Source organism: Flavobacterium terrisoli (assembly GCF_030167905.1).
Taxonomy (GTDB): domain Bacteria; phylum Bacteroidota; class Bacteroidia; order Flavobacteriales; family Flavobacteriaceae; genus Flavobacterium; species Flavobacterium terrisoli.
In genome coordinates this window covers 1-40,972 of sequence record NZ_JARGNA010000011.1, presented here as the reverse complement: position 1 = coordinate 40,972, position 40,972 = coordinate 1, and the positions used below count along the sequence as shown (strand labels likewise).

Sequence of the window (40,972 nt, the reverse complement as noted above, 5' to 3'; positions counted from 1 at the left end):
CCGGACAAGAGATTGTTGATGGAGCAGGTAAAGCTGCAATCACCGGAGCGGTTACATCTTGTACATTAATGGTTTGAGAAGCTGTAGAAGAATTTCCACAAGCGTCAACAGCCGTCCAAGTTCTGGTTACAGAATAAGAACCGGCACAAGCACCAGGAGTGGTTACATCGTTAAAAGTTAAAGTAGCACCAGATCCACAACCGTCAGTAGCCGTAGCTGTCGCAAATGAAGGCGTAGCCGGACAAGAGATAGTCGATGGAGCAGGTAAAGCTGCAATCACCGGAGCGGTTACATCTTGTACATTAATGGTTTGAGAAGCTGTAGAAGAATTTCCACAAGCGTCAACAGCCGTCCAAGTTCTGGTTACAGAATAAGAACCGGCACAAGCACCAGGAGTTGTTACATCATTAAAAGTTAAAGTAGCACCAGATCCACAACCGTCAGTAGCCGTAGCCGTCGCAAACGATGGCGTAGCCGGACAAGAGATAGTCGATGGAGCAGGTAAAGCTGCAATAACCGGAGCAGTTGTATCGATTACTGTGATGGTTTGAGTTGCTGTAGAAGATTGTCCACAAGCGTCAACAGCCGTCCAAGTTCTGGTCACAGAATAAGAACCGGCACAAGCACCAGGAGTGGTTACATCGTTAAAAGTTAAAGTAGCACCAGATCCACAACCGTCAGTAGCCGTAGCTGTCGCAAATGAAGGCGTAGCCGGACAAGAGATTGTTGATGGAGCAGGTAAAGCTGCAATCACCGGAGCCGTTACATCTTGTACATTAATGGTTTGAGAAGCTGTAGAAGAATTTCCACAAGCGTCAACAGCCGTCCAAGTTCTGGTTACAGAATAAGAACCGGCACAAGCACCAGGAGTGGTTACATCGTTAAAAGTTAAAGTAGCACCAGATCCACAAGCATCAGTAGCCGTAGCTGTCGCAAATGAAGGCGTAGCCGGACAAGAGATAGTCGATGGAGCAGGTAAAGCTGCAATAACCGGAGCAGTTGTATCAGTTACCGTAATGGTTTGAGTTGCTGTGGATGAATTGTTACAAGCATCAACAGCCGTCCAAGTTCTGGTTACAGAATAAGAACCTGCACAAGCACCAGGGGTAGTTACATCATTAAAAGTTAAAGAAGCAACAGTTCCACAGTTATCAGTAGCCGTAGCCGTCGCAAATGAAGGCGTAGCCGGACAAGAGATAGATGATGGAGCAGGCAAAGCTGCAATCACCGGAGCTGTTGTGTCTTGGATTGTTATAGTTTGAACAGCAGTTCCAACATTATTACAGCTATCAGTTACTCTGAATGTTCTGGTTACCACTGTTGGGCAAGAACCACTTTGAGCATCTTGATAGGTAATGCTTAAAATTGCTGAAGCATCTGTATAAGAACCACCGGCGGTATTAAATGTAGCGGCAGATATGGTAGTTTGTGTACTTGAGAAAGCAAGCAAACCTGCTGTGGCAAGTGATCCTGTATTACAACCTTGAATAGTTGTATTACCAGGAGCAGTTACGACAGGGTTGTTTGAATCACCACCGCTAATAGTTACCGGTAATGTTTTTTGACAACCATTAGCATCGGTTACTGTTACAGTATAAGTACCGGCAGCTAAACCAGTTAAATCTTGGCTGGTAGCACCATTTGTCCATGAATATGTGTACGCACCTGTTCCACCAGTTACACTTAAATCGATTGAACCAGTGTTTCCACCACCACAACTTACGTTAACATGGGTTTCGCTCAACATTAACTCGGTTGGCGGTACAATAGGTAAAGTATAAGTATTGCTCAATCCCTGTGAATCCGTTACCGTAAGCCGCGCCGTATTATTGGCCGTCGTATAGGTAAAAGTTGGATTGGCAATTGTGGAATCGGTTGTGCCGTTATTGTCAAAATCCCAGGCATAAGAATATGCAGGTATCCCACCATTAGTTGTTGAAGTAAAAAATACCGTAGTATTATTTCCAACTCTACAAGCTTTATAAATAAACTGTACAGCCAAAGGTTTTGCAATAATTGTATCACCTGGTAATTCACATTGTGAAGAACTGTAAGTGCTACAGTTATAAGAAGCCAACTGAGTTGAGCTTCCTCCGGTTCTCCAAACAACCAAAATTCGGTTAAGTGATAACTCCTGGCCACAGGTCCATATAAACGGACCATAAATCTGTCTTTGGTTTAATCCCGGAGGAATATTACCAAGATAGGCATTGATTGGGGTTACCACACCATCTATCGTCAAATCAGCAAACAGCCTACAGTTGTTAGGCGTATTACTTGCATTTGATGTATAGTTCAACATAACATATACTTGTTGGGTTACCCCAATAGTACAGGTTGTTGTATTCATCGGTTGTCCGTTAACATTCATCAGACTAAGGAATACTTGGTCCAACGTAAAGTTATTGGAGTTACAATTGAAGACGTCCAGATAGTAATTTGGGGCAGAACCACAATTCCTTAAATCGGGATGTTGAGCATCAAATTGTGAATACGAATTACTTACGCACATGAAGAGAGTCAGTAATAATAATGTAATTTTTGATTTCATACAATTAAATTTAGTAGAATAATTTATTGAAAAATTTGCATTTCGGGCTTGAAGTAAGAGTGTAGGCATCGAGGAATATAATATCTTGGGTTATACTATTGAGTGCTAAATTATATACATTGCACATACTCACTCAATTTTCTCTACAAACAACTTGAAAACTCGATTAAATGACACTTTTCCTGCATTTTTTCAATTTAAAAAGGAATTGTTTAGGGCTTTTGGGGCTGAATTTTGACATAACTTTTTGGGGTTTTAGGGTTATTTTTTTAAGATTTTTTATAGTTTAACAAATCGAAAGTAGAAGGTTTTTTTCAATCCACCAAAAAAAACATCGATAAAATGCATTATTTTATAGATAAAGTGCATTAATTAACAATTTTTAATTGAAAAGTATTACAAAAATAATAAACATAGTATTGTTTATAACTATCTTTATGTTTTAACATTTATTTATAAAATAGGATAATGTTAAAGAGATGTTAGATTGATAAAGAAATAGGGCTTCCGAAATTTTTTAAGTGATGGAAAATGAAAGGCTTACTTCTTTCAGATAGAGATTTTTTTTGAAACATTCAAAATTATAGTAAACCATAAGCATTAAAAACTTAAATTTATACATTGAAACAATTTAGAAGCATTCGGCCATGAAAGAATTAATATTAATCAGACATGCAAAATCCAGTTGGGATGCTCCTCTTCATGATTTTGACAGACCTTTGACAAATAGGGGAATACAGGATGCCCATTTGGTGTCATCCAATATAAATGGCAACATACCAAAGACTTTTTTAGTTTGGAGCAGTGCTGCAAAGCGTGCGGCGGAAACCGCTATGATTTTTGCCCAGAATTTGTCATTTCCCATTGAAAGCATCATCTTTAAAGAAGACTTATATACTTTTGACGAAAGAAAGCTGGAGCAAATCATCATGTCATGTTCTGATGAATATGAGCACCTGATTGTTTTTGGCCACAATGAAGCCATTACTTTTTTTGCCAATAAATTTGGAAGTATTTTAATCGACAATGTTCCTACTTCCGGTTTTGTCAATATTGTATTTGATGTTTCAAGTTGGAGTGATCTTGAAAAAGGCACCACTAAGAAAGTTATATTTCCCAGAGATTTAAAATAATTATGAGCACAGAAACTGGTTTTCGATATATAGACAGAGAAAAGAGTTGGCTGGCATTCAACGCCAGAGTATTACAGGAAGCAGCTGACGAAGCCGTACCTTTGTTAGAAAGACTTAGATTTATCGGTATTTTTTCCAATAATTTAGATGAATTTTTCCGTGTGCGATTTGCCGCTGTTCGTCGTTTGAGCCTTTCCGGAGTTTCCGGTGAAAAGATTCTCGGTGGTATTTCAGCACAACAACTCGTAAAAGATATCACCGAAATAGTAATCAAACAGCAATCCGAGAGTTTGCGTGTACTTACCAATATTGAGAAAGAACTCGTCAAGCAAAACATCATCATCATTGATGAGCATGAGGTTTCGACTGAACATGAGAATTTTGTCAAAGACTTTTTTATCCAGAAAGTAAGTCCGGAATTGGTGACCATTATCTTAAATGACTTGGCCGAATTTCCATTGTTAAAAGATACTTCGGGTTATTTGGCAATCAAATTAGTGATGAAAACCGAGCAAAAATCCAGCATGCTCGGATGGGTTAAACCCAAACCGGAAATCAGGTATGCCATCATTGAGATTCCGAAAAATACCAACCGAATTGTGGAACTCCCGGACAAAGACGGCAAACAATATTTGATGTTGTTAGATGATGTCATTCGCTATAACCTGAGCAGCATTTTCAATATATTCGACTACGAAAGCATCTCGGCACACATGATTAAGATCACCCGTGATGCCCAGCTCGATATTGATTCGGATATGAGCAAAAGTATGCTCGAAAAAATTGCCACTTCGGTAAAAGACCGCCGAATTGGCGAACCGGTTCGCTTTGTTTATGATCAATCGATTGACAAAGATACACTTCGATTTTTTCTTGATAAAATGGGAATCGAAACTTCCGATGGGATCATTCCCGGTGGACGATACCACAACCGTCGCGATTATATGAACTTCCCAAACCTGGGCAGATTTGATTTATTGTACCAACCCAAAGTTCCGCTTCCGGTGGAAGGTTTATCGCTTGACGGCAGTATTTTGAACAAGATTGCCAAAAAAGATTATTTGGTCAACGCACCTTTCCAGTCGTTTTCTTATCTGATTAAATTCCTTCGCGAAGCAGCGCTGGATCCGAAAGTAACGACTATAAAAATCACTTTGTACCGTTTGGCCAAAAACTCCCAAATCGTTAGTTCACTCATCAATGCAGCCAAAAACGGAAAAAAAGTAATTGTACAAATTGAGTTGCAGGCCCGTTTTGACGAAGCGAGTAATATTTCCTATGCCGAGCAGATGCAGCAGGAAGGCATCGAATTGATTTTTGGTATTAAAGGCTTAAAAGTACACAGTAAAATCTGCGTGATTGAAAGAGCCGAAGAAGGTAAATTAAAGCGTTATGGCTTTATCTCAACCGGAAACTTTAACGAAGCCACGGCAAAAATCTATACTGACGTTACTTTGTTTACAAGCCATCAGCAAATCCTGAAAGATGTTTCCAAAATCTTCGATTTCTTTGATGTTAATTATAGGATTCATCGTTACAAGCACTTAATCGTTTCGCCACATTACACGCGTTCGAAGTTTTATAAATTGATTGACAGGGAAATAAACAACGCCACTGTTGGTCGTCCGGCGTATATTAATCTGAAGATGAACAGTCTTTCCGATTACCCGATTATTGACAAATTATATGAAGCCAGTAATGCCGGTGTGAAAATCAAATTACAGGTTCGCGGTATTTGTTCGCTGATTCCCGGAGTAAAAGGCATGAGCGAAAACATCGAGGCGATTAGCATCGTGGATTATCTTTTGGAACATACGCGTTCCTATATTTTCTGTAACAATGACGATCCGGAAGTGTACATTTCTTCTGCCGATTTTATGACCAGAAACTTAGATGGCCGTGTTGAAGTGACTTGTCCGATTTATGATGAAGAAATCAAAAAGCAAATCATCGATACCTTTAATGTAGGTTGGAAAGGTAACGTAAAAGCCCGATTCCATTCGGAAAAATTCGAGAATAAATACAGAGGCAGAAAAGAAGGCGAACCGATTTTCCGTGCCCAATTTGAAATGTATAATTACTATCGCGACAGAATAGAAGCTGCAGAAGAAGTAGAAGAAAAGCCAAAACTAAAAACCCAAAAGTAATACCTAGTTATATAAAGAATGATTTCAATAAAAAAATATGCAGCAATTGATATTGGTTCCAATGCCATGCGATTGCTCATTACCAATATTGTTGAACAAAAAGACAAAGAAACCCAATTCAATAAAAGTGCCTTGATCCGTGTGCCGATTCGTCTCGGGCAGGATGCTTTTACCGTAGGCGAAATCTCCGAAGAGAATATTGACCGTATGGTGGATGCGATGAAAGCTTTTAAATTGTTAATGAAAGTTTATAAGGTTGAAAAATACAAAGCCTGCGCGACTTCCGCGATGCGTGAGGCTTATAACGGCAAGGAAGTAGCCGAAACCATTCGTGAAAAATGTGAAATCGACATTGATATCATCGATGGTAAAATTGAAGCCACAATCATTGCGTCTTCCGATTTGCATACTTTCTTAAAAACAGATCAGACTTATTTGTATGTAGATGTTGGTGGTGGAAGCACCGAATTTTCCTTGTTTACCGATGGCAAAATGGTCGCTTCCAAATCCTTTAAAATCGGAACGGTTCGTATGCTGAACAATATGGTCAGCGACATTGTTTGGGAAGAAATTGAAAAATGGATCAAAGCCAATTGCGCCGAATATGAAAACGTAATCCTAATCGGTTCCGGTGGCAACATCAATAAATTATTCAAACTCTCAGGAAAAATGCAGGACAAACCGTTGTCTTATTTGTACTTGAACTCACAATACCAATACCTGAATTCCTTGACCTACGAGCAAAGAATCGCTGAACTGGCTTTGAATACTGACCGTGCCGACGTAATCATTCCGGCAACGCGCGTGTATCTGAATGCCATGAAATGGAGTGGCGCGCGTCAATTGTTTGTGCCAAAAATCGGTCTCGCCGATGGTATTGTCAAAGCAATGTACCAGGAAACTATTTAATCATGAAAACATTCAGAATTGTTGCCTTTATTGCAGCGCTGGCTTTACTTTTATTGCATGTGTTTAGTCTGGATTACCAAGATTTAAGATTCTCTACTAATAGAACACAATACCTCGGTATAGTGGCCATGACATTAGTTTCACTTAGTTTTTTGTTGGGAATAATTAAAGATAGAAACAGCAATAAGGACTAAACATCCAAATCAAACATCTTTTTCAGAAGTTCCAGATTTGGGTTGATTTCCACCAAACGGTTGTATTTGTCCTGGTTGGTAAAAGCTCTTTTTACAACCAAAGTCTCGTTGACTTTTACATTAATCTGAATATCGTGGTTGTGCAGTTTGCCACGCAGATAACCTAGTAGCTCAGGTCTTTCCTTTTCAAAATCTATTTTCGAACTCTCATTCGGCAATTCGTGGACAATGGTTGTTCCGTCAAGAACAGGATCATTAATGGTCAACAGCGAAGCGACAATGCGATAGCCTTTGTCTTCCATACGCTGTGCATATTTCAGCCATTGTTCCAACATTTCAGTTTCGGTGAACGGTTCGCTTGGTAAATGCACCGTGTCTTTCACCACCGATTTTTGTGCTTCTGCCATTTCTTTTTTCGCACGAATGCTGGCGAGTGATAAAGCGGAAACTTTGGGTTGGTCGGAAGTTAAAGGTTGTTTTACCTCTTCCGGAGTTACAGATACTGCGTTTTCAATTGTTGGTTGTTCAACCTGAACGACAATTTCTTCTACTTTCTGCGTTGTGCTTTCTGAAATCTTAGTTATTTCTGCGTTCTGGGTTCTGCTTTCTGCGGTCTGAACTGCTTCTGTAGTCTGCATTCCATTTTCTACAGCCTGAACTGTTTTTACTTCCGCAATAGAATAATCGTTGCGTCTGAAATACGTAGGTGGAATTATAAAGTCAGCTTTTTTTTTTCTCCATCGAAAGTGATGGAGGCGATTTGCATCAGCGTGAGCTCAACCAACAGGCGTTGGTTTTGGGAAACTTTGTATTTTAAATCACAGTCATTGGCCAGGTCAATTCCTTTCAGAAGGAAATCCGGTGATACTTTTTGTGCCTGATGTCCGTAGAGTTGTTGCGAGGCTTCACCCATTTCCAATAGTGAAAGCGTAGCCGGGTTTTTGGCAACCAATAAATCCCTGAAATGCGAAGCCAAGCCGGCAATAAAGTGATGTCCGTCAAAACCTTTGGCCAAAATATCGTTATACGCCAATAAGACTTCCGGAATCCTATTCCCCAAAATCAAATCGGTCATGTTGATATAAGTCTCGTAATCCAGAACGTTCAAGTTCTCGGTTACTGCCTGACGTGTTAAATTGTTACCACAAAAAGAAACCACACGGTCAAAAATAGACAAAGCATCACGCATCGCGCCATCGGCTTTTTGAGCAATAATGTGCAAAGCATCGTCTTCAAAAACAACATTCTGACTCTTGGCAACTTCCGCCAAATGTTCTTTAGCGTCTTTCACCGTGATGCGCTTGAAGTCAAAAATTTGACAACGCGATAATATCGTCGGAATGATTTTGTGTTTTTCGGTCGTGGCCAAAATAAAGATGGCATGCTTTGGCGGTTCTTCCAAAGTTTTCAGGAATGCATTAAATGCTGCCGATGACAACATGTGCACCTCGTCAATGATATACACTTTGTATTGTCCGGTTTGTGGCGGGATTCTAACCTGGTCAATCAGGTTTCGGATATCGTCTACTGAATTATTCGATGCAGCATCCAGTTCAAATACATTGAAGGCAAAATCCTCAAACGGATCGTCATAACCGGGTTGGTTAATCTTACGTGCCAGGATTCGCGCACAAGTGGTCTTTCCAACACCTCTGGGTCCGGTAAACAATAGGGCGGAAGCCAAGTGATTGTTGTCTATGGCATTCAATAAAGTATTGGTAATAGCCTGCTGTCCAACAACGTCTTTAAACGTTTGCGGACGATACTTTCGGGCTGATACTACAAATTGTTCCATAGAATTTTACTGGATTACAAATATAGAATAATAGTTGATTTGGTGATTTGGTTATTTGGTTATTTGACGAAAACTTTTCCACAATTTATTAATAGGTTTTCCAAATCCTAAATTCCTATCTTTGCGCCGCAGACCGCCTTATCGTTCCGATTTATCGGAAAGGAAAGTCCGGACACCACAGAGTAGCATAGCGGGTAACGCCCGTCCGTCGAAAGATGAGGACAAGTGCAACAGAAAGTATGTACAGGTAAGGCTGTAGTGAAACCAGGTAAACTCTATGCGGTGAAATTCCAAGTATATCGGCATTTAAGGGTTACTCGCCCGTTGTCGAAGGGTAGGAAGCTCGAGCCAATGAGCAATTGTTGGCCAAGATAAATGATAAGGGTTCGTTTCGATGAATACAGAATCCGGCTTACAGGTCTGCTTTTTTTCTTTCCAAAATCTTCTTATTTATTCCTAACTTTGTTAGAGTACCTTAAAATCATACTCTAAATCCAAAGCCATGAAAGAACACGTTGTAAAAGTACTCGAAGCCAAATTCATTACCCATGATGTCAAAAAGTTTGTGGTGGAAAGACCTGAAGGTTATGATTTTTTACCGGGACAGGCTACCGATGTCTCCATAAATCTTCCCGATTGGAAAGACCAATTGCGGCCATTTACCTTTACCTGTTTGCATGATGCCAAATATCTCGAGTTCATGATTAAGATCTATAGTGAACGCAATGGTGTGACTAAAAAGCTGGGCAGCATCAATGCCGGTGATGAATTAATCATTCACGATGTTTTTGGTGCGATTGAGTATAAAGGTCCGGGTGTTTTTATAGCCGCAGGTACCGGAATAACGCCTTTTATTTCCATTTTTAGAGAATTATTCAAACACAATAAGATTCACGGGAACCGTTTGATTTATGCCAATAAGACTTCTGATGATATTATTTTAGGACAGGAATTGCACCGAATGCTGAAGAATAACTTTATCAATGTGCTGACACGCGAAAATGTGATTGGATTCACCGGCAGAAGAATTGACCGTAACATGCTAATTGAAATGATAGTCAATTTTAGCCAGCATTTTTATGTTTGCGGCCCGGATGATTTTGTGCGTGATATCAATAAACACTTGATTGATTTGGGTGTGGAAGCCAGCACTTTGGTTTTTGAGAAATAATAACTAGCTTTCATTTTCGTCCTCGAAATCTTCTGACTCTTCGTCATCAGTTTCAAATTCGAAGAAAGTAAACACCGAACCACCATAGTTTTTTTGGAACGAATAATTCGCCATGTGATTCAGTTTGGTATATTTAGAATGTTCTACCACCAGCATGCCTTCTTCATCCAGTAATTCGCTTTCAAAAATCAATTCGATGATTTTCTCGAACTCTGATTGGGTCATGCCATAAGGCGGATCGGCAAAAATAATATCGTAGTTGCCGGTATGTTTTTCCAGAAATTTGAACACATCGCTTTTAATCGCCGTGATATCAAACTCAAATTCCTTAGCGGTCTTTTTGATGAAGTTCACACAACCTATATCGCCATCGATACATAATATAGGAGAACAACCACGCGAAGCAAACTCATAGCTTATGCTTCCGGTACCTGCAAAAAGCTCCAGTACTTTGAGTTCCGAAAAGTTGAAATGATTGTTGAGTACGTTGAACAAGGCTTCCTTACTCATATCAGTCGTCGGACGAACGGGAAGATTCTTTGGTGGACTGATGCGTCGGCCTTTGTATTTGCCCGAGATGATTCTCATGAGTGTAAAAGTATAAAGTGCTCGCGGTTTTCGGTTTCGGTGAATTGATTCTGCATCGCACTCACATCAAACAAAGAAACATTGCGCACATATTTATAAGCGATATTATAAAGTGCATCGCCTTCGGTGATTTTGCCCAATAATTCCATTTTGAAACTCTCCGGATTCAACTGCAGTTGTTCTGCAGCAAACAGGATATAATAAATAAAATCTTCGGGTGTTTTATAATCAAAAGTGTTGAAGAGTTGTAGCTTCTGGTTTTGCAGAACTACAATCTCAAAATGCGTGTCGCTCACATGCACAAACATCTTGCGTTCTTCATTGTTTCTTGATACTTCGAGTAATTTTTGAACCAGAATGCTATTGGCGTGTTTGTAATCAAAAGTGCCAAATTGGTCGATGAAGTAGTTGTTCATATTCACATACGGAATATACACGTTATTCATTTCGTAGTTTGCCAATTCGTCAAAGGCGAAAAAATCAGTTTCAAAAACCTTGGTGTTGAATTGCAGATAGCTGCCCAGATATTCTTCGTCAAACAAAGCGGTCGGCACAAACGTCGACAAATTGTTGCTGTGTACAATCACAATATCGTCATAACCGGCTTTCAGTTCGGGGTTCATCTGAAAAGCTTCGCCAAACAAGTCTTCGATTTTGGAAGTTACATTGACCTTTCCCATCGAAATGGTTTTGAGTGCCAAAGGTTTATTGAGAATAGTGTCAAACGTCACAAATGACAAACCGTTCAGGGAAACCTGAATCGCCAATTTTCGATAAGTTTTATCTGTAACGCTGGTGTTTTGCCACATAATGCTTCGGTTGAAACGAACTTGGCAAACTTACAAATTTATACTGAACTTGTTTCAGTATCTGTAACATTTTACAAGTAACTGTCTATTTTCTTTTCTCTATTTTCTATGCTCTAAATCACTATATTTGACCTTCAAATTTGACTCCCAATTGTTTATGACTTCCAGCCAGTTTTACAGTGTTTTACGCCAACAGTTTCCGTTTCAGCCGACTGTAAAACAAGACATTTTCCTCCAGCAGATTGCCGATTTCGTGACCAATAAAAACACTGAAGAAGTTTTTGTGCTCAAAGGTTACGCCGGAACCGGAAAGACCACCGTCATTTCTACGATAGTTAATAATCTTGGGGAAATCAATAAGAAATATGTTTTGCTGGCGCCAACCGGTCGCGCGGCCAAAGTCATCGCCAATTATTCCAACAAAGCGGCATTTACCATTCACAAGAAAATTTATTATCCCAAAAAAGGAAAGAATGGTGGCATGGCGTTTACGATGAAGGAGAACAAGCATACCAATACCATTTTTATTGTCGATGAATCTTCGATGATTTCAGATGTGAATACCGAAGCGAAGTTGTATGAAAACGGTTCACTGCTCGATGATTTGATGTCTTATGTATATAATGGTAAAAACTGCAAACTGATTTTGCTTGGCGATACGGCCCAGTTGCCACCGGTACAGTTGGATGTGAGTCCGGCACTGAATACCGATGCGTTGTCGATGCATTATAATAAGGAAGTTTTCTCTATCGAATTGGACGAAGTGATGCGTCAGGAAGAGAAATCAGGGATATTGTTTAATGCCACCGAATTGCGCGAAATTCTGAAAAGCAGTTTTGTTGATACGTTTCAGTTCAACTTAAAGGGTTTCAGGGATATTGTTCGTTTAACCGACGGTTTCGATATACAGGATGCGATTCAGAATGCCTACAGCAATTACAGTATAGAAGATACTTGCTTTATTGTGCGCTCCAATAAAAGAGCGAATCAATACAACCAGCAAATACGGACCAAGATTCTCGATAAGGAAAGCGAACTTTCGGTTGGCGATTATCTGATGGTCGTGAAGAACAATTATTTCTGGCTCAAAGAAACCGATGAAGCCGGATTTATTGCCAATGGCGATATCGTGGAAGTCCTGGAGATTTTCAACTTCAAAGAACTCTACGGATTCAAATTCGCCAAAGTCAAGTTGAGAATGGTCGATTACCCAAACCAGCGACCGATTGAAACCATCTTATTATTGGACACCATTGCCAGTGAATCACCATCATTAACTTATGAAGAAAGCAACCGCTTGTATCAGGAAGTGATGAAGGATTATGAAGGCGAAGCCCAATACCGCAAATTCCTAAAAGTCAAAAACAACGAATACTTCAACGCGCTTCAGGTGAAATTCTCTTATGCCATTACGTGTCACAAATCCCAGGGCGGACAATGGAATACCGTTTTTATTGAGCAACCGTATTTACCCAATGGCATCGATGTGGATTATGTACGCTGGCTTTACACCGCAGTAACCCGAGCTAAAGACAAATTGTATCTGATTGGGTTTAAGGATGAGAGTTTTGAGGTTTGATATTAAGAGGAGAATGTCCGGTGGACATTCGGTAAAAATCTAAAAATAGTATCTATATTTATAAACCAACTTTGTAACTTAGCCACTCAGCAACTCAGCCACTTTTAATTATGAAAATCATCGCCGTTATTCCAGCCCGTTATGCTTCAACCCGTTTTCCTGCCAAACTGATGCAGGATTTAGGCGGAAAAACTGTTATCCTTCGCACTTATGAAGCGGCAGTCAATACCGGTTTGTTCCAGGATGTGTTTGTGGTGACCGATTCGATTCTGATTTACGACGAAATCATCAACAATGGTGGCAAAGCCATTATGAGCATTAAAGAACATGAAAGCGGTAGCGACCGAATTGCGGAAGCGGTAGAAAATCTGGATGTTGATATCGTTGTAAATGTGCAAGGTGACGAACCGTTTATCAATGCCGCGCCATTAGCCAAAGTGATTGATGTGTTCCATAAGGATTTTGACAACAAAGTTGATTTGGCTTCCTTAATGTTTGAAATCACAGACCAGGATGATATCAATAATCCAAACAATGTAAAAGTGGTAACCGACCAAAACGGTTTTGCCTTATACTTTTCACGTTCAGTAATTCCTTATCCGAGAGAAGGGAATGTTGGCGTGCGTTATATGAAACACGTTGGGATTTATGCTTTTCGAAAAGAAGCCTTGCTGGCATTCTATCATCTGCCGATGAAATCTTTGGAAGCTTCCGAGAAATTGGAACAATTGCGCTACTTAGAATTTGGCAAAAGAATCAAAATGGTAGAAACCACATATGTTGGCATTGGCATTGATACACCGGAAGATTTGGAAAAAGCGAGAAAACTGCTTTAAGATTAATCGGTTTCCTCATTGTCAAAATACCCTTTACTTTTTACCTTGGTGGTAAAGAAATTCAGAAATAACACTACAAACGATAAGAAAAACATCGCTTGAATGGTTACCAGTACTTTTCCATAAGTTGTAATCGGATGGTAATCGCCAAAACCAATGGAGTTCGAACTCACCACGCTGAAATAAATAGGGTCAAACCAGTGTTCGAAAGGCTTGTTCATGTTATTTCCCAAAGTATATAAAACGCCAAAAGCAATAATAATTTCCAAATAATTGAAAAACAACAAAAGCATAGAGCGTTTGTAAGAGCGCGGTCTCGAGAATAAATCAGACGCAAAAATCAAAGTAGGAATATAGAATATGGTTTCCAACAAAAGATAAACCATCAGATAAATCAATACGTCATGGGTTTGCCAATGATTGTAGAGGATTAAAAACGGAAAAATGACTTTGATTAAAATGTAAAAATCCATGACCAAATCCTGATAAATGTGGTCTGCTTTGTTGGCAATGGTTTTGATATAAATTCCAGGAAAAAGCAATTGGGATATCGAGAGAAAAAGCCGAAATATTTTTTCAATTCCGTTGTCGTCATGATGGTCATTGTTCCAAATGGATTTGATGTTTAAAATCCGTTTCCGGATTGGATTTAATTTTGGAATATCGTTGACGGAAACTTTGCCGATAAATAGTTTTCTGAAAAATCCCATTTTAGTTGAGTTTTTTGATGGTAAACAGTTCATTGTGTGTTTCCACTTTGGGATACATGCGTAAGGAGTAATCACCTCCAAACTTACTTTTGTAAGTCAGGTTTCGCTCTTCGTCTTTTTTATTAATTACCATGGTATTGAACAAAATAAAGCCGTTGGTGTTAACCAAAAAATTGATTCGGTTGATAAAGAAATCTTCAAACAAAAAATTAGGCATTGTGGTATCCTGAAAAATGTCAATGATGATTAAATCATATTTGACTTTGGTTTTCAATACAAATTCAAAGGCATCATCAATCACGATTTCCAGATTGGGAATAGTATCCAATTTGAAATATTTATTGGCAATGTCAACAATGTTCGGATCAATTTCCACACCGGTAATTTTCCCGGAGAACCTGATTTCATCCGTCAGCGTTCTGATTACGCTTCCACCGGCAACACCGAGGACCAAAATGCTTTCAAACTTTTTGATGCGCTCAAACCCTATGTATTTTAAGCCTTTGCGTAAGATCCGCTGCAAACTGCCATAAGAGTAATTGGTGTTCTTACTGTCGAGAACCAATTGCCCATTGTTCCAGGTTACTTCAAGTGTTTTGCTCACACCCGAGTTTTTTGTGTGGATATTGATGGGAACAAAATAGCTAAACAGTCTTCGGAGCATCGATAAATATTTTTATCAAAAATAAGAGATTAATGCTAAATTTACGCAAAATAAAGTGGATGAAAAGGCAACTGTACAAATTTATTTTTTTTCGATTATTGGGCTGGAAGATTATCGGAACCATAAATCCTGACCTCAAGAAATGTATCATGATGGTCATGCCGCATACCTGTAATTTTGATTTTTTTATTGGTTTGTTCAGTCGCGGTATTATTGGTCTCGAAATGAATTTTGTGGGCAAGAAAGAACTGTTTGCTTTTCCTTTTGGATACTATTTCAGAAGTATCGGCGGTGCGCCTTTGGACCGAAGCGGAGGAAAGAACAATGTAGATGCCACAGTTGAAGTTTTCAATTCGCGCGAAGTATTCAGGATGGCGATTGCACCCGAAGGCACGCGTAAAAAAGTGACCCAACTCAAAACCGGTTTTTATTATATTGCCTTTAAAGCCAATGTACCCATTATTCCAATCGCATTTGATTATTCCAAAAAGGAAGTCAGAATAGGCGAGCCTGTAACTGTTACCGGAAATTATGAGGAAGACATGAAAATCATTTTGCCTCATTTTAAAGGTGCTCTAGGGAAGTATCCCGAAAAACAATTCCAGGTATAAAACCAAATCCATTTTTTTATCGTACGTAGTTTAAGTCAATAATCAACAAAAACTATTTACAATGAGAAAAACAATTTTCACCTTGACATTATTGTCTGCCGTGATGGTATCATGTTCAGATGATTCCGGTAATTCTATGAACGAACAACGTTCAGCCAACAAAGAATTCACCCTTTTTACCACAAGTAACACTACCGGTAGAGTTTCAATTACCGATTACAATCAATCAACACCTGCAACGTATAGTTTTACCGTAGCTTCTACAGATGCTGACGGTGCTTACTATTTTGATGACAGCGATGAAATTATTTTCGCTTCCAGAACCAATAACAGAGTAGAATCTTATGGCGCGGTTTACGATGCGATTGCGGCCAATGCTGCGGCATTACCTTTGAGTTATAACAGCAGTTCAGATTTTAACAATGGACGTGAAATTGCCGTTATGGGTGACAAAGTGGTTGTAGCACAAGACCAAAATGCGGCCAACAACAATACCAATAAATTTGTGGTCTATCAAAAAACCGATTCAGGATTTACACTATTAAATAGTTATACCCTGAATTTTAAAATTTGGGGAATTCATTTGGAAGGCACTACTTTATACGCTGTGGCTGATTTAACAGGTGATTTATTGTCATTTGAAAATTTCTTTGCTAATGCTGATGGTGCGATTTTACCCACTAAAAGAGTAACCATCGAAGGATTGATTAGAACGCACGGCATCACTTATTCCAAAAGAAGTAATACAATGGTGCTAACCGATGTTGGTCTTGCTACTTCAGATTCTGATGGCGGAATCATTGTTTTGAAAGGATTTACCGAATTGTTTGCGGCTACGCCAAATATGGGAACGATTGCTATGAATAAACAAATCAGAATTTATGGTCCGGCAACATCATTGGGTAATCCTGTTGATGTGGCTTACGATAATTTCACCAAAACCATATTCGTAGCCGAAAGATTAAACGGTGGCGGAAAAGTATTAACCTTTGATTTACCCAATTCAAATGTAGATGTAGCACCTGCGAGTTCAAGACCTGAGCCTGGCGTAAGCAGTGTTTATCTTTACAGAGAATAATGTTTGTTATTTAATTATTTTGGTTGAAAAACCTTCGGGACTTTGGTGTCGAAGGTTTTTTTATTCCTTTAGGTTCAGAATTTTCTTTTTGCCTAAATTTGGGGCATGAATTACTTAGCCACACAACAGCAATACAAAGAAGAAAGTCTTTTTGGACGATACATTACTTTAAAACATATCGAACCTATATTGTCAAAATATCCGACAACGATTGTTGGACATTCGGTTATGGGAAAACCAATTTACCAACTTCTATTAGGTTCAGGAAAAACCAAGGTTTTCATGTGGTCCCAAATGCATGGGAATGAAAGCACTACGACCAAAGCCTTGTTTGACTTCATCAACTTTTTGCATGCGGATACTGAATTAAGCAAAGGCATAATGAGTTCGTTTACTTTTTGTTTGTTACCTATGTTAAACCCTGATGGTGCCGAATTGTACACCCGTGAAAACGCCAACAGCATTGACTTGAACCGCGATGCGCAGGACTTATCCCAACCCGAAAGCAAAGCCCTGCGTCAGGTTTTTGAAAATTTCCAACCCGATTATTGTTACAATCTTCATGACCAGCGCACCATTTTTGGCGTAGCCGATTCAGGACAGCCTGCGACAGTTTCTTTTTTGGCGCCAGCCTATAACGAAGCCCGTGAGATCAATGAAACGCGTACCAAAGCAATGCGTATTATTGTAGCGATGAATCAAACGTTGCAAGCCTTGATTCCGAATCAGGTCGGGAGATTTGACGATTCCTTCAATTTTAATTGTGTTGGAGATACTTTTCAGTACTTAAATGTACCGACCGTTTTATTTGAAGCCGGACATTTTCCGAACGATTATGAGCGTGAAGAGACCAGAAAATACATTTTTGCGGCCTTATTATCTGGAATTCAATATTTATACGAAAACGATGTAGTTGATAACAAAAATGAGTATTATTTAAAAATTCCGCAAAATAAAGTCGTTTTTTATGATTTTGTTTATAAAAATGTCAAAATAAATTATGATGATAAAGAAAAAATTATCAATTTTGCAGCACAATACAAAGAAGTTCTAAATAAAGACAAAGTTACTTTTGAAGCAAGAATTGCTCAAATAGATAATCTGGACAATTTTTTTGGTCACCATGTAATTGATGCGCAAGACAAAATGTATCATGATAACGAATCAAATTTTCCGAATATTGAACAAAAAGCTGATTTTTATTTAGGAAAGAATATAAAAATTGTTAATGGTTTGATAAATAATTAGCATTTAACTTTTTTTATTGAAAAAAATGTATTTTTTTTGCCGTAGATTTTTAAATAAACAAAATAATAGTTTTTATGAGTAAGTTTCGCTTAGATGAAGTAGACCACCAAATCTTGGATATGTTGATTGACAACACCAGAATTCCATTCACTGATATCGCTAAGAAATTATTGATTTCTGCAGGAACGGTTCACGTGAGAGTTAAGAAAATGGAAGATTCAGGAATCATTATGGGTTCTTCATTGTCTTTGGATTATGAAAAATTAGGATATTCTTTCATCGCTTATGTTGGAGTATTTTTGAACAACACTTCGCAAACTAAATTCGTTTTAGAGAGAATCAACGAAATTCCATATGTAACCGTAGCTCACGTAACAACAGGGAAATTCAACATTTTCTGTAAAATCAGAGCAAAAGATACCAAACACGCTAAAGATGTAATCTTCATGATTGACGATATCGAAGGGGTTTACAGAACTGAAACCATGATTTCGCTTGAAGAAAGCATCAATGATAAAAAACGTTTGATGCATACGATTTTCCAGGAATTGGACTAGTCAGAATCAAAAATATATTTAAGACCTCAAGTGAAAGCTTGAGGTTTTTTTATTAATTTAAGCCAAAATTCTCTCGCGATGTACACCTTACCCAAAATAGAGCGTTTCAATCAGAATGTGTTGTCGAAGTATCACATTTACAACAGCGTGTTTATTACGTTGCCTTTTGACGCGATTGACAATACCGGCGTTTTGTTGCCTTTGTTTTCTGAGGTTTGTGATAATGGTTTTAAAAACAGTTGGTCACCGAAGCAAATCGTCGATTTCTTTGCCGATAAATATTTGGACAACGCTTCCGAAGAAGATAAAATTGATTTAATGTTTCGTTTTATCCAGTATGTCGAGCGCCAAATTGTACTCTTTGATGCCATTGAAGACGCCGCGTTTCCGATAGTCAATAATTTGGAAGGCCGAGGTTCGTTGCGAGATATCAAAGAAAAAACCGAAGCCAAAGACAAGCGCAAAGAATTAATAGATTTTCTGGAAACGTTTAATGTACGCACGGTTCTGACGGCACATCCGACACAGTTTTATCCCGGTTCCGTACTCGGAATCATCACCGATTTGACCGAAGCCATTCGCATCAATGATTTGATTAAGATCAAACAGCTTTTGGCTCAACTCGGGAAAACGCCTTTTATCAAAAAAGAAAAACCAACACCTTTTGACGAAGCGGTAAGCCTGATTTGGTATCTCGAAAATGTCTTTTACCAAACGATAGGAGAGATGATGCAGTACCTGCAAAAGAACATTTTTGATGGCAATATTATAGAGAATCCGATTGTCAACCTGGGTTTTTGGCCTGGTGGCGACCGAGATGGAAATCCGTTTGTAACGCCCGAAATCACTGAGAATGTAGCCAAGCGTTTGCGAACATCAATCATGAAATGTTACTATTTTGACATTCGAAATCTAAAGAGGAAATTAACCTTTAATGAAGTCGATAAAATCATCGCCAGTTTGGAGTACAAATTATATCGCTCGGTGTTTTATTCGCAGGGCGAAGTGTTTATCACTTTGGAAGAATTGAAAAACGAACTCAATATCGTCAAACAGATTATCATCAACAAACACCAATCATTGTATCTGGATGAAATCAATTTGTTGTTGCAAAAGATAACACAGTTCGGATTCCATTTTGCGTCGCTGGATATTCGCCAAAACAGTAAAATACACAATGAAGTTTTTGACGATATCATTTCTTTACTGAAAAAAGAAAAGGAATTGTACTTTCCGGAAGATTTTGATACGATGTCCGAATCAGATAAAATCGAAGTGATTTCCCAATTAAGGTTTGATTTACTCGAGCATTTCTTTGAAAACGAATTGACGCGTTCCACTTTGGACACGATTAAACTGATGCGTGAAATCCAAAACGACAATGGTGAGAAAGGCTGCAACCGATACATCATTAGTAATAATGAAAGTGCGTTGAATGTGATTGAAACCTTTGCCATGTTCCGTTTGCTGGCTTGGGAAAACCCAACGGTTGATATTATTCCGTTGTTTGAATCGGTAGACGATTTGCAAAAAGCCGATAAAATAATGGAACAGTTGTACCAAAATACAGCTTATAGAAATCATTTAAAAGAACGAAAAGACAAACAAACTGTCATGCTCGGTTTCTCTGACGGAACCAAAGACGGCGGTTACCTGATGGCGAATTGGAGCATTTTTAAAGCCAAAGAAATGATTACCAAAGTTTCCAGAGAATACGGAATCAAAGTCATTTTCTTTGACGGTCGCGGCGGTCCGCCGGCGCGTGGCGGAGGCAAAACCCATAAGTTTTATGCTTCTTTGGGTTCAACGATTGAGAACCAGGAAATACAAGTTACTGTTCAGGGACAAACGATCAGTTCCAATTTCGGAACCTTGGATTCCTGTCGTTACAATCTGGAAAACCTGTTGAGCGCCGGAGTTGCTAATCAGATTTTTAATAAAGATGAAAACAATCTGACCGAGCCCGAAAAGAACATCATTGATACGTTGGCGGAATTGGGTTACCAAAAATATATCGATTTCAAAAGCCATCCGAAGTTTATTCCTTATCTCGAGCAAATCAGTACGCTGAAGTATTTCTCGAAAGCCAATATTGGCAGTCGCCCATCAAAGCGAAATACTGATGATAAATTGAACTTCGCCGATTTGCGGGCGATTCCGTTTGTGAGTTCGTGGAGCCAATTAAAGCAAAACGTTCCCGGATTTTTTGGCGTTGGCACCGCGTTGAAACATTTTGAAGAAACCAATCGTTGGGACAAAGTACAGGATTTGTACAACAACTCTTTGTTCTTTAAAACCTTGTTGGAAAACAGTATGATGTCGTTGGCCAAATGTTATTTCCCATTGACGGCGTATATGAAGCATGACGCTGAGTTTGGTGAGTTTTGGCAAATCATTTTTGACGAATTTCAGGAAACCAAACGCATGTTGTTAAAAATCGCCGGTCATACCGAACTGATGCAAAACTATCCCGATGGGAAAGCTTCAATAGCCATGCGCGAGCAGATTGTGTTGCCGTTATTGACGATACAGCAATATGCTTCATCACAAATCAATGAGCTGAAAAAGCAACCAGCTTTTGATGAAAAATTAGTGACAACTTATGAGAAACTGGTAACGCGCTCGTTGTTTGGAAATACGAATGCGAGCAGGAATTCGGCGTAAATATTAATTATAAAAAATAAAAACAATCATCATGAAAAAATCACAACTCCACACCGATGAATATGCGGCCTATTATGGCACTTACATTGACAATGTAACCGAAGAATACAACTTGGTGGAAGAACTCGAAATTTCGGTGCATCGCCTGGTGAAATTTGTCCAGGATATTCCGATGGACAAGTTTGATTACCGTTATGCCGAAGGAAAATGGACCATAAAAGACATTTTGCTCCACATTATTGACGCCGAGCGAATTTTTGCCTATCGTGCGTTGCGTTTTGCCCGAAAAGACCAAACGCCATTGGCGAGCTTTGACGAAAACACCTATGTAGATGAAGCCAACGCTAACAGCAGAAGCATTCAGGATTTGCTGAGTGAATTGTTGGTGGTAAGACAATCGAGTTTGGCATTGTTCAAATCATTTTCAGAGGAACAGCTATTGCGCAAAGGCATTGCTTCAAATAACCCGATGTCGGTGAGAGCTTTGGGATTTGTGATTATTGGCCACCAAAATCACCACCAACGTGTTTTTCAGGAGCGCTATCTGAACTAATATCATTAAAAAGAAAAATCCCAAATTCAATTTGAACTTGGGATTTTATATTTTGTACTTTGTTTTTACTCTTCGTCGTCATCCTCTTCAAAATTGTCTGAGTCGGCGAAATCATCTTCATCAATATCATCATCGTCATCATCGTCAGAACCACCTTTGTCTTTTAGGGGATCAACTTCTTCGTCATCTTCATCAGCTGTAATAGCATCTTCATCGTCATCTAGGCCTTTGATTGGTTCGATAGGCTCAATTACTGAATCCAAATCGTCTTCTTCATCAAATTTTTCCATACGACTGGCGAGTTTGGTACTTACTTTAACCAAGTAAATGGTGTCTTCTGTACGTACTTCAACTGCTTCGATTAACTCGTTTTGAGCATTTCTGAAACGGATGATGTCGGTGTCGTCATATCCTTCCGGGAATTTCTCTACTAATAAATTTAGTATGTCTCCGGTTAGTTTGGCATAGTCTACAATAATTCTTCTCATAAAAAAATCTTTTATAAATCTAGTAAGTAAGCAAAAATTAGTGGCGCTACAATGGTAGCATCCGACTCGATAATAAATTTGGGGGTATGAATGTCAAGTTTTCCCCAAGTGATTTTCTCATTTGGGACAGCTCCCGAATAGGAACCGTAACTTGTAGTTGAATCTGAAATCTGGCAAAAGTAACTCCAAAACGGAACATCATGCATTTCCATGTCCTGGTATAACATTGGTACTACGCAAATCGGGAAATCTCCTGCAATTCCACCACCAATCTGGAAGAAACCAACGCCTCTTCCTGAGGAATTCTTTGGATACCAATCGGCCAACCACATCATATATTCGATGCCGCTTTTCATAGTTGTAGGTTTGAACGTGCCTTTGATACAATAAGAAGCAAAAATGTTTCCCATCGTACTGTCTTCCCATCCCGGAACCACAATTGGCAAGTTTTTCTCCGCCGCTGCGACCATCCAGGAATCTTTTGGATCAATTTCGTAGTATTGTTTTAATACGCCTGAATTGATCATTTGGTACATGAATTCATGTGGAAAATAACGTTCTCCTTTTGAATCGGCATTGTTCCAAATGTCATATAAGTGTGATTGTAATCTTCTGAAAGCTTCTTCTTCCGGAATACAAGTGTCTGTAACTCTGTTGTAGTGATTTTCCAATAAATCCCATTCTTCCTGCGGGGATAAATCGCGGTAATTTGGCACTCTTTTATAAGAATTGTGTGCCACCAAATTCATAATGTCTTCTTCCAAATTGGCACCCGTGCAGGAAATTATGTGTACTTTGTCCTGGCGAATCATTTCCGCCAACGATTTTCCTAACTCGGCCGTACTCATGGCTCCGGCCAAAGTAATCATCATTTTACCATTGTCAAGTAGATGCTCTTCATAGCCTTTTGCTGCGTCAACTAGGGCAGCAGCGTTAAAGTGAAGATAGTTTTTTTCTATAAACTGACTGATTGGTCCTTTACTCATTGTTGTTTGTTTGTTGTTTGTAGTTGATGGTTCAAAGAAAAACTTTTTTTCTAAACCAGCAAACTCTTTTTTTAAAAATTATTATAAATATAAAACGTGCCAGACGTTCTGTTTTTCAAAGTTTATTTCTTGTCGTAACCTAATATTTTCAGGACATCATCTGAACTCTGTTGGTGTGAAAATATTTCTGTAGCCAAAATGCCGTTTTCATCGCGATCAATCAAAATGTGTTTGGGTTGCGGAATCAAACAGTGGTGCAATCCGCCAAAGCCGCCAATGGTTTCCTGATACGCACCGGTGTTGAAGAATCCGATGTATAAAGGTTTTTCCTTGTTGTATTTTGGCAAATAAACAGCATTCATATGTTGTTCCGAATTGTAGTAGTCATCACTATCGCAAGTCATTCCGCCCAAAAGTACTCTTTCATAAGTGTCATTCCAACGGTTTACGGCCAGCATTACAAAACGCTTGTTAATGGCCCAGGTATCGGGTAGTGTCGTGATGAATGATGAATCAATCATGTTCCAGTTCTCACGGTCATTTTGCTTCTTTTGGTATAAAACCTGATAAATCGCGCCACCTGATTCACCAACGGTAAATGAACCGAATTCGGTGAAGATATGTGGAACGTCGATTTCAGCTTCGTCGCATGAAATTTTGATTTGGTTCAAAATCTCATCAATCATATATTGGTAATCGTATTCAAAAGCCAATGAATTTTTGATTGGGAAACCACCGCCGATATTCAAGCTGTCCAAAGTGGGACATTCTCTTTTCAGTGCGACATATACTTTCATACATTTCAACAACTCATTCCAGTAATAGGCCGTATCGCGGATTCCGGTGTTGATAAAGAAGTGCAGCATTTTCAGTTCCACTTGTTTGTTTTCCTGAATTTGTTTTCTGTAGAAAGGAACGATGTCTTTGTAGCCAATGCCCAAACGGGAAGTATAGAACTCAAATTTTGGTTCTTCTTCGGCTGCAATTCGGATTCCGATTTTGAATTTGCCTTTTATTTTTTCCTGCAACAAGTCTAATTCCTCATAATTGTCAATTACCGGAATGGTTTTGTTGTGGCCGCTGTTGATTAAACGGGCAATGTTATCCACATACTCATCGCGTTTGAAACCGTTACAAACTACATAAGTGTTTTTGTTGATTTTGCCTTCTTCCATCAATTTCTCTACTATGTTGATGTCATAGGCAGAAGAAGTTTCGATGTGGATGTTGTTTTTGAAAGCTTCATTCATGATAAATTTGAAATGAGAGCTTTTGGTACAATAACAATAATAGTATTTGCCTTCGTAACCGATTTTTTCCATTCCTTTTCTGAACCAGCCTTTGGCTTTGTTGATGTTATTGGAAATGGCAGGCAAATAGGTGAACTTTAAAGGCGTGCCGTATTGTTCTACCAATTTCATCAAATCGATATTGTGAAACTGAAGGTTGTCTTTGTTTAGCGTGAATTCTTCTTGCGGGAAGTAGAATGTTTGATTGATTAAGTCGTAATATTTGGTGTTCATTTAGCTTTTAAATTTCAGATTAAATTATTTTTAAAACAAAATAATCCTCGATTCAAACCCTGATGTTAGCATAAATGATGGGTAATTTTTCTTGGAATAAAAAAGTAATTGGCGAACACAAAGCAGTAGGATCATTTTTCTGGCTTAAAAAATGAGCGCTAAAAGCGGAGAAATAATTTCTAATTTCCTGGCTATAAATACTGTAATTAGTAGTGTTGACACTTTTTTTCATCAGGGCAAATGTAAAAAATAATATTTTCGAAATACAACTATTACTGTGAAAAAAATGTTAGTTTTTATAATCTTCAAAAGATTTTGTAATTAATTCATTATCAACTTCTTGGTTGGTTTTAATTTTACCAATACCATCAAGCAATGCAAATTGGATTTTGCCGTACTCATTTTTTTTGTCGTGAATCAATAAATCGACTATCGGTTGGAGGTCATTTTCTTCAAAAATGATCCGGTCAAAAACTGCATTGATGGTCTTTTTGATTTCGATGTATTCTGCTTCCGAAAGCAATCCTTTTTGCCATGAAATGAAACTTTCTAAAATCATCCCGGCCGCAATGGCTTCACCATGCAGCAAGGTTTTTTTGCTTTCGTTTTCCAGAAAATAACTTTCAATGGCATGACCTAAAGTATGCCCGAAATTCAAAGCTTTTCTAATCCCATTTTCCGTTGGATCCTGCATCACGATTTCGTTTTTGATTTCGATGGAACGGTGAATCAACAAATCAAAATCGGCAAAGTCAGCTTGGCTTAAATCTTTAAACTGAGCCCAATAGGCAGCATCAAAAATCAATCCGTGCTTGAGCATTTCGGCCAATCCGGATCGCATTTCGTTTTGCGGTAAAGTCGATAGGAATTCGGTGTCAATTAAAACCATTTTCGGAACATTGATGACACCAATCTGGTTTTTCAGGTTACCCAAATCTACACCGTTTTTGCCTCCAATGGAAGCATCAACCATCGCCAAAAGTGTCGTCGGGATATTGATAAAATCTATTCCTCTTTTGAAGGTAGAAGCGATAAAACCGCCAATATCAGTAATCACGCCACCGCCAATATTGAGCAATAATGATTTTCTGTCGGCACCCAATTCGGTCAGGATATTCCAAATTTCCACACAGGTATTGATGTTTTTTTCGGCTTCGCCCGATTCAATTTCTATGATTTCAATGGTTTTGTCTGTCGCTAAAAATGGCAAAAACCGCTGCAAACAAAGCGCATTGGTGTGACTGTCCACTAAAATGAATAGATTGGAATAGTGGTTTTGTTCAATGAAATTATTGAGCGTTTCGTATTCTTTTTCTCCGAATAAAACCGGGTAACCGTTGGCGGTTATTGATTGCATCATTGTTTAAAATGTATTGGGCAAAATAAGGGATTTTTTTTCTAAATAAGGCAATAAGATTTAATAATGACCTTTTGCTTTTTCGAGCCAAATAAAATGTAAATTTGTTTAACTTTTTTGATAAAAGAATAAACAATAATATTTAAATTTAGTCAATGAAAAAAGAGCGACCTGATAATATTGTATTTTCTGATGAACAGGGATATAATGCCAGTCAACTGTCTTATCCGACAAATATTGGCGCACCAGCCATTAGAGTGGATGATGTTGTGGCTTGGAAAAGTAGAAGCATCAGCAATGTCAACAAAGAATTTGAGAGTAGGTTCAACGAACTAAAAATGCAATACCAAAATTTAATGCGCGAATACGAATGGAACGAATTGGTATATAGTGCAAAGTTTTCATTTGAGCCGGTTATTGGTGAAATTTATCATTTATACAGAGACGATAACGGTTTTAACTTTCTATCGTTAATTGGACCAAAGGAATGGAATAAAGAACATCTTGGCACTTTCAAATTGAACAGTGACAAAAAGTGGATTGTACTGTGATGTTTATCGGTGAAATTAATCAAGTGTATTTTCCTGAAAACTGCCTCAACAAAGAAGGATTTTTAGATATAAAAAAACCAATAGCAATACTTGTTTCGGATTATTTTGAATAAAAAAGCGATTAATATTATTTGGTTTAAAAGAGATTTGCGATTGACAGATCATGAACCTTTGTTTCAGGCTCAACAATCGGATTTGCCTGTTTTATTGCTCTTTTTTTTCGAGCCTTCTGTTATGGCTTATGACGATTCGGATGTAAGGCATTGGCGGTTTGTTTACGAATCAATTTTAGGGATGCAAACCCAATTGGACTCGGTAAACGCGAGACTTTATTTTTTTCAAAGTGAAGTCAAAACAGTATTCGAAGAACTCACAAAAGTGTATGAAGTCAAAACGGTTTTTTCCCATCAGGAAGTGGGTAACAAAGTTACTTTTGACCGGGATATAACAATGCAAAGTTATTTTTCAGCAAATAAAATTGAGTGGAAGGAATACCAATTGCACGGTGTGATTCGAAAATTAAAATCGAGAAAAGATTGGGATAAACGTTGGGAAAAAGTGATGCGTGACATTCCCAAAACCATCAACTTAAATCGTTTTCAAATCGAAAAATTGGATTCTGATTTATACAACAAATTAAAAGGAGAGCATCTAAATGAAGCCATCACAACTCACCACAAAAACTTCCAACAAGGAGGCGAATATTGGGCTTGGCGGTATTTAGACAGTTTTGTAAAAGAGCGCTATATCAATTATAGCAAGCACATTTCTAAGCCCGATTTAAGCAGAAAAGGCTGTAGTCGTTTATCGCCCTATTTGGCTTATGGTAATATTAGTATGCGAATGGTTTATCAATATGCCAATCAGTTTTATGAGAATGCTTCTAATAAAAGAGCGATGCTGAATTTTGTATCACGATTGCATTGGCATTGTCATTTTATGCAAAAGTTTGAAGACGAATGCCGAATGGAATTTCAAAACATAAATGCTGCTTTTGACATCTTGATAAAGCCCAAAAATGAAGCTTATATCAAAGCTTGGCAGGAAGGAAAAACCGGCGTGCCTATTGTGGATGCCTGCATGCGTTGTTTGGTAGCCACCGGTTACCTCAATTTTAGAATGCGCGCTATGGTCGTTTCTTTTTTTGTGTTTAATCTTTGGCAGGACTGGCGTGAATTGCACTTTTTGGCCCGACAATTTTTAGATTACGAACCCGGAATTCATTATCCGCAATTGCAAATGCAATCGGGCGTTACCGGAATCAATACCGTTCGCATTTACAATCCGATTAAAAACTCTGAAGAACACGATACTGAAGGCATTTTTATCAAAAAATGGTTACCCGAATTGGCCAATATTCCGGCTCATTTGATCCATGAACCTTGGAAATTGAGCCTGATGGAACAGCAATTATATCAATGTGAAATTGGTAAAGATTATCCGGAACCAATTGTAGATATTGAAGCCACTCGTAAAAAGGCGAGTGATATCATTTGGAGTTTTCGCAAAACGGATGAAGTCAAAGAAGAAGGCAGACGAATTCTGAAAAAGCACGTAACAAATCCCAATTCAAATAAAATAGCTAATGCGCGGAATAAAAAAACAAAACCTGCCCAATAAAGTTTGCGTCGTTTGTAACCGACCTTTTTACTGGCGCAAAAAATGGGAGAAAGTTTGGGATGAAGTCAAATATTGTAGCGATAAATGCAGAACAACAAAAAATGAAAAATAAAGGCACACTTAGGCTTATTTTGGGAGACCAATTGAACCACCTTCATTCTTGGTTCAATAAGGTAGATGATTCTATTACTTATGTGCTAATGGAAGTCAGAACCGAAACGGATTACGCGCACCATCACATCCAAAAAGTAGTTGGTTTCTTCAGTGCCATGCGTTCTTTTGCTGCAGAGTTGCAGTCTAAACAACACAAGGTGATTTACTTCCATTTGACGGATAGCCACAATTTGCAATCCTTTGAAAAGAATTTAGACGCCATATTACACCAAGGAAATTTTATACAGTTTGAATACCAATTGCCTGATGAATATAGATTGGATGTTGTATTTAAAAACTATTGTTCTCATCTTACAATTCCACATGCAGTTTATGACACAGAGCATTTTTTCAGCACAAGGAATGAATTAGGGACTTTTTTTGAAGGCAAAAAAATGTTGCTGATGGAAAGCTTTTACCGCGCCATGAGAAAGCAACACAACATTTTGATGGAAGGCGATAAACCTACAACCGGTCAGTGGAATTATGATGGGGAAAATCGAATGAAATTGCCTAAAAATCATAAGCCAACACCGCCATTAGTTTTTAATAATGATGTTAGTCAAATTGTCGCAGCATTGAGCAATACAAATGTTGCTACTATTGGAACTATTGATGAGACTAATTTTGTTTGGCCTATTAACAGAGCACAATCCTTAGCCTTACTCGATTTTTTTGTGACCGAATGTCTGCCTTTATTTGGATCATTTCAAGATGCGATGATGCCCAATGAATGGTCGTTATACCATTCGCGTCTTTCCTTTTCCATGAATCTCAAAATGATTTCGCCCAAAGAAGTTATAGACCGAGCCATCAAAGAATGGGGAAGTCGCAAAAATGAGATAGCGTACAATCAACTCGAAGGTTTTGTTCGGCAAATCATTGGTTGGCGCGAATACATGCGCGGTATTTATTGGTTAAAAATGCCCAGTTATGCTTCTTTGAATTTTTTTAATCATAATCAAAAATTGCCCGATTGGTTTTGGACCGGTAAAACCAAAATGAATTGTCTCAAAAATGCCATCAACCAATCGTTAGATTTCGCCTATGCGCATCATATTCAGCGTTTAATGATTACCGGAAATTTTGCCCTGTTGGCCGGAGTGCATCCGGATGAAGTAGATGCCTGGTATCTGGGAATTTACATTGATGCGATTGAATGGGTTGAAATCACCAACACCCGTGGCATGAGTCAGTTTGCTGACGGCGGCATTGTAGGCACAAAACCTTATGTGAGTTCGGCTGCGTATATCGATAAAATGAGCCACTATTGTGGTAGCTGTTTCTATAAAAAAGCATTGAAAACGGGCGAAAAAGCATGCCCGTTTAACAGCTTGTATTGGAATTTCTACGACAAGCATGAAGACAAATTATCCAAAAATCCCCGTATCGGAATGATGTACAATGTTTGGCGAAAAATGAAACCCGAAGAAAAAGCCAATTTGTTAGAACAGGCCGATTCTTATTTGAAAAATATCAATGACTTATGAAAACAGCGATTGTTTGGTTTAAAACCGATTTGCGTTTGCACGATAATGAAACCTTGGTAAAAGCGATAGCCAAGAGTGATATCATTGTTCCGGTGTATTGCTTTGATGAAGCTCAATTTCAGACAACGGATTATGGATTTCAAAAAACAGGAAGTTTCAGAGCCCAATTTTTATTGGAAGCTTTGGCCGATTTAGATAAAAATCTTCGAGAATTAGGCTCGGGATTGATCCTTTTGAAAGGGAAACCCGAAGTTGAAATCCCCAAAATAGTCCAGCAATACAAAGCTTACAAAGTTTTTGCTAAGCGAGAGGTGGCTCATGAAGAAAAGCAAACGGAAGCTTTGGTACAATCGGAACTTTTTAGATTGCGATGTGAATTTGAAACCTTTAGCACAAGCACTTTATACCATGCGGAAGATTTGCCTTTTTCCATCAAAGATATTCCCGATGTTTTCACCAATTTCAGAAAGAGAATTGAGAAAGATGCTGAGATTAGAACGGTTTTCGAAAAGCCGTTGCGAATTAATTCCCCTACAATTCCTGAAATCAATCTGCCTGCATTGAATGATTTAGGTTTGGATACTACCAACATTGATAGCAGAGCTGTCCTTCAGTTCAAAGGTGGCGAAACCCAAGGATTACTGCGTATGAAACATTATTTTTTTGAAACCCAATCAATCTCAAGTTATAAACAAACCCGAAACGGAATGGTAGGCGCCAATTATTCCTCCAAATTCTCAGCATGGTTGGCATTGGGTTGTTTGTCTCCAAGGGAAATCTATTTTGAACTCAAAAAATATGAAGCGCAATACGAAGCCAACGAATCGACATATTGGTTGGTTTTTGAATTACTCTGGCGTGACTATTTTAGGTTTATGGTGAAGAAATACCAAGCCAAATTTTTTCAATTGGCCGGAATTCAAACCAAAGCCATTGCATCGAATAAACAAGATATTCAGTCATTGCAAAACTGGATTGATGGTAAAACAGGTATTGATTTCGTTGATGCCAATATGACTGAACTTAAGTTGACCGGTTTTATGAGCAATCGAGGCCGACAAAATGTAGCGAGTTATTTGTGTCATGATTTGAAACTCGATTGGCGTTATGGCGCGGCTTATTTTGAGCAACAACTCATCGATTATGATGTTTGCAGTAATTGGGGTAATTGGGCTTATTTAGCCGGAGTGGGTAATGATCCGCGTGGCAATCGCTATTTTAATATCGAGAAGCAAGCCCAAGATTATGATAAAAAAATGGAATACAGAAGTTTATGGTTGAACACTAATAATAGGGCTTTATGAAAATTCTTTTAACAGGTGCCAATGGTTATGTAGGGAGACGATTATTGCCCGAATTGTTGTCGCAAGGACATGAAGTAATTTGTTGTGTTCGCGATAAAAAGCGCATGGGATTTGATCCACATATCTTGTCTTTAGTTGCCATTTGGGAAGTTGATTTTTTAGAGGAAGTCAGTTTTGAAAATTGTCCGACACAGGTTGATATTGCTTATTTTTTAATTCATTCGATGTCGAGTTCTACCAATGATTTTGATGTTATGGAAGCCCAAACGGCCCAAAACTTCAATCGGTATTCAGCATACATGAAAGTAAAACAAGTCATTTATTTGAGCGGCATTGTCAACGACCCGAATTTGTCCAAACACATGCTGTCACGAAATAGTGTTGAGAAAATATTGTACGGAGGAACACACGATTTAACCGTTTTAAAGGCTGGAATTATTGTAGGTTCAGGAAGTTCGTCATTTGAAATTATCAGGGATTTATGTGAAAAATTGCCCATCATGATTACACCAAAATGGGTGCTGACTAAAACGCAACCCATTGCTATTCGGGATGTAATTCAGTATTTACTTGGAGTACAAAATAGGGAAGACTGTTTCAACGAATCTTTTGATATTGGTGGGCCCAATGTGATCACCTACAAACAAATGATGCAGTTGTATGCCAAAACCCGAAACATTAAATTGGCCATTTTGACTGTTCCGATTATGACACCGAAATTATCTTCCTACTGGCTGTATTTTGTTACGTCTACTTCCTATAAATTGGCTGTAAATTTGGTCGATAGCATGAAGGTAGAAGTGGTTTGTAAAGACAACCGACTCCAAAAAATGCTCCATATAAAACCCATTTCCTATGTAGATGCTATTAAATTAGCTTTTGAGAAAATTGAACAAAATTTAGTCATTTCCAGTTGGAAGGACAGTTTGGTGAGTAGTCGTTTTAAGAGCAGTTTGGCGCATTATATCCAAGTCCCTAACTTTGGTTGTTTGAAAGACATTAAAACAGTAAAGATTGAAAATCCTGAACAGGTTTTGCATAATATTTGGTCGATAGGAGGCGAAAAAGGGTGGTATTATGCTGATTGGATGTGGCAATTGCGTGGCGCTATTGATAAATTGTTTGGTGGTGTTGGGCTCAGAAGAGGAAGAACCCATCCTTACGATATTTACAACGGTGATTCGTTAGATTTCTGGCGGGTTTTATTGGCCGATAAAGAAAACAAGCGGTTATTACTTTTTGCAGAAATGAAAGTTCCGGGTGAAGCTTGGTTGGAATTTAGAATCGATGAAAATAATGTATTGCACCAAATTGCGACGTTTCGGCCAAGAGGAATTTTTGGGCGATTATATTGGTACAGTATGCTACCTTTTCATTTTTTTATTTTCAATGGGATGATAAAAAGGATTGTTGCCTCAAACTAGTTTTTTAAAATGAAACAATTCTTAAAACTCTTTTTATATTTGTCGCATCAATACAATACAATGGAAAAAATTTTCAACAACACTAAAGTGGCGTTTGCACTTAAAACAGATACAGAATTAGACAGGGCTTATTTTTTATTCAAAATGATTGACAATGAGCCGCTGGTTCGCATCGGAACTGCCGTGACCAACTTTGCCTTAAAGGCACACTTACCGGTAGAAGGATTAATCAGAGCGACTGTTTTTGATCATTTTTGTGGCGGAACAACTGAAGATGATTGTTTGTCGGTAGTGGATAAAATGTATACCAAAGGTGTTTCTTCAGTATTGGATTATTCGGTTGAAGGGAAAGAAGAAGAAGCGCAATTTGACGCTGCCTTGGAAATGACATTGAAAACCATTGAATTTGCTAAAGAAAGAGAAGCGATTCCGTTTGCGGTTTTTAAACCAACCGGTTTTGGGCGTTTTTATTTATATGAAAAGTTAGGAGAGAAGCAAACCTTAACTGCCGAAGAACAAAAAGAGTGGGATAGAGTAGTGGCTCGTTTTGATGCTGTATGTAAAGCCGCTCATGAGAAAGACGTTGCCTTGTTGATTGACGGAGAAGAAAGCTGGATGCAGGATGCTGCTGACGATTTGGTTACCGATATGATGCGCAAGTACAACAAAGAAAAATGCATTGTTTTTAACACTTTGCAGTTGTATCGCCATGACAGATTGGATTATTTGAAAAAGTTGCACGCGCAAGCTCAGTCAGAAGGCTTTTATATAGGGATGAAACTGGTTCGCGGAGCCTATATGGAAAAAGAAAACAAACGTGCCGAAGAAAAAGGCTATCCGACACCAATTTGCGAGAGCAAAGAAGCCACAGATATTAATTATGATACAACTGTGGTTTATATGATGGAGAATTTAGAAAAAATGTCCATATTTGCCGGAACACACAATGAGTTAAGTTCTTATAAACTAATTGAACTAATGGAAGCCAAAGGCGTACTGAAAAGTGACCCAAGAATTTGGTTTGGTCAGTTGTATGGCATGAGCGATAACATCAGCTATAATCTGGCAGAACACGGGTATAATGTAGCTAAATATTTGCCATTTGGACCGGTTAGGGATGTGATGCCTTATTTGATTCGAAGGGCAGAAGAAAACACTTCGGTAGCCGGGCAAACAAGTAGGGAACTTAACTTGTTAAAAACAGAGAGAGACAGAAGAAAAATAGAAAAATAGAAAAAAGACCTCATTTATTTGAGGTTTTTTCGTTAAAACATTAAAAATCAATATATTTGGTAGTTGTTTAATAGCAATTGCCAAGCTAAATCTACTTTAAAGTTATTGTATATGAAGATATTTACTCGTATAAAAAATATATTATTTGTTGCCCTAATCTTGTTTTCCTTTCAGGGATTCTCACAAAATCTGTTGAATAACGGGAATTTTGAAACAGGTACTGTCATTGGTTTTTTTAGCAATGGCGCTGGGTATTCCCAAATTAATCCTCCATATTCAGGAACTACTATACCTGGGAATTGGTCATTAACAACCAATCCGCTGCCGATGAATACTGCTTCTTTCGTTGCATCGGGAGATCACACTTCGGGAACGGGATACATGATGGTTATTGATGGGAATACCACGGGTGGCCAACAAAATTTCTGGGAAGCCGGAAATGGCGGTGGTGGCGTTTGTGGTTTGACAACCGGTGTAACCTATACGTTTAGCTATTGGATCAGATCCATTTACGGACCTGTAGCGGGTTCACCAACACCAGCCAATATTGGTGTGCAGATTCTGAATGCCAGCGCAGTGACTTTAGTTTCGGGTAGTGCCATTGCGCCTCCAACAGCTTCGGGCTGGCAGCAAGTAGTTTATACTTTTGTAGCCAATGGTCCGTGTGCCAATATCAAATTATTTAACAACAATACGAGTGCAGTTGGGAATGATTTTGCAGTCGATGATTTTTCGGTGACTGCACCAACAATACCTTTGACGATGTCAAATTCAGTATCCAATGTTTCCTGCCCCGGAGCGAATGATGGCTCAATTGTTATTTTTGGAGTTAATGGAGTTCAGCCTTATGTTTCTTATTCCATTACAGGGCCAGTTTCACAAACGAATACCACAGGAGTTTTCACCGGACTTCCGGCGGGTACTTATACGCTTTCGGTAACTGATAGTGATAGCCCGGCCTCAACAGCAACCACTCCAAATGTAGTTATCACGCAACCTGGTGGCATAACAGCTGGTGCTTTCCCTTCAACAATTTGTGCAGGCGCGACAAGTCAATTGTCAACAAGCGGAAGTGCGAATCCATACAATTGGACTGCATCACCGGCAGATCCTAGTTTGACAACGCCCAACATCGCTAACCCTGTGGTTAGTCCAACACAGACAACCACCTATACGGTAACTTCTACCGTAACATCGAATAGAGATTTGATTTTTAACGGAGATTTTTCTCAAGGGAATAATGGATTTACTACGGATTATCAGTATTTAACGGTTACTGTTCCGGCTGGTGCACAGAGAACTTATGGAATCGTGACCAATTCAAATGCTTGGTTTGCCGGTTTTTCTTCTTGTACTGCTAATGGTGGCTCAGGAAATATGTTTGTAGCCGATGGTTCCAATCAGAATGCCGGAAATGATAGCGTTTGGTGTCAAACTGTAGCAGTTGTTCCGGGTCAGAATTATACCTTTAGCTATTGGGTTCAAACTGTTGCCACTCCAAACCCTGCCAATATAGAAGTCATGATTAATGGTGCTTCAGTTGGAATTGCATTAGCTCCGGCTACAGCCTGCGGCTGGGTTCAAAGATCTTATGTCTGGAATTCAGGTGCCAGTACTTCGGCACAAATTTGTTTGTTTGACAGGGTTATCACGTCTGGTGGAAATGATTTTTCATTGGACGATATCTCATTTACCGGACCTGTAACCTGTAATTTGTCACAAAGCGTTACGGTAAATGTAAATCCATCTGCGTCACCAGTTATTGCTTGTGGAACTTCAACGGCAAGTTCTGTGAGTTTCAATTGGGGTGCAGTAACCGGTGCAACGGGATATACAATCAGTTATACGATTAACAGCGGAACAGCTATTAGCGGAGGAAACACGGCAGCAACTACTTATGCTGTAAATGGTTTAAATGCAAATGATTCGGTAACCATAACAGTAACGCCAACCGGTGCATCGTGTTTGACCGCTTCAAGTCAAACTTGTATTGCAGCAGTAGCTTGTGTTGTGCCAACAGTTTCTGTAACACAACAGCCAACCTGTACTGTGCCTACCGGGACAATTGTTTTTACGAGTCCGTTGAATACCGGTCCTTTACCAATTCCGACAGATTTATTTATTTCTGAAGTAAGTGATGAAAGTACTGGTGCTTTATCCTATATCGAAATCTTTAATGGCACAGGTGCTCCTAAAAATTTAGCCAACTATAAATTAAAAGTATACAATAACGGTAATGCCACACCATCCGGTTTTTGTGATTTTCCATTAGCCGGAACATTAGCAAACAATGATGTTTATGTCGTTGGTATTGGTAGTGCCACTAATGTTGGTGGAGTAATTCCTGATTTGGTAGTTAGTGCCTGTCCAGGTTATAACACCAATGATAATGTGCGTTTAGCAACCAGTGCAGATGTTGAATTTGATTTATGGGGAAGAACAGACGGTATTGATTTTACACCAGCCAATCAAAGTGGTTATACATACAGAAGACTTGCTTCGGCACCACATCCTACGATGACATGGAATCCGGCTGACTGGACCGCTTTAGATCCTCAGGACTATACAAATTTTGGGACTTATTCTTATCAGGCAGCCAATTACGAATACAGCGTTAACGGCACTACATATCAATCCAGTCCAACTTTTACCGGTTTGGCTCCGGGTAATTATAATGTAACGGTCAGAGATTTGGTTTCGGGCTGTATTTCTACGCCAATCCTATTGGTGGTTAATCCGGTTCCGAATGCAACTGCTCCAACTGTTGTTTCACCAGTTACTTATTGTCAAAATGCTACAGTAAGCCCATTAACAGCGACACCTTCAGCAGGAGGAACATTAAACTGGTATGGCACTAATGCTACCGGTGGAACGGCTTCTGCAACCGCACCAACCCCTTCAACAGCATCATTGGGAACAACAACTTATTATGTGAGTCAAACAGTAGGTGGATGCGAAAGTCCAAGAGCTGCTATTGTTGTTAATGTTGTTGTAGCCACAGGAGTATTAACACCAGACTGTGGTATTCCTACATTAGGCTTTCCTCTTCCGGCTATTCATTTTGACTGGAACAATATTGCGGGTTCGGGAATTACTATGATGGCCTATACCTATACACTTTATGGACAAGCGCCCGTTTCAGGGGTAGTAAATACCGGAGCTAACGGGACCCATTTGGATGTTTACAATCCTTTAGACCTACCAGGGACTATTACCATCACTCCTGCAAATGGATCAGGTTGTGTTGCTCCAATAACCTTTAGCTGCAATTGCCCAAGTCCAGCAATAAGTGATCCTGCAAATCAGGTCTTTTGTGGAAACAGCCCGATTAGTCAATTTAATTTTACCACAGCGGATGCCTACGATACTGTTAATTGGACTAACAGCAATCCTGCTATTGGTTTAGCGGCAAGCGGAACAAGCAGTGGTTTGTTCTTACCGGCTTTTACATCGGCGAATGTAGCGACACAACAGGTGGCAACGATTAGTGTTACTTTGATAAAATATGGTTGTCCCGGACCAACAGTAGATTTTACTATAACTATAAATCCACAGCCGACATTGGTGATCACCAACCCGGCAACTGTATGTGGACCTGCATCCATTAATTTAACTTTACCGGCTGTTACCGCAGGAAGTACTGGTGGCGGTACATTGAGTTATTGGACCAATGCGGCGGGAACAACACCATTGGCTACACCAACTGCCGTAACAACGAGCGGCACTTATTACATTAAAAGCACTGTAGGTGCTTGTTCAGATATAGAGCCTGTAACGGTTACTATTAATCCTTCACCGGTATTGGTTATTACTAATCCGGCTGCAGCCTGTTCACCGGCTACGGTTAATTTAACCTTACCTGCAGTAACTGCGGGAAGTACGGGAGGCGGTACTTTAAGTTACTGGACCAATGCCGCTGCTACAACAGCATTAGCAAATCCGAATGCAGTTACAACGAGTGGAACTTATTATATTCAAAGTACATTAGGTACATGTTCTGATATTGAACCTGTAACCGTTTCCATAAATCCTTCACCAGTATTAAACATCACCAATCCTGCCGCTGTTTGTTCACCAGCGACAATTAACTTGACTTTACCGGCTATTACAGCCGGGAGTACAGGAGGTGGTACTTTAAGTTACTGGACCAATGCTGCCGGGACAACGCCATTGGCTACACCAAGTGCTGTAACAACCAGTGGTACTTATTATATTAGAAGTACGCTAGGTTCCTGTTCTGATATAGAGCCGGTAACTGTTACTATAAATCCCGCACCAGTTTTGAATATCAACAATCCTGCAGCCGTTTGCGGACCTGCTTCTGTTAATTTAACTTTGGCTGCAGTAACCGCAGGAAGTACAGGAGGCGGTACTTTAAGTTACTGGACCAATGCCGCTGCTACAACAGCATTAGCAAATCCGAATGCAGTTACAACGAGTGGAACTTATTATATTCAAAGTACATTAGGTACATGTTCAGATATAGAACCTGTTACCGTTACTATAAACCCTTCTCCGGTTTTAGTGATTACTAATCCGGCGCCAGTTTGTTCACCGTCCACAGTTAACTTGACTTTACCAGCCGTTACAGCCGGAAGTACAGGAGGTGGTACTTTAAGTTACTGGACCAATGCCGCAGGAACAACTCCGTTAGCTTCACCAAATGCGGTAGCAACCAGTGGAACGTATTATATTAGAAGTACGGTTGGTCCGTGTTCTGATATTGAACCGGTAACTGTTGTTGTTAATCCTCAAGTAGCACCAACATTTAATATCACACCTTCGGTTGTTTGTGAAGGAGCAATTATTACGCCGTTACCAACGACATCCAATAATGGTATTTCAGGTACTTGGTCTCCGGCCTTGAATAATACCGCAACGACTACTTATACATTTACGCCAACGTCGAGTGTTGCTGTTCCTTGTCCAACACCATTTACTTTTCAAATTCAGGTTGTGCCTCAAATTAACCCAACTGTTTCGGTAGTTGAATCTTGTAATTCGAATTCGGTTACAGTTACCAATCCGGTTGGTGCTAACTATGAATATTCTTTGGATGGAGGTACTTTCCAATCCAATCCGATTTTTTATAATGTAACAGCAGGAAATCATAACATTGTTGCCAATCAAACAGTGGCCAATTGTTTATCAAACGCTACTGCTTTTAATATTGTTGGCGTAACTAATGATGTATTTGTTACTAATCCTCAACCATTACAGTATTGTGATCCAAGTAATGATGGTTTTGTTACGTTCGATTTGTCACAGGTGATAAACTCGGTTACCGGTGGTGCTCCTTACACGGTTACTTTCCATGAAACTATAACAGATGCAAATCAAGATGGGACAAGCATACCTGATATTGTCAATTATGATAATATTAATCCTTGGTTGCAAGTTATTTATATTAGAGTAGAATCGACTGTAACCAGTTGTTTCGAAATAGTTCCGTTGCAGTTAATTGTTAACCCAACTCCTGAAGCGACCGAGCCTGATGATTATATTTTGTGTGATAATACAGGACAAACAGGTTTCGAGTCTTTTGATTTGACTACTACCATACCACAGATATTAGGCAGCATTAATCCGACTGATGTTAATGTTACTTTCCATACTACTTTAACCGATGCCCAAGATGATACTAATGCCATTGGTGGTGTAACGAATTATATCAACCAAACCCAGTGGAATCAAACTTTATATGTCAGAGTAGAGTTCATAACTACGGGTTGCTATGATGTTGTAGAGCTGGATTTGATTGTCAATCCGCTTCCAAATGCCACACAGCCTAACTATCCTCAATATTCTTTGTGTGATTACAATGCACCGATTGGTTATGAAGTCTTTGATTTGGCTTCACAGGTAGATCCAATATTACTCACACAACAAGGTATGACAGTTACGTTTTATCCTAGTTTGACTGATGCACAGAATGACAGCAATGCGATAAACATTTCTCATCCTGATCTGCAGTATCCAAACCAGATTATCTATGTCCAGACTTTGGGAATCCGTATCACCAATGATGATACAGGATGTTACAGCATTTCTACTATTGATATCAGAGTGGAGCCACTACCAACATTGATTCCGCCACTCGAGCCTTATACACTTTGTGATGACAATCAGGACGGTTTTTCCTGCGGCTTTGATTTAACGACTTTATTACCGGATTTATTAAACGGAATAACGACTTATGATTTAACCATTCATGAAACGTTAACAGATGCCCAGTTAGGTTCAACCCCAATGAATATTACGGTGCCTTATTGTAACATTATTCCTTTTGTTCAAACTTTATATGTTAGAGCTGTAGATGTTAATACCGGTTGTTGGAGTGTTCTTCCGATTGAACTGAATGTGAATCCAAGTCCGATTGCTCCATTTAATTTGGATGACATCGTGGTATGTGATGATGATAATAATCCACAAAACGCAATTACCGGAATTGATTTAACGATACAAACTCCAGTTGTCTTGGCATTACAACCTGCGGGAGGCAGTTATACGGTAACTTATTACACCTCTCAAGCTGCTGCAGAACTTGGCTTGGCACCAATCATCCCTGCCACAAATTACATCGGAAGCAACGGAGAGACCATCTGGGTAAGGGTAGAAGATGATGTAACGGGATGTTATAACATTGGTTCGTTCCAATTGATTATCAATATTCCATTATTGCTTACAGTGCCTGCACCGCTCAGTATATGTGATGATGATGGTGTTGATGATCAGTACCATACTTTTGACCTGACAGTGAGAGATGTGATGATCACACAAGGTCTCCCAGGTTATACGGTAACCTATTATCCAAATTTGACACTGGCGCAAGCTGGTGGACCGACAACCATTACTGATTTTACGAATTATATTAATGAGATTGCTCCGGTGCAAACTTTAGGAGTGGTAGTAACCAGTGCGGCAGGCTGTCAGAGCATTACGACTTTAGACATCAGGGTATTGCCTATACCGACTCCGAATCCTGACCCGGCCCCACTTGCACCACAATGTGATGACAACAATCCGGGAGATATGATGGAGGTATT

The 40,972-nt window shown here is 39.1% G+C and carries 33 protein-coding genes and 1 other RNA gene; 22 read left to right on the top strand and 12 right to left on the bottom strand.

Features of this window, described 5'->3' with window-relative positions:
- Positions 1–2,551, bottom strand: a 2,551-nt coding sequence (locus tag P1K33_RS15150) for an HYR-like domain-containing protein (protein ID WP_284653831.1), incomplete at its 3' end; no start/stop codon positions are given.
- 647 nt (positions 2,552–3,198) lie between these two features.
- On the opposite strand from P1K33_RS15150, the gene P1K33_RS15145 reads away from it, so the two are divergent.
- From P1K33_RS15145 to P1K33_RS15130, 4 genes are read left to right on the top strand one after another with little or no spacing between them, the layout of a single operon-like run.
- Positions 3,199–3,684 (top strand): SixA phosphatase family protein, encoded by a 486-nt coding sequence (locus P1K33_RS15145; RefSeq protein WP_284653830.1) that lies wholly within the window; start codon positions 3,199–3,201, stop codon positions 3,682–3,684.
- Between the two features lie 2 nt (positions 3,685–3,686).
- Positions 3,687–5,831, top strand: a complete 2,145-nt coding sequence (gene ppk1, locus P1K33_RS15140) for a polyphosphate kinase 1 (RefSeq protein ID WP_284653829.1) — start codon at positions 3,687–3,689, stop codon at positions 5,829–5,831.
- An 18-nt stretch (positions 5,832–5,849) separates the two neighbouring features.
- Positions 5,850–6,740: a Ppx/GppA phosphatase family protein gene (locus P1K33_RS15135; protein WP_284653828.1), complete on the top strand. Its 891-nt coding sequence runs from the start codon at positions 5,850–5,852 to the stop codon at positions 6,738–6,740.
- Positions 6,741–6,742: 2 nt separating this feature from the next.
- Positions 6,743–6,934, top strand: a complete 192-nt coding sequence (locus tag P1K33_RS15130; RefSeq protein WP_284653827.1) for a hypothetical protein — start codon at positions 6,743–6,745, stop codon at positions 6,932–6,934.
- On the opposite strand, the gene P1K33_RS15125 is transcribed toward P1K33_RS15130, so the two are convergent.
- Positions 6,931–7,572, bottom strand: coding sequence for a DUF8439 domain-containing protein (locus tag P1K33_RS15125; RefSeq protein WP_284653826.1), 642 nt, complete (start codon positions 7,570–7,572; stop codon positions 6,931–6,933). The genes P1K33_RS15130 and P1K33_RS15125 overlap by 4 nt on opposite strands.
- Before the next feature lie 74 nt (positions 7,573–7,646).
- Positions 7,647–8,729 carry a DNA polymerase III subunit gamma/tau gene (gene dnaX / locus P1K33_RS15120; protein WP_284653825.1) on the bottom strand — a complete coding sequence of 361 codons (1,083 nt, stop codon included), beginning with the start codon at positions 8,727–8,729 and terminating at the stop codon, positions 7,647–7,649.
- 125 nt (positions 8,730–8,854) lie between these two features.
- Between dnaX and rnpB the strand changes: the two genes are divergently transcribed.
- Together rnpB and P1K33_RS15110 are read left to right on the top strand one after the other, a co-directional pair.
- Positions 8,855–9,160: RNase P RNA component class A (gene rnpB / locus P1K33_RS15115), an RNA gene on the top strand.
- A 71-nt stretch (positions 9,161–9,231) separates the two neighbouring features.
- Entirely contained in the window at positions 9,232–9,900 is a 669-nt protein-coding gene (locus P1K33_RS15110; RefSeq protein ID WP_284653824.1) for an FAD-binding oxidoreductase, read from the top strand.
- 3 nt (positions 9,901–9,903) lie between these two features.
- On the opposite strand, the gene rsmD is transcribed toward P1K33_RS15110, so the two are convergent.
- Both rsmD and P1K33_RS15100 read right to left on the bottom strand, forming a co-directional pair.
- Positions 9,904–10,488: a 16S rRNA (guanine(966)-N(2))-methyltransferase RsmD gene (rsmD, locus tag P1K33_RS15105; protein ID WP_284653823.1), complete on the bottom strand. Its 585-nt coding sequence runs from the start codon at positions 10,486–10,488 to the stop codon at positions 9,904–9,906.
- Positions 10,485–11,297, bottom strand: a complete 813-nt coding sequence (locus P1K33_RS15100) for a DUF3822 family protein (RefSeq protein ID WP_284653822.1) — start codon at positions 11,295–11,297, stop codon at positions 10,485–10,487. Before P1K33_RS15100 ends, rsmD begins: the two co-directional genes overlap by 4 nt.
- A 157-nt stretch (positions 11,298–11,454) precedes the next feature.
- Between P1K33_RS15100 and P1K33_RS15095 the strand changes: the two genes are divergently transcribed.
- Together P1K33_RS15095 and kdsB are read left to right on the top strand one after the other, a co-directional pair.
- Positions 11,455–12,876 (top strand): ATP-dependent DNA helicase, encoded by a 1,422-nt coding sequence (locus P1K33_RS15095; protein WP_284653836.1) that lies wholly within the window; start codon positions 11,455–11,457, stop codon positions 12,874–12,876.
- A 110-nt stretch (positions 12,877–12,986) separates the two neighbouring features.
- Positions 12,987–13,712, top strand: a complete 726-nt coding sequence (gene kdsB / locus P1K33_RS15090) for a 3-deoxy-manno-octulosonate cytidylyltransferase (protein ID WP_284653821.1) — start codon at positions 12,987–12,989, stop codon at positions 13,710–13,712.
- A 2-nt stretch (positions 13,713–13,714) separates the two neighbouring features.
- On the opposite strand, the gene P1K33_RS15085 is transcribed toward kdsB, so the two are convergent.
- Both P1K33_RS15085 and P1K33_RS15080 read right to left on the bottom strand, forming a co-directional pair.
- Positions 13,715–14,422 (bottom strand): potassium channel family protein, encoded by a 708-nt coding sequence (locus P1K33_RS15085; protein WP_284653820.1) that lies wholly within the window; start codon positions 14,420–14,422, stop codon positions 13,715–13,717.
- A gap of 1 nt (position 14,423) precedes the next feature.
- Positions 14,424–15,086, bottom strand: coding sequence for a spermidine synthase (locus tag P1K33_RS15080; protein ID WP_284653819.1), 663 nt, complete (start codon positions 15,084–15,086; stop codon positions 14,424–14,426).
- Between the two features lie 59 nt (positions 15,087–15,145).
- On the opposite strand from P1K33_RS15080, the gene P1K33_RS15075 reads away from it, so the two are divergent.
- The 6 genes from P1K33_RS15075 (at position 15,146) to P1K33_RS15050 (ending at position 21,797) form a co-directional block, all read left to right on the top strand.
- Positions 15,146–15,697, top strand: coding sequence for a 1-acyl-sn-glycerol-3-phosphate acyltransferase (locus P1K33_RS15075; protein ID WP_284653818.1), 552 nt, complete (start codon positions 15,146–15,148; stop codon positions 15,695–15,697).
- 61 nt (positions 15,698–15,758) lie between these two features.
- Positions 15,759–16,775, top strand: coding sequence for a hypothetical protein (locus P1K33_RS15070; protein ID WP_284653817.1), 1,017 nt, complete (start codon positions 15,759–15,761; stop codon positions 16,773–16,775).
- A gap of 105 nt (positions 16,776–16,880) precedes the next feature.
- Entirely contained in the window at positions 16,881–18,023 is a 1,143-nt protein-coding gene (locus P1K33_RS15065) for a M14 family metallopeptidase (protein ID WP_284653816.1), read from the top strand.
- 74 nt (positions 18,024–18,097) lie between these two features.
- Positions 18,098–18,580 carry an Lrp/AsnC family transcriptional regulator gene (locus P1K33_RS15060; protein ID WP_121313528.1) on the top strand — a complete coding sequence of 161 codons (483 nt, stop codon included), beginning with the start codon at positions 18,098–18,100 and terminating at the stop codon, positions 18,578–18,580.
- A 78-nt stretch (positions 18,581–18,658) separates the two neighbouring features.
- The gene (locus P1K33_RS15055; RefSeq protein WP_284653815.1) at positions 18,659–21,244 is read left to right on the top strand and encodes a phosphoenolpyruvate carboxylase; all 2,586 of its coding nucleotides are present in this window, start codon (positions 18,659–18,661) and stop codon (positions 21,242–21,244) included.
- Positions 21,245–21,275: 31 nt separating this feature from the next.
- A complete protein-coding gene (locus P1K33_RS15050) occupies positions 21,276–21,797 on the top strand; it encodes a DinB family protein (protein ID WP_284653814.1) in 522 nt (173 codons plus the stop codon).
- Positions 21,798–21,862: 65 nt separating this feature from the next.
- Here P1K33_RS15050 and P1K33_RS15045 read toward each other — a convergent pair whose 3' ends face one another.
- The 5 genes from P1K33_RS15045 to aroB form a co-directional block, all read right to left on the bottom strand.
- Positions 21,863–22,285 (bottom strand): DNA primase, encoded by a 423-nt coding sequence (locus tag P1K33_RS15045; RefSeq protein ID WP_284653813.1) that lies wholly within the window; start codon positions 22,283–22,285, stop codon positions 21,863–21,865.
- Between the two features lie 11 nt (positions 22,286–22,296).
- Positions 22,297–23,271, bottom strand: a complete 975-nt coding sequence (locus P1K33_RS15040) for a deoxyhypusine synthase family protein (RefSeq protein WP_187661269.1) — start codon at positions 23,269–23,271, stop codon at positions 22,297–22,299.
- A 122-nt stretch (positions 23,272–23,393) separates the two neighbouring features.
- Positions 23,394–24,794: a type III PLP-dependent enzyme domain-containing protein gene (locus P1K33_RS15035; protein WP_284653812.1), complete on the bottom strand. Its 1,401-nt coding sequence runs from the start codon at positions 24,792–24,794 to the stop codon at positions 23,394–23,396.
- A 52-nt stretch (positions 24,795–24,846) separates the two neighbouring features.
- Positions 24,847–25,026, bottom strand: coding sequence for a hypothetical protein (locus P1K33_RS15030; RefSeq protein ID WP_284653811.1), 180 nt, complete (start codon positions 25,024–25,026; stop codon positions 24,847–24,849).
- A 57-nt stretch (positions 25,027–25,083) separates the two neighbouring features.
- Entirely contained in the window at positions 25,084–26,151 is a 1,068-nt protein-coding gene (gene aroB / locus P1K33_RS15025) for a 3-dehydroquinate synthase (RefSeq protein ID WP_284653835.1), read from the bottom strand.
- A 155-nt stretch (positions 26,152–26,306) separates the two neighbouring features.
- On the opposite strand from aroB, the gene P1K33_RS15020 reads away from it, so the two are divergent.
- From P1K33_RS15020 to P1K33_RS14985, 8 genes are all read left to right on the top strand, one after another.
- The gene (locus P1K33_RS15020) at positions 26,307–26,702 is read left to right on the top strand and encodes a DUF2452 domain-containing protein (RefSeq protein WP_284653810.1); all 396 of its coding nucleotides are present in this window, start codon (positions 26,307–26,309) and stop codon (positions 26,700–26,702) included.
- A gap of 90 nt (positions 26,703–26,792) precedes the next feature.
- On the top strand, positions 26,793–28,322 hold the full coding sequence (locus tag P1K33_RS15015; protein ID WP_350028987.1) for a cryptochrome/deoxyribodipyrimidine photo-lyase family protein: 1,530 nt from the start codon (positions 26,793–26,795) through the stop codon (positions 28,320–28,322).
- Complete coding sequence (locus P1K33_RS15010; protein WP_372508272.1) at positions 28,288–28,434, top strand: DUF2256 domain-containing protein; 147 nt, start codon at positions 28,288–28,290, stop codon at positions 28,432–28,434. The genes P1K33_RS15015 and P1K33_RS15010 overlap by 35 nt, the downstream gene beginning before the upstream one ends.
- Positions 28,424–29,965 (top strand): cryptochrome/photolyase family protein, encoded by a 1,542-nt coding sequence (locus P1K33_RS15005; RefSeq protein ID WP_284653809.1) that lies wholly within the window; start codon positions 28,424–28,426, stop codon positions 29,963–29,965. The genes P1K33_RS15010 and P1K33_RS15005 overlap by 11 nt, the downstream gene beginning before the upstream one ends.
- Complete coding sequence (locus P1K33_RS15000; RefSeq protein WP_284653808.1) at positions 29,962–31,269, top strand: DASH family cryptochrome; 1,308 nt, start codon at positions 29,962–29,964, stop codon at positions 31,267–31,269. The genes P1K33_RS15005 and P1K33_RS15000 overlap by 4 nt, the downstream gene beginning before the upstream one ends.
- Positions 31,266–32,693, top strand: coding sequence for an SDR family oxidoreductase (locus P1K33_RS14995; RefSeq protein WP_284653807.1), 1,428 nt, complete (start codon positions 31,266–31,268; stop codon positions 32,691–32,693). The genes P1K33_RS15000 and P1K33_RS14995 overlap by 4 nt, the downstream gene beginning before the upstream one ends.
- Before the next feature lie 60 nt (positions 32,694–32,753).
- Positions 32,754–33,926, top strand: a complete 1,173-nt coding sequence (locus P1K33_RS14990; protein WP_284653832.1) for a proline dehydrogenase family protein — start codon at positions 32,754–32,756, stop codon at positions 33,924–33,926.
- A gap of 111 nt (positions 33,927–34,037) precedes the next feature.
- Positions 34,038–40,972: FIDD domain-containing protein (locus P1K33_RS14985; RefSeq protein ID WP_443667533.1), on the top strand; the 6,935-nt coding region annotated here is incomplete at its 3' end.

What these genes read in the sequence shown, in the direction of transcription:
- P1K33_RS15145 (WP_284653830.1), top strand. Translation starts at nt 3,199, where the DNA reads ATGAAAGAATTAATATTAATCAGACATGCAAAATCCAGTTGGGATGCT.
- ppk1 (WP_284653829.1), top strand. Translation starts at nt 3,687, where the DNA reads ATGAGCACAGAAACTGGTTTTCGATATATAGACAGAGAAAAGAGTTGG.
- P1K33_RS15135 (WP_284653828.1), top strand. Translation starts at nt 5,850, where the DNA reads ATGATTTCAATAAAAAAATATGCAGCAATTGATATTGGTTCCAATGCC.
- P1K33_RS15130 (WP_284653827.1), top strand. Translation starts at nt 6,743, where the DNA reads ATGAAAACATTCAGAATTGTTGCCTTTATTGCAGCGCTGGCTTTACTT.
- P1K33_RS15125 (WP_284653826.1), bottom strand. Translation starts at nt 7,572, where the DNA reads ATGCAGACTACAGAAGCAGTTCAGACCGCAGAAAGCAGAACCCAGAAC.
- dnaX (WP_284653825.1), bottom strand. Translation starts at nt 8,729, where the DNA reads ATGGAACAATTTGTAGTATCAGCCCGAAAGTATCGTCCGCAAACGTTT.
- P1K33_RS15110 (WP_284653824.1), top strand. Translation starts at nt 9,232, where the DNA reads ATGAAAGAACACGTTGTAAAAGTACTCGAAGCCAAATTCATTACCCAT.
- rsmD (WP_284653823.1), bottom strand. Translation starts at nt 10,488, where the DNA reads ATGAGAATCATCTCGGGCAAATACAAAGGCCGACGCATCAGTCCACCA.
- P1K33_RS15100 (WP_284653822.1), bottom strand. Translation starts at nt 11,297, where the DNA reads ATGTGGCAAAACACCAGCGTTACAGATAAAACTTATCGAAAATTGGCG.
- P1K33_RS15095 (WP_284653836.1), top strand. Translation starts at nt 11,455, where the DNA reads ATGACTTCCAGCCAGTTTTACAGTGTTTTACGCCAACAGTTTCCGTTT.
- kdsB (WP_284653821.1), top strand. Translation starts at nt 12,987, where the DNA reads ATGAAAATCATCGCCGTTATTCCAGCCCGTTATGCTTCAACCCGTTTT.
- P1K33_RS15085 (WP_284653820.1), bottom strand. Translation starts at nt 14,422, where the DNA reads ATGGGATTTTTCAGAAAACTATTTATCGGCAAAGTTTCCGTCAACGAT.
- P1K33_RS15080 (WP_284653819.1), bottom strand. Translation starts at nt 15,086, where the DNA reads ATGCTCCGAAGACTGTTTAGCTATTTTGTTCCCATCAATATCCACACA.
- P1K33_RS15075 (WP_284653818.1), top strand. Translation starts at nt 15,146, where the DNA reads ATGAAAAGGCAACTGTACAAATTTATTTTTTTTCGATTATTGGGCTGG.
- P1K33_RS15070 (WP_284653817.1), top strand. Translation starts at nt 15,759, where the DNA reads ATGAGAAAAACAATTTTCACCTTGACATTATTGTCTGCCGTGATGGTA.
- P1K33_RS15065 (WP_284653816.1), top strand. Translation starts at nt 16,881, where the DNA reads ATGAATTACTTAGCCACACAACAGCAATACAAAGAAGAAAGTCTTTTT.
- P1K33_RS15060 (WP_121313528.1), top strand. Translation starts at nt 18,098, where the DNA reads ATGAGTAAGTTTCGCTTAGATGAAGTAGACCACCAAATCTTGGATATG.
- P1K33_RS15055 (WP_284653815.1), top strand. Translation starts at nt 18,659, where the DNA reads ATGTACACCTTACCCAAAATAGAGCGTTTCAATCAGAATGTGTTGTCG.
- P1K33_RS15050 (WP_284653814.1), top strand. Translation starts at nt 21,276, where the DNA reads ATGAAAAAATCACAACTCCACACCGATGAATATGCGGCCTATTATGGC.
- P1K33_RS15045 (WP_284653813.1), bottom strand. Translation starts at nt 22,285, where the DNA reads ATGAGAAGAATTATTGTAGACTATGCCAAACTAACCGGAGACATACTA.
- P1K33_RS15040 (WP_187661269.1), bottom strand. Translation starts at nt 23,271, where the DNA reads ATGAGTAAAGGACCAATCAGTCAGTTTATAGAAAAAAACTATCTTCAC.
- P1K33_RS15035 (WP_284653812.1), bottom strand. Translation starts at nt 24,794, where the DNA reads ATGAACACCAAATATTACGACTTAATCAATCAAACATTCTACTTCCCG.
- P1K33_RS15030 (WP_284653811.1), bottom strand. Translation starts at nt 25,026, where the DNA reads ATGAAAAAAAGTGTCAACACTACTAATTACAGTATTTATAGCCAGGAA.
- aroB (WP_284653835.1), bottom strand. Translation starts at nt 26,151, where the DNA reads ATGCAATCAATAACCGCCAACGGTTACCCGGTTTTATTCGGAGAAAAA.
- P1K33_RS15020 (WP_284653810.1), top strand. Translation starts at nt 26,307, where the DNA reads ATGAAAAAAGAGCGACCTGATAATATTGTATTTTCTGATGAACAGGGA.
- P1K33_RS15010 (WP_372508272.1), top strand. Translation starts at nt 28,288, where the DNA reads ATGCGCGGAATAAAAAAACAAAACCTGCCCAATAAAGTTTGCGTCGTT.
- P1K33_RS15005 (WP_284653809.1), top strand. Translation starts at nt 28,424, where the DNA reads ATGAAAAATAAAGGCACACTTAGGCTTATTTTGGGAGACCAATTGAAC.
- P1K33_RS15000 (WP_284653808.1), top strand. Translation starts at nt 29,962, where the DNA reads ATGAAAACAGCGATTGTTTGGTTTAAAACCGATTTGCGTTTGCACGAT.
- P1K33_RS14995 (WP_284653807.1), top strand. Translation starts at nt 31,266, where the DNA reads ATGAAAATTCTTTTAACAGGTGCCAATGGTTATGTAGGGAGACGATTA.
- P1K33_RS14990 (WP_284653832.1), top strand. Translation starts at nt 32,754, where the DNA reads ATGGAAAAAATTTTCAACAACACTAAAGTGGCGTTTGCACTTAAAACA.